The organism is Mycobacterium sp. NGS17 (assembly GCF_059813205.1).
In genome coordinates this window covers 396310-453980 of sequence record NZ_JCALED010000001.1, presented here as the reverse complement: position 1 = coordinate 453980, position 57671 = coordinate 396310, and the positions used below count along the sequence as shown (strand labels likewise).

Genomic DNA, 57671 nt, shown 5'->3' with positions numbered 1-57671 from the left:
TTGGTGCCGGCTGATCAGGCGCCGGACGCCGCGATCGAACAGGGTGTGATGACAGTGCACGGCTGGAGCCGGCAGGGACCGATTCGGGCGCTGCCATGAGCGATCGCAAGGGCGGCGAAGCCGGGCGCGGGGGGCACCTCCCGCTTGCGGGGGACGGGCAGCGAACCGACCAGCAAATGAGCGTCACGAGCGTCGACAACCGCGAAGACAAGGCGGCACCCCGTCAAGACGTGCGCGTGACGCGCTGGGTCGCGACCATCGCCGGGCTGATCGGTTTCATCCTGTCGATCGCGACCCCGCTGCTGCCCGTCGTGCAGACCACCGCAACGCTGAACTGGCCGCAGAACGGCCAACTGAACAGCGTTACCGCGCCGCTGATTTCGCTCACCCCGGTCGACGTGCACGTGACCGTGCCGTGCTCGGTGGTGCGGGGCCTGCCACCCGAGGGCGGGGTCGTGCTCAGCACGGCGCCCAAGAAGGGCAAGGACGCCGCGCTCAACGCGTTGTTCGTGGTCGTCAACGGCAAGCGCGTCGACGTCACCGACCGCAACGTGGTGATCGCCAGCGCGGCCCGCGATCAGGTGGAGTCGGCGCAGTGTCAGCGCATCGAGATCACCTCGACCAAGGCGGGCGCCTATGCCACGTTCGTCGGGCTGACCGATCCAGCGGGCAAACCGCTCGGCGGCGGCTTCCCCGACCCGAACCTGCGGCCGCAGATCGTCGGGGTGTTCACCGACCTCAGCGGACCGGCCCCGGCGGGTCTGGGTCTCTCGGCGACCATCGACACCCGGTTCTCCACCACCCCAACGACTTTGAAGCTGGCCGCGATGGTGCTGGCCATCGTGTCCACCATCGTCGCCCTGATCGCCTTGTGGCGCCTCGATCAGCTGGACGGTCACCGGATGCGCCGGCTCATTCCGGCGAACTGGCGCACGTTCACCCTGGCCGACGTGACGGTGATCTCCGGCTTCGTGCTGTGGCACGTGATCGGGGCGAACTCGTCGGACGACGGCTACATCCTGGGCATGGCCCGCGTCGCCGACCGCGCCGGCTACATGTCGAACTACTTCCGCTGGTTCGGTAGCCCCGAGGACCCCTTCGGCTGGTACTACAACCTGCTGGCGCTGATGACCCACGTCACCGACGCCAGCCTGTGGATGCGGTTGCCGGACCTGATCGCCGGAATCGTGTGCTGGCTGCTGCTGTCGCGGGAAGTTTTGCCGCGGCTGGGACCCGCGGTGGCCGCGAGCAAGGCGGCGAACTGGGCGGCGGGCATGGTCCTGCTGACGGCCTGGATGCCGTTCGACAACGGCCTGCGCCCCGAGCCGATCATCGCCGTCGGGTCGCTGATCACCTACGTGCTGATCGAGCGCTCCATGCGCTACAGCCGGCTGACGCCCGCCGCGCTAGCGGTCATCACCGCGGCGTTCACCCTCGGGGTGCAGCCGACCGGGTTGATCGCGGTGGCCGCGCTGGTCGCCGGCGGCCGCCCGATCCTGCGGATTCTGGTGAAACGCCATCGCCTGGTCGGCACCTGGCCGCTGGTGGCGCCGATGCTGGCCGCCGGCACGGTCATCCTGACCGTGGTGTTCGCCGATCAGACGCTGTCAACGGTGTTGGAAGCCACCAGGATTCGCACCTCGATCGGCCCCAGCCAGGCCTGGTACACCGAGAACCTGCGCTACTACTACCTGATCCTGCCCACCGTCGACGGCTCGCTGTCGCGCCGCTTCGGCTTCCTGATCGCCGCGCTGTGCCTCTTCACCGCCGTCTTTATCATGTTGCGGCGCAAGCGAATTCCCGGAGTTGCGCGCGGGCCGGCCTGGCGGCTGATGGGCGTCATCTTCGGCACCATGTTCTTCCTGATGTTCACCCCCACCAAGTGGGTGCACCACTTCGGGCTGTTCGCCGCGGTGGGAGCGGCGATGGCCGCGCTGACGACGGTGCTGGTGTCGCACGAGAGCTTGCGCTGGTCGCGTAACCGCACGGCCTTCCTGGCGGCGCTGTTGTTCGTGCTGGCGCTGTGTTTCGCCACCACGAACGGCTGGTGGTACGTGTCGAGCTTCGGCGTCCCGTTCAACAACGTGATGCCGAGGTTCCACGGAATCAGCGTCAGCGCAGTCTTTTTCGCGCTGTTCGTGATCGTCGCGCTGTACGCGGCGTACCTGCACTTCGCGCCCCGGGACCGCGGCGAAGGACGGCTGGCGCGGGCGCTGACCGCCGCGCCCATCCCCCTCGCGGCCGGCTTCATGGCGCTCGTGTTCATCGCGTCGATGGTGGCGGGCATCGTGCGTCAGTACCCCACCTACTCCAACGCCTGGGACAACCTGCGGGAGTTCAGCGGCGGCTGCGGACTGGCCGACGACGTGCTCGTCGAGCCGGACAGCAACGCCGGTTTCATGGCGCCTTTCAAAACAGGAGAGCCGGACAATTACGGCCCGCTCGGGCCGTTGGGTGGGGCCAGCCCAACGGGTTTCACGCCCAACGGCGTGCCGGACCGCACCCTGGCCGAGTCGGTCAAGGAGACGGAGGTGGCGCAGCCCGGCACCGACTACGACTGGGATGCGCCGACCAAGCTGAAGACCCCGGGCGTCAACGGCTCGACGGTGCCGCTGCCCTATGGCCTCGATCCCAGCAGGGTGCCGCTGGCCGGCAGCTACACCACCGGCGCGCAGCAGCAGAGCCGGCTCACCTCGGCGTGGTACCAGCTGCCCAAGCTCGATGACGGACACCCGCTGGTGGTGGTGACGGCCGCGGGCACCATCGCCGGCAACAGCATCCTGCACGGCCACACCAGCGGGCAGACGGTGGAACTGGAATTCGGCAGGCCCGGCCCCGGCGGCGCGGTGCAGCCGGCTGGCCGGCTGGTGCCCTATGACCTGTACGGCGAACAGCCGAAGGTGTGGCGAAACCTGCGCTTCGCGCGCTCGGCGATGCCCGCCGACGCGGTCGCGGTGCGGGTGGTCGCCGAGGATCTTTCGTTGACACCGGACGACTGGATCGCCCTGACCCCGCCACGGGTGCCGGAGCTGCGCTCGTTGCAGGAGTACGTCGGCTCCAAGCGCCCGGTGCTGATGGACTGGGCCGTCGGGCTGGCGTTCCCGTGCCAGCAGCCGATGCTGCACTCCAATGGCGTCACCGAGATCCCGCAGTTCCGCATCACCCCGGACTACAACGCCAAGAAGCAGGACACCGACACCTGGCAGGACGGCGTCAACGGTGGACTGCTGGGCATCACCGACCTGTTGCTGCGGGCCCACGTGATGTCGACGTATCTGTCCCATGACTGGGGCCGTGACTGGGGATCGCTGCGCAAGTTCGACACCATCGCCGATGCACACCCGGCGCAACTCGACCTGGGCACCGCCACCCGCACCGGATGGTGGTCGCCCGGACCGATCCGCATCAAACCGTAGCGAGCGAACGAAACACGGCTTTCCAAATGGCTTTACGGTGTCATTATTCATCAGTTGAATAGTGCGCCCGAATTAACGGCGCAGTAATTACCGGTCGGGGGTTTAACCGCGCCATTTTTTGGTCAATACTGATTCCGCTGTGATCCATTTCACACGTCGGAAAAGGTGGCCGAATGCGCACGCTGACACGCCTGGGAACCTGCACCGCCACAGTCACGCTGCTGATCGCGCCGTCCTCGAGTTTGGCCATCGGGGCCGCGGCCGCCGAGGGCGGCGGCACCACCGTCGCGTTCGACAACTACTTGCGGCGTTGCGATTTCAGCAAGGTCGCCATCGCACCCCAGGTGCCGGGCCCGATGCTCGGCAGCGGTTCGGCAATCGTCCGCACCAGCGGGAACCGGGCCGTCGCCGAGGTGCATCTGGTCGACGGGCCCGAGCCGGGCATGCATTACGACGTCGGCATCATCGAAGAACCCCGCCCGGCCTCGTCGACCTGCGGACCCGGGGACCCGGGGACCGCGTTTACCGGCATGGATCTCGACGGCGCGGGGAACGGAACGGCCACCGTTACCGACACCCTGCACCCGGGCACGACCGGCATATGGATGATTATCGAGCGGCCGAATGCGAACTCACAAAACCCGGCCGAGTTCTATACGTCCGAGTTCCTGGTGCCGGTGCGGGCGTAAACCAACGCCGTCAACCTCTGCACAATCGCCCCGGGCGAAACAGGGACTTCGGTCCCTATCTTGACGCTCGCGGCAAATGCTGCGATGGAGGTATCGACGGGGCGAGAGGAAACAGTGTCGGCGCCAAACGAGGAGACAAGGCAGCAACCGATCGCGGCGGGTGAAGCCACCGGCGACATCGGTTCGGTACTGCCTGCCGACCCGCACGACGAGATCGACGCATCGTCGGCCGTCGCCGAGGCGGCCGCGACGCTGGCCCGCGGCTCGGCCATGCTCGTGGTGAAGCGGGGTCCCAACGTGGGCGCGAAGTTCGAGCTGAACCAGCCGGTGATGAACGCGGGGCGGCACCCGGCCAGCGACATCTTTCTCGACGACATCACGGTCAGCCGCAGGCACGCCGAATTCCACGCCGCGAATGGCGAATTCCGCGTCGTCGATCGCGGCAGCCTGAACGGCACCTATCTCAACCGCGCCGCCGTCGACTCTGCGGTGCTGACCAACGGCGACCTGCTCCAGATCGGCAATTTCCGGCTGATCTTCCTCACCGCCGCGGGCGGCTGACACTCGGTGACCGCCCCGCTCGGCGCGTAGCGTCTGACTGATGAGTGACTACGCCGTCGAGGCGGTGGACCGCCTGCCGTTTTCCACCGATGAGAAATCCCAGCGCTACGCGACGGAGAACTACCGCGGAGCCGTGGGCCTCAATTGGTACCTCACCGATCCCACGCTGCGATTCACCATGGCCTACTATCTCGAGCCCGAGGAACTGGAACTGGCCGAGCGTCACTTGACGCGCATCGGTGAACTGATGGGCGGCCCGGTGGCTCGGTGGGCCGAAGAGACCGATCGCAACCCACCGCAGCTGCAGCGCTACGACCGGTGGGGTCACGACATCAGTGAGGTCGTGATGCCGGCCTCCTTCACGCAGTCCAAGCGTGCGGTTCTGGATGCCCAGCAGGCGCTGCGAACCGAGGCACGCGAGGCGAAGATCAGCTCGTCGCTGCCGATGTTCGCGTCGAATTACCTGCTCAACCAAGCCGATATCGGGATGGGTTGCGCGTTGGGCACCGGCGGCGGCATGGTCCAGTCGCTGGTGGCCGCCTACGCGCCACCCGATGTGGCCGAACACGTGCTGGCTAAATTCGCCTCGGGCGAGTGGGCCGGCGAGACGGCGCAGCTGCTGACCGAACGCACCGGCGGCTCCGACTTGGGCGCGCTGGAAACCACCGCTCGACGCGTCAGCGGCGAAAATGGCCAAGCGTGGTTGCTGAACGGCTTCAAGTGGTTCGCATCCAACTGCGCCGGGGAGGCGTTCGTGGTCTTGGCGAAACCCGAAGGGGCGCCGGATACTTCGCGGGGCGTCGCCAACTTCCTGGTGCTGCGCACGCGGCGCGACGGTTCGCGCAACGGGGTCCGGGTCCGGCGGCTGAAGGACAAGCTGGGCACCCGCTCGGTGGCGTCCGGTGAGGTCGAATTCGTTGACGCCGAAGCGTTTTTGCTGTCCGGTGAGCCCACCGACGCCGCCGGCCCGTCGGACGGCAAGGGGCTGGGACGCATGATGGAGCTGACCAACGCCGCGCGCCTGGGCATCGCCTTGTTCGGGCTCGGTAACGCGCGACGCGCCCTGGTCGAATCGCTGTGCTACGCCCGGCAACGGCGGGCATTCGGCGGCGCGCTCATCGACAAGCCGCTGATGCGACGCAAACTCGCCGAGATGATCGTCGACGTCGAGGCCGCGCAGGCGTTGGTGTTCGACGGCACCGGCGCCACCAACCATCGTCAGCCGCGCAGCATGCGGCAACGGATCGCCGTGCCGGTCACCAAGCTCAAGGTGTGCCGGCTGGGGATCACCGCGGCGTCGGATGCGATCGAAATCCACGGCGGCAACGGCTATATCGAGACCTGGCCGGTAGCGCGGCTGCTGCGTGACGCTCAGGTCAACACCATCTGGGAGGGCCCGGACAACATTCTGTGCCTGGATGTGCGACGGGGGATCGAGCAGACGCGCGCGCACGAGACGCTGTTGGCCCGGCTGCGCGATGCGGTGTCGGTCGCCGACGACGGCGAAGCCGCCCGGCTGGTCGCCGGCCGGATCGAGGACCTCGACGCGGCGATCACCGCATGGACCAAGCTCGACAGACAGGTGGCCGAGGCGCGGCTGTTTGCGCTGGCCCAATTCATGGGTGACGTCTATGCCGGTGCGTTGCTCATCGAGCAGGCGGCCTGGGAGCGCGCCACGCGCGGTGGTGAGCGAAAGGCGCTCGTCGCGCGACTGTACGCGCAGCGCTATCTCGCCGATCGCGGGGCGCTGCGCGGTATCGACTCCGACTCCGACGAGGCGCTGGAGCGCTTCGACGAACTGCTGGACGGCGCGTTGAAGATATAGGCGAGGCGCAATGGCTAGTCACCGGTTATACCGACCCAATCCCCAACTCGCCCAGCACATCGAGTATTTCGGCTACTGGGACGGCGCAGGCGCAACCGGCCCACACGCCAGCCGCGCGCTGCCGCGAGGAGCGGTCACCGCGATCATTGACGTCGATGGCCGCACCGACCTCGGCTTCTACGCCTCCGACGGCCACACACCGATGACGGTCCCGTCCGCGTTCGCCGCCGGTGCGGGCGTGGCCTCCTACGTCATCCGGGTCGGGCCCGACCGCAGCATCATGACCATCCATTTCCGGCCCGCGGGTGCTTTGGCATTCCTCGGGTATCCGCTGGGCGACCTGGAGGATGCCCTCGTCGGACTGCAGGATCTGTGGGGTTCGAGCGCAGAGCGGCTGCGCGAGCAACTCAGCGCGGCCGGCTCGGCATCACGGCGGGTGGCGTTGCTGGAGACGTTCCTGATCCAGCGGATACGCCCGCACGCCGAAGGGCCGGATCCGCGGCTGGCGTCGGTATTGCGCTCCGCTGATCTCGACCCGTCCATGCGGGTATCGAAAGCTCAACTGCTGACCGGCCTTTCACGTAAGAGGTTCACCGCGCTGTTCCGTTCCGAAGTCGGACTGTCCCCGAAGGCCTACCTTCGGGTGCGCCGTTTGCAGGCGGCCCTGCGCGCGCTCAGCACCCCGGCGCGGGGCGCGGCGATCGCGGCCGACCTCGGATATTTCGACCAGCCCCACTTCGTGCGCGAGTTCGGCTCGTTCACGGGTTTTTCGCCCACGCAGTACCCGCGGCGACGATCGTCGATGCCCGGACATGTCCAACTGGGCGCGGTGCCGGACTGATTCGCGAACGAGGCCAAAATATCCAAGCCGCACCGCCGCGCAGCGCCGATGATGGCGTCATGGACAACCTCGATGCGGTCGCGGACACCGGCCTGTTGGTCGCGGCGATCCGCGCCCACGAAACCGCCCGGGACGACCGGCTTTTCGCCGACCCCTTCGCCGAACGGCTGGCCGGCGACCGCGGACGCGAGTTGCTTGCGGCGGCCCTGACCGAAACCGGGGAACGGTCCACCGTGCAGATCGTCGTGCGCACCCGATTCTGGGACGAGGCGCTGCTGCGAGCCGCACAGAAGGCCCGGCAGATCGTCATCCTTGCTGCCGGCATGGACGCCCGTGCGTACCGGCTGTCCTGGCCCGACGGCACCGTCGTCTACGAGCTGGACCAGCCGGAGGTGTTGTCGGCAAAAGCCAGTCTGCTTGCCGGTGATCCGCCGCGGTGCCGGCGCGTCCCGGTGAGCGTCGACCTGGCCGACGACTGGCCGGCCGCCATAAGCTCCGCCGGCCTGGATTCATCGGCGCCGACGGTGTGGCTGATCGAAGGGCTGTTGCAGTACCTGGACACGACCGCGGTGGATGCGTTGTTCGATCGTGTCGACGCGCTCGCGGCGCCCGGCTCGGTCCTGCTCTACGACGTCGTCGGCAAAACGCTCCTGGAATCGGCGGCCATGGCGCCGCTGCTCGAGTCGATGGCGCGCAACGGCGCCCCGTGGCTCTTCGGCACCGACGAGCCGGGCCGGTTGGCGCAACGCCTTGGCTGGTCGGCAACGGTCACCGACGTCGCGGAACCCGGGAATCGGTACGGCCGCTGGTATGCGCCGGCGGCGCCGATGGACGTGGCGACGGCGCCTCGCGGCTATTTCGTCGAAGCCACCAAGTAGCGCGAACGGTCCGGTCGAGTCAGCATCGACTGGACCGCTTCAACGAACTGCTCGAGGGTGCGTTCCGGCGCGGGGCCGGTAGGTAAGGGACGCCAGGCCGTTGCCCACGGTGCGCGTCCCGGCAAGGCGCATGTCCTTCTTAGCGCTGGTGGCGCCGAAGAGGCGCTCGCCAACGCCAAGCACGAACGGGAACATTGTCATCCGCAACTCGTCGACCAGGTCGTGTTCTACCAACGTGTGCACCAGCTGGAAGCTCCCGTAGACGACTATGTGTCCCTTGATCTTTCGGCGCAACGCGGTGGCCTCGCGCACAGCGTTTCCCGTAAGCACTGTGGTGTTGTTCCACTCCGGGGCATGAAGCGTCGCCGACACCACGTACTTGGGCATACCGTTCAATCGGTCCGCCCACTGGCCCGTGCGGGATGGCCAGCGCGCGCCGAAGAATTCATAGGTCCGCCGACCCAGCAGCAGGGCCTCAGCCCCTAGCGCCTCATCGAGGCCGACCCTGGCCCACTCTTCATGGTCCGTGTTGTCGATCTGGCCGAACCAGCCACCGACCCTGAAACCCTCGGCACCGGTCGGGTCCTGGACGACGCCGTCTAGCGAGACGTTCGCGCTGACAATGATTTTTCCCATGTAATAGAGACACCGCCCCGGGTGCGGTCGGGTCGGTGTCTACACGAACGGAGGTGACGCGAGGGTGCTTGGCGAGGATCTGCTGTCCAGGGCACGCGCCGGGAACGGCGAAGCGTTCCGGGAGCTGATCGACCCGTACCGCGGGGAGCTGCAGGTGCACTGCTACCGGATGCTCGGATCCCTGCAGGACGCCGAAGACACCCTGCAGGACACGTTGCTGGCCGCGTGGCAAGGCCTGGCGGGTTTCGAGGGCCGCTCCTCGGTGCGCACCTGGCTCTACCGGATCGCCACAAACCGCTGTCTCAACGTCCGACGTTCGGCAAGCCGACGCCCGGCCAAGGATTGGGACGTGCCCGATGTCGAACCCCCCGAGCCGACCCGGCTCGGTGAAATCGTCTGGCTCGAACCGTTTCCTGACGGGCCGGAAGCCCGCTACGAGCAAAGCGAAGCCATCTCACTGGCATTCATTGTCGCCCTTCAGGTCCTGCCCCCTCGTCAGGTCGCGGTACTCGTGTTGCGCGACGTCCTCGGATTCCACACGACCGAGGTGGCCGACATGCTCAACTCGACGGTGGAATCGGTCAAGAGCGCCCTTAAGCGAGCGCGCACCGGGCTGCGGCACAGCCTGGCCGCCGCCCATGACCGTCAACCGCCACCCGACCGCGGCTCAGCGGTCGAGGAGACGGTGGTGGCGAAGTTCGTCCACGCGTGGGAGTCCGCGGACCTCGAAGCGCTGGTGGCTCTGTTGACCAACGACGTCTTCATGTCGATGCCACCGATGCCGTTCGAATACGAGGGCCGAGACGTGGTCGCCCGATTCTGTGCGTCGCTCTTCGCCGCGGGCCGCAGATTCGACTTGGTGCCGACGCGAGCCAACGGTCAGCCCGCGTTCGGCGCGTACCTGCGCCGCCCATCCGGAATCAGCCACGGAGTCGGCCTGTATGTCCTTGGCCTCGCGAGCGATCGGATCTGCGCGATGACACGCTTCGACAACAGTCTGCTGCCCTGGTTCGGGCTACCGCGATCGTTGGTCGCGTGATCGTCGAGTATCGGCATCGAAGATGCTTCGGGAAACGTGATAGCGGATGCGCTAGCACTTTTCGAAGTCGATTATTGCCTGGACAGGCGCCGCCAATCTCTAGATCGGGATGAGACCGTGCTTACGCGCCGTGCGGAACCACAGTTGCTTCTCCCGCAGCAGTCTCATCGACTTGCGCAGCAGCAGCCTGGTCTCGTGCGGGTCGATGACGGCATCGATGAAGCCGCGCTCAGCGGCGGTCCACGGGATCGCCATGTTGAGGTTGTAGCCCTCGATGAAGTCCTTCTTGATCTGCTGCGCCTCGGGCGTGGTGGGGTCGGGGAACCGCTTCATCAGCAGCTGCGCGGCCCCTTCCGCGCCGATCACCGCGATGCGCGCGGTCGGCCACGCGAAGTTGAAGTCGGCGGTCAGCTGCCGCGACCCCATGACGGCGTAGGCGCCGCCGTATGACTTGCGGACGGTGATCGTCACCTTCGGCACGTCGGCCTCGACGACCGAGTACAGGAACCGGCCGCCGCGTTTGATGATGCCGTTCTTCTCCTGCTCGGCGCCCGGCAGGAAGCCAGGCGTGTCCACCACGAACACCAGCGGGATGTTGAACGCGTCGCAGAACCGGATGAATCGCGCCGCCTTGTCGGAGGCCTCGTTGTCGATCGACCCTGACAGGTGCATGGGCTGGTTGGCGATCACGCCCACCGGGCGTCCGTCGACGCGGGCGTACCCGGTGATGATGGCCGGCCCGTGTTGCGCGGCGACCTCGAGGAAGTCGCCGTCGTCGAAGATCCGCAACAGGATCTCGTGCATGTCGTAGGCCATGTTGTCCGAGTCCGGCACGATCGTGTCGAGCTCCAGATCGGTCGGGGTCGTCTCCGGCTCCAGGCCGGGGTTGACGATCGGCGGCTCGCTGACGGCGCTCGACGGCAGGAACGACAGGAAGTCGCGGACGTACTGGAACGCCTCGGCCTCGGAGTTCACCACCTGGTGGATGTTGCCGTAGCGGGCCTGCGCGTCCGAACCACCGAGCTCGTCGAGCGTGACGTCCTCGCCGGTGACTTCCCGGATCACGTCGGGGCCGGTGACGAAGAAGTAGCCCTGGTCGCGCACCGAGACCAGCAGGTCGTCCTGGATCGGTGAATACACCGCTCCCCCAGCGCATTTGCCGAAGATGAGGGAGATCTGCGGCACCAGGCCGCTCAAAGCCTCGTGGCGGCGGCCCAGCTCGGCGTACCAGGCCAGCGAGGTGACCGCGTCCTGGATGCGCGCGCCACCCGAGTCCTGGATGCCGATGATCGGGCAGCCGACCATCGCGCACCACTCCATCAGGCGCGCGACCTTGCGGCCGAACATCTCGCCGACCGTGCCCTGGAACACGGTCTGGTCGTGGGAGAACACCCCGACCGGCCGGCCGTCGATCATGGCGTGTCCGGTGATGCAGCCGTCACCGTAGAGCGCGTTGGGGTCGTTGGGCGTTTTGGCCAGCGCCCCGACTTCCAGGAAGGTGCCCGGGTCGACCAGGGCGTGCACCCGCGCGCGGGCGCTCGGGATGCCCTTCTTGTCGCGCTTGGCGGCGGCTTTCTCACCACCGGGCTCTTTGGCCAACTCCAGGCGAGCTCGGAGCTCGGCCAGCTTCTCGGCGGTGGTGTGCTGAATGGGAGCTGCCTCCGGAGCTGGCACGGTCTCCGTCACTACTTGCCCACCTCACTCGTCTGACTGGTTTCGGCCTCCACCTTATTCAGCACGTCGGCGAGGTGAGCACCGACCTTGCCGATGATCGGTTCGTCGATGGCCTGGATGTGCTCGCCGCCGATCGGAACCACCTCGAGGTCCGCTACGTACTCGCCCCAGCCGCCGTCGGGCTGACGGATCGCGTAGCGCGGCTCGAACTGGATGACGTCATCGTGGTAGCGATCGGCCATGTACAGGGTGACGTGCCCGTCGTACGGCTCGATCTGGACGGTCTCGAGCGCCCGGTTGTCCAGGTAGGACGTCCGCTGGTGCTCGACGATGCCGCCCGGGATCTGCACGCCGCTCTGCTGGACGATGTCCAGGACGAACTTGACCTGTCCCTCGTCGTCGAGCGCTTCCAGCTGCTCGTAGGGGATCGCGGGAATCTCGACGTTGAAGGTGCGCTCGGCGAATTTCGCGTACCGGTCCCAGCGCTTGCGGGTCTCCTCCTGCGTCTGCGGGATTTCCTCGCCGGCGCGCACCGTGTCGATCATCCCGACGAAGCGCACGTCGGCGCCCGCCCGCTTCAGGCCGATCGCGCAGGCGTACGCCAGCGCGCCGCCGAGCGACCACCCGGCCAGGATGAACGGCTTGCCCTCGTTCATCTCCAACAGCTTCGGCACATACTGGGCGGCCCGTTCCTGCACGGTGCCCTCGACGCGCTCGAAGCCATACATCGGCGTGTCCGCCGGCAACCGCTTCAGCAGCGGCTCGTAGACCACGGTCGAACCGCCGGCCGGGTGGAACACGAACACGGGTATCTGCGACTCGTTCTGCGGGGCCCGCAGGGTGCGGACGAAGCCGTCGATCTGACCGGCCTCCAAGTACTGACGGACCTTTTCGGCCAGCGCTTCGATGGTCTCCGACGTCTGGACGTCCTCGGCGGTGATGGCGCCCTCGGCGCGCTCCGAGAGCCGCTGCGCCATCTTGGCCGCGGTGTCTGCGTCCAGCTTGGGCAGCGGATTGAAGATGCCGCCCGGCGACTTGCCCGTGACGATCGCCCAGGTGGCGAAGGTGACGCGCTCGGCGGCATCACGCGGTGGCACATCGGAATTCAGTGCCTTGGCCACCGCCTCCTGGCTGAGCGCACCCGCCAGGTCCGGCTTCGCGCCGTTCGTCGCCGCGCCCTTCGGGCCGGACGGATCCGTCGGCGGCGGCGGAATCGTCGCGTCCGACGGCGGCTCCGGCTGGGTCTCGGGCTCCGCCTGCGGGTCCGGTGCGGGTGCGGCGGCCGATGTCGGCGTCGCCCCGCTGAGCAGCTGGGCCTGCTCTTTGGCGATCTCCTCGGGCGTCAACGTCTTCTGGTGCTCGTACAGCTGCTCGACCTCGTCGCGGTGTTCGACCGCGTACTCGATCAGCTTCTCGACGGCGTACAGGTTGGCGTCGCGCACCGCGGTCAACTGGATGGGCGGCATGTCGAAGTCGTATTCGACGCGGTTCTTGATCCGCACCGCCATCAGCGAGTCGAGGCCGAGCTCGATCAGCGGCACCTCCCACGGCAGGTCCTCGGGCTCGTAACCCATGGCCGCCGAGACGATCATGCCCAGCCGCTCGCCGATGGTCTCGCCCGAATCCGGTGTCCACCTGCCCACGTTGGATGGCAGGTAGCGGTTGGTCAGGCTGTCCGACAGCGTCTCGGCGTCGTCCGGCTCGGCCGGCGCCGCGGGTGCCTCGATCGCGGCGGTCGTGGTCGGCGCGGCGATGGTCGCACCGGCGCCCACCGCTGTGGGCAGCGCGGCCACACTCTGGCCCGCCCGCGACACCAGCGCGTCGTAGACCAGGGTGAAGGACTCGTCGATGCGGGCGTGCACCTGCACCGAGGCGCCACCGGGGTGCCGGGTCATCGTGGTCACCAGTCGGGCACCCGCGCCGGGCACCGCGCGCTGCTCGGATGCCACCAGCTGAGCATCCGAAAGCACCTGTGTGGCAGCGGATCTCACCAACGCGGCCAGATCGGTGTCGCCGTTGCGCGGCGCGTACTCCCAGACGTGCCGGCCGTCCGGCAGCGCGACGTGTGTCCCCGGCATGATCACCGAGCCGTCGCCGGAGAAGTGCACGTCGAGCCAGTGCTCTTTGCGTTTGAACTTCGTCGGCGGGATGTTCGCGTAGTCCTCGGGGCCCTGCGCCCGGGTGAACAAGGTGCGGATGTCCAGGTCGTGGCCGTGGACGAAGAGCTGGGCCATCGCCGAGATCATCGACTCGACGTCGTCCTGCTTGCGGGCCAGCGTCGGAATCAGTTGGGCGTCATGCAGACCCGCGGCCGCGGTGGTCAGGCCGATCTGCATCAGCGCCACCGGGTTGGGCGCGAGCTCCAGGAAAGTGGTGTGGCCGCTGTCGACGGCGTTGCGCACGCCGTGGGTGAAGTAGACCGAATGCCGCATTCCCTTGACCCAGTAGGCGACATCGTGGACGGGCTCGCCGCCCGGCTTGATGTAGGTGCCCTCGTGCACGGTAGAGAAGATTCCGACCGTCGGGCTCAGCGGGTGGATGCCCTGCAGCTCGGCGGAGAACTCACCGAGCAGCGGATCCATCTGCGAGGTGTGGCCCGCACCCTTGGTCTGCAGCTTGCGGGCGAAGCGGCCCTCGGCCTCCGCGCGGGCGACGATCGCGTCGATCTGGTCCGGCGGGCCGCCGATCACGGTCTGGCTGGGCGCGGCGTAGACGCACACCTCCAGGCCGGGGAAGTCGCCGAACACCGTCTTGAGCTCGTCGGCGGAGTACTCGACGAGCGCCATGAAGCGGATGTACTCGCCGAACAGCATCGACTCGCCCTCGCCCATCAGGTGCGAGCGCGACGCGATCACGCGGGCCGCGTCCGCCAGCGACAGGCCGCCGGCGAAGTACGCCGACGCGGGTTCGCCGAGCGACTGGCCGATCACCGCAGCGGGTTTGGCGCCGTGGTGCTTGAGCAACTCGCCCAGCGCGATCTGGATCGCGAAGATGACGACGTTGCTGGTTTCGATGCCGTAGTCGACCGAGTCGTCGAGGATCAACTCGAGCACCGAGTAACCGCGCTCGTCCTGGATCAGCGCGTCGACCTTCTCGATCCACTCAGCGAAGACCTCGTTGCGCAGGTACAGGTTCTTGCCCATCTTGCGGTGCTGCGCACCGAAACCGGCCATCGCCCACACCGGACCGCTGGTCACCGGCCCGTCGGTGCTGAACACGTTGGGGCGCTGCTTGCCCTCGGCGATCGCGCGCAGGCCCTTGACGGCCTCTTCATGGTCGTGGGCCAGCACCACCGCACGCGAACGGCCGTGGTTGCGCCGCGACAGCGCCCGGCCAATGGATTCCAGCGACGACGCCTGCCCCTCCGCGCTCTCCATCCAGTCCGCGAGCTCGGCGGCCGCGACCTTCTTGCGCGACGTCAGGAACGCCGACACGGCCAGCGGAATCAGTGGCGCTGATTCCTCTTGTGCGGCAAGCTCTTCCAGCGCGATCGCTTTGAGGCGCAGCGCCTCGTCGGTGACACCGGGAAGGTCGTATTCCTCTTCCTCCACCTCGGAGGGGTCCGGAATGATGTTGCCGAAGTCGTCGAACCGCAGCGAGTGGCTTTCCATCGTGGGCGCCTCGGCCGCGTCGGCGGTGGGGGCGGCCGCGACGGGCTGCGGCTCGGCTTCGCGCTCGATGACGTCGCGGGGCAGCACCTCGCGCACCACCAGGTGGGCGTTGGCGCCACCGAAGCCGAAACTGGACACGCCGGCCAGGGCGTAGCCCCCGTAGCGCGGCCAATCGCTGGCGCTGTCAACGACTTTCAGCCGCATGCCGTCGAAGTCGATGTAGGGGCTGGGACCGGCGAAGTTGATGGACGGCGGCAGCTTGTCGTGCTGCAACGCCAGCACCACCTTGGCCAGGCTCGCCGCGCCGGCGGCCGACTCCAGGTGTCCCACATTGGTTTTCACCGCACCCAGCAGCGCGGGACGGTCGGCGGGGCGACCCCGCCCGACGACGCGGCCCAGTGCCTCGGCCTCGATCGGGTCACCGAGGACGGTGCCGGTGCCGTGCGCCTCGATGTAGTCGACGGTGCGCGGATCGATCCCGGCGTCCTTGTAGGCCCGGCGCAACACCTCGGCCTGGGCGTCCTGGTTGGGGGCGATCAGGCCGTTGGACCGGCCGTCGTGGTTGACCGCGCTGCCCGCGATGACGGCGAGGATCTGATCGCCGTCGCGGCGGGCGTCGTCGACCCGCTTGAGCACGAACATGCCGCCACCCTCGGACCGCGTGTAGCCGTCGGCGTCCGAGGAGAACGACTTGATCCGGCCGTCGGGGGCCAGCACCGCGCCGATCTCGTCGAATCCGAGCGTCACCAACGGCGTGAGCAGCGCGTTGACGCCACCGGCGACCGCCACATCGCACTCGCCGTTGCGCAGCGCCTGCACCGCCTGATGCGTCGCCACCAGCGAGCTCGAGCAGGCGGTGTCCAGCGCCACCGACGGTCCGCGGAAGTCGTAGAAGTAGGACACCCGGTTGGCGATGATCGAGCTGGCCGTGCCGGTGATCGCGTACGGGTGCGCGACGGTGGGGTCGGACACCGCCAGGAATTGGTAGTCGTTGTTGGAGAAGCCGACGTACACGCCGACGGCCTCGCCGCGCAGGCTCGACGCCGGGATGCGCGCGTGCTCGAGCGCCTCCCAGGTGAGCTCCAGCGCCATCCGCTGCTGCGGGTCGATGTTGTCGGCCTCGGTCTTGGCGACCGCGAAGAACTCCGAGTCGAAGCCCTTGATGTCCTTCAGGTAGCCGCCCCGGGTACGCGCGGTGCCGACGCGCGCCGCGATGCGCGGCTCCTCGAGGAATTCCGACCAGCGGCCCTCGGGCAGATCGGTGATGGCGTCGCGACCCTCCATCAGCGCCGCCCAGGTCTCGTCGGGGGAGTTCATGTCGCCGGGCAGCCGGGTCGACAGGCCCACGATCGCGATGTCGACGCGTTCGGCCGGGCCGGTACGCGTCCAGTCGGCGCCGTCGAGTTCGTCGTCGGCGACCTCGGGTTCGCCCTCGATGATGCGGGTGGCCAGCGATTCGATGGTCGGGTGCTGGAACGCCACCGCGACCGACAGCGTCACGCCGGTCATGTCCTCGATGTCGGCGGCCATCGCCACGGCGTCCCGCGACGCCAGGCCCAGCTCGACCATCGGCACCGACTCATCGATCTCGTCGGGTGATTTCCCGACCGCCCGGCCCACCCAGTTGCGCAGCCATTCGCGCATCTCGGGCACGGTCATGTCGGTGCCCTTGGCGGGGGGTGCGGCGGGCTCCTGTTCGCCCGGGGTGTGGTTTTCGGGGTTCTCGGTGTCAGCCATGGTCCTCAGGAATTCAGTCAGTGGAGCTGGCGAACGCCGTCGGCGAACCGACGCCGCTTCGCAGACTGCCGTCGAGGTAGGCCGCGCGGCAGGCGCGGTGCCCGATCTTGCCGCTGGAGGTACGCGGGATCGTTCCCGACTGCACCAGCAGCAGGTCGCGCACGGTGACGCCGTGGCGCACGGCGATCGCGGCCCGGATGTCGTCGGCGATGGGCTGGTAGTCCAGCTTGTGCGAGCCGGCCGCGCGCTCGGCGACGATCACCAGCTGCTCGGAGACGTCGTCAGGGTCGTACTTGATGCCGGCGTGCGGGTTGTCGAACACTTCCTTCGGTAACTGGTTCGCCGGCACCGAGAAGGCGGCCACGTAGCCGGTGCGCAGCGCCTTGCTGGCCTCCTGCGCCGAGTACTCCAGGTCCTGCGGGTAGTGGTTGCGGCCGTCGATGATGACCAGGTCCTTGATGCGGCCTGCGATGTAGAGGTGGCCCTTGTGGTAGGTGCCGTAGTCGCCGGTCTTGACCCAGGTGCCGTCGTCGGGGGCACCCTCGGCGTGTGACTGGCTGATCCGCGACTTGAGGATGTTGCGGAAGACGTCGTTGGTCTCGCCTTCCCGGCCCCAGTAGCCGGTGCCCAGGTTTTTCCCGTGCAGCCAGATCTCGCCGATCTGATCGTCCGGCAGCTCGCTGGCGGTCTCCGGGTCGACGATGACGGCCCACTCGTCGACGCCGATGATGCCGGCCGAGACCTGCGGGACGGCCTTCGGCGAATCGGCGGGCACCTCGACGAAGCGCTGCTTGTTCAGCTCGTCGCGGTCGACGTGGATGACCGTGGGCGCCTCGTCCATCGGCGTCGTGGAGACGAACAGCGTCGCCTCGGCCAGGCCGTAGGACGGCTTGATCGCGGTCTCCCGCAGACCGTAGGGCGCAAACGCCTCGTAGAACTTGCGCATCGATGCCGGGGACACCGGCTCGCTGCCGTTGAGGATCGCCTTGACGTTGCTCAGGTCCAGCGGCGGCTCACCCTCCTTGGGCACCCCGCGGACCGCCGCGTGCTCGAACGCGAAGTTCGGCGCGACGGTGAAGACCTCGCTGTCGGGATCGTCCTCGGGCTTGCGCGCCATCTCGCGGATCCAGCGGCCCGGGCGGCGCACGAAGGCGGCCGGCGTCATGAAGGTGAAGTTATGGCCCAGCACCGGCGAGAGCAGCGCCGTGATCAGCCCCATGTCGTGGAAGAACGGCAGCCAGCTCAGCCCGCGGTCGCCCTCCTTGCCTTCCAGGCCGTTGAGCACCTGCAACACGTTGGTGGGCAGGTTGAGGTGGGTGATCTGCACGCCGGTCGGGGTGCGGGTGGAGCCGGACGTGTACTGCAGGTAGGCGATGGTGTCCTCTTCGGCCTCCGGCGGCTCCCACGTCGACGCGACCTCGTTGGGGACCGCGTCGACCGCGATCACGCGGGGCCGTTCCTTGGCCGAACGGGCGCGGATGAACTTGCGGACGCCCTCGGCGGCGTCGGTGGTGGTCAGGATCGTCGAGGGGGCGCAGTCATCGAGGACGGCGTGCAGGCGGCCGACGTGACCCGGCTCGGCGGGGTCGAACAACGGCACCGCGATGCGGCCGGCGTACAGCGCACCGAAGAACGCGATGAGGTAGTCGAGGTTCTGCGGGCACAGGACGGCGATGCGGTCGCCCGGCTGGGTGACCTGCTGCAGGCGGGCGCCCACGGCCCGGTTGCGGGCGCTGAAGTCGCGCCACACGATGTCGCGGTACTCGCCGTCGCGTTCGGTGGAGAAGTCGACGAACCGATAGGCGAGCTTGTCGCCGCGAACCCTCGCCCACTTTTCAACGTGCTTGACCAGGTTCGTGTTGTCCGGGAACTTGATCTTTCCATTCACGATGAACGGGTTGTGGTACGCCATGCCGCTCTCCTGTCACGCCTGTTTTCGGTCGGCTAGGCCGACTCGTTGTCCCTAGGTCGGCTCCGCCGACGGCTTCGTTCCTCAGCCGGCCATGCCGCCGGTTGCATGTCTGGTCACACGCGCCGGACCTCGCACGGCACCCGTCGAGAACGCCGGTGATGTGCCAGCCCTAGCCAGCATCCACCCGATCGGGTGCGCGACAAAGGTCCGATAGCTCTTAAATTCCTCTTAATGTTACGGGGCCGCCTACGGCAGACCAAATCACAAGGTACCGCTGATCGGCATCGGCAACCGCTACCTGAGGCTTGTGTCCGGCCAGCCCGATCATCCGTGTTTTGGTTGTGGCGCATTTGCGATCAGACCGTGAGCCCAGTTGAGCGTCCAGTCGGTCGCCGGCGCCCCGTCGATGCTCCAGCATTGCGTCGTCGCGTACAGCGCGTGGACCGGCTGACCGGCTCCGCCGGCCAAGGTGTTCAGCGTGGTCGGCAGGTTCGCAATGCTGAACGCCTCCTCGGGAGCGGCGCAGATCAGGTCGCCCGGCGCGCAGATTTCATTGGTCTTGCCGTTGAGGTCGCCGAAACCGCCGGGGCGCTCACCGGTCATGGTGAGGCCCATTCCGGACAGGATGGGCACCTCGTGCAACGTGATCTCGGCGCCCTGCCCCGGCGGGTTGGGCCCGATGTCGTTGCCGACGCCGATCTGGCGACGACCGTCAGCGATCAACGTCACACCCAACACCAGGTCGTCGTCGACGGGTCCGCGCCCGTTGCCGATGTCGCTGGCGATGTCGCCCATGATCACGGCGCCCTGCGAAAAGCCCATCAGCACGTAGCTGGTCAACGGGCACTTGGCGTTCATGTCGGTCATCGCCTGCACGGTCGCGCGGGTGCCTTCGGCGCGGCTGGCGTTGTAGGACATCTGCGTGTCGCCGCTCAGCGGATTGTGAAACTGCGCGGTGTACGGCGTGGTGAAGGCCTGCACCCGCGACGACGGGAACTGCTGGGTGAGGGTCGCGGTCGCCTTGTGCAGCAGCGCGTTGGGGAATTGGACGGGGTTGCCGGGGTCGTCCTGCACCGAGGACTCCCACGTGCCGGGGACGTTGACCAGGAGGACGTCGGGGCACGAAGCGTCCTGAGACGCGGGCCGCGGCTTGTGCGGGTGCGTCGTCGTCGACGACGGGGGCAGGACCCCGGGTGGGACCGCGCTCGGCTCCGAGGAGTGCCCGCGCAGCAAGGTCACCGCGGCCAGGATGCCAAGCAGGACGACGGCGGCGACGGACAGTGCGGCGATCCAGGCGAGGGTGCGTTGCCGCTTACGCCGCGCGCTTGTAGCCATGTTCTCCTGCCAGCAGTGTCGGTGGAACGCAGCTACGCGGTCCTCCCGACCCCTGCTGCACCCCCTACACGGTACCGGCTCGGCCGGGTGGGCCGGCCGGCCAGCGACCCGCAGCGGGCGGCATCGCCGCGCTCGCGATCGGCGCTAGCCCAATGGCGCCGACCCGCGGCGCCCGGCTTCGCCGCGCTCGCGATCGGCGCTAGCGAATGGCTCCGACGATCTCGCCCGACATCGCCCTGAGCTGCCCCGACCACGAACCCCAGCCGTTGTCGCCGCCGCCGGGGAAGTCGAAGTGGCCGTTGTGGCCGCCGTTGCTGCGGTACTGCTGATAGAACATCCGGCTGTTGCCCATCGCCTGGGCGGCCTGGCCGATCATCGCGGCGGGATCGCTGGCGCTGTCGTTCGTCGGGCTGTAGACCCAGACGCGGGTGTTGTTCTGCGCCAGCAGCGAGGAGTGCACGTAGGGGTCGTGCCACTTCCACCGGCCCAGCTGCGGGGCTCCCCACATGCCGTTGCCGTCCACACCGCCGAACTGCTGCAGACCCGCCAGGATCGCGCCGTTGGTCGTGGTGTCCGACGGGTAGAGGAACCCGGACAGCGAGCCTGCGAAGCCGTAGCGGTCGGGGTGGAATGCGGCCAGCGCCATCGCGCCGTAACCGCCCTGCGCGGCACCGACGGCGGCGTGCCCGCCGGGCGCCAGGCCCTTGTTGGCGGCCAGCCAGTCGGGCAGCTCGCTGGACAGGAAGGTGTCCCACTGCTTGCTACCGTCCTGCTCCCAGTTGGTGTACATGCTGTACGCGCCGCCGGCGGGCGCCGCGACCGAGATCCCCTTGCCCGCCAGCGTGTTCATCGCGTTCCCCGCGGTCACCCAGTTGCTGACGTCCGGTGCGGCGTCGAACGCATCCAGTAGCACGACCATGTGCGGGCCACCGGCCATGAAGGCCACCGGAATGTCGCGGCCCATCGCCGCCGACGGAACCATCAGGCTTTCGTAGCCTGCCGCTCTGGCCTTGCCGACGGTTGCCGCGGGCTGTAGCGCGAAGGCCAACCCGACCGCCAGCACGGCTACGCAGAACACCCGGAAAAGCGCCGACATACCCCGCACGACCGTCATGTCCACCCTCCATCGTGTAGTCGCTGAAAGCACATTAGCCAGGGCCGTGGTTCCCCCGCTCGCCGGGTAGTGAAACACGTCACATACCCCGAAAGACTAGCGGCGGGAACCCCGAAGGGTTCCCGCCGCTCGTCGTTCTGCTTGGCAGTGCTTAGGTGCCCTGGCCGTTGCCGGCGTTGCCGGCGTTGGCGGCCGTGGCCGGACCCGCGCCCGGGGTGGCGCCCAGCGTCGACTGCAGGTCGGGCAGCATGGCGTGCACCTGCGCGCCCCAATACGGCCAGTCGTGGGTGCCGTTGGCGTCGAAGTTCCACACCGCGTTGTGGCCACCCGCGGCGTTGTAGGCGTCCTGGAACTTCAGGTTGGAAGTCCGCACGAAGCCCTCGAGGAACTTCGCCGGCAGGTTGTCCCCACCCAGGTCCGACGGCTTGCCGTTACCGCAGTACACCCAGATGCGGGTGTTGTTGGCGACCAGCTTGCCGACCTGAAGCGACGGGTCGTTGCGGGCCCAGGCCGGGTCCTCCTTCGGACCCCACATGTCGGCGGCTTTGTAGCCACCGGCGTCACCCATGGCCAGGCCGATCAGCGACGGGCCCATCCCCTGCGACGGGTCCAGCAGCGCCGACAGCGAGCCGGCGTAAACGAACTGCTGCGGGTGGTAGGCGGCCAGGATCAGCGCGGACGAACCGGCCATCGACAGACCGACCACGGCGCTGCCGGTCGGCTTCACCTGCTTCTGCGACGAAAGGTACTGGGGCAGCTCGCTGGTGAGGAAGGTCTCCCACTTGTAGGTGGTGCAGCCGGCCTTACCGCAGGCGGGCTTGTACCAGTCGGAGTAGAAGCTGGACTGGCCACCGACCGGCATGACAACCGAAATGCCGGACTGGAGGTACCACTCGAACACCGGGGTGTTGATGTCCCAACCGTTGAAGTCGTCCTGCGCGCGCATACCGTCGAGCAGGTAGAGCGCCGGCGAGTCGGCGCCACCGCTCTGGAACTGAACCTTGATGTCGCGGCCCATTGCGGCGGACGGAACCTGCAGGTACTCCACCGGCAGACCCGGGCGCGAGAAGGCCCCGGCGGTCGCCGAGCCTCCGACGGCGCCAATCAGGCCCGAGAGCAGCGCCGCACCCGCGGCCGCCACGACGAGCCGGCGCGGCATACCCGCCACGGCGCCGCGCAATCTGTCGACAAGCGTCATCCTTGCTTCCTCATCCTTCTTGCGGCCTTTCGGCGCATTTCACCGATCGGTCACTGTCTTGATTGGTCAAACTGCCTGCACGGACCCGAATGCACGGCTCCTTCTCGGGCCGTCCCGGCCCGCATCGTCGCCACGCCAAGCGCAGGAGTGCTCGTGTAGTCAACCACACGATGCGCCATTCGGTCGCATCGAGTCGCGGGCACCAACCGTCGAGCGGCCCACCTACCCAGCGGTTTTCAATTGAAACATGTGTCTAAAAGGCGGCGTTTGCACATGTGCTTGGCGGCCATTGCCAGCTGGTGAGAGGCCAAATGTGATGTTGCTGCCATTCTTTCGCGCCCGGCACGCTGTGATTTGTTCGGCGTTTGCCGAAATTTCTTCTGCGCGACGCTTACTCGCGAGGTGGTGGCGGCGCCTCATCGGGGACCGGCAGCCCACACCGGGCCAGTTCGTAACGCGGCACCCGGTCGATCCGGTATTTGGTGAACCGGAAGGAATTCACCAGGTTGGACAGGAAGCGGTGCGGGGTCATCGGTGCGCGCACCGAGCTGAGCACCGCCTTGGTCTCCGGGCATTGCAGCGCCGAGACCGCCTCTGCGACCCATTGTTGATCCAGGTAGCCCGGGATCCCCGGAGGCAGCTTCACCCACGGGCCGTCGGCGATCACCCAGTCGGGAAAGAGGTTCTTGTCGTGCCCGATGCGGCCGTGCTTGAGCCGTTCCGTGTGCTGCGCAAGCGGATTCGCCAAGCCGATCTGATCGATCACCCTGACATCGAGGCCGACATTCATGCCGACCATGCCGAGGTTGGTGAAAAACACTGCATGCTGGGGTTTTTGCGCGGACTTGTCGCCCGGCGGCGGCTGGGCCTGCGGCACCAGGTCCCACTGGATGTAATTGCCCGACGGCAGCAGCAGCGCGCCTTCGGGAGTGTTGTTGAGGGCGGTCAGGATTGCCGCCATCCGCGGATAGCCCAGGTAGTCCGCCGCGGTCAGCGGATGCGCGTTGCCGGTTGCCTGGGAGTAGAAGCGGCGTTCGTCCACAATCCCGGAGTAGGTGACGTGGGTGGCATCGTCGCCCATCCCCGGTGAATTCGCCGCCCATAGCGCCCATCCGGCCAATCCCAGCCACAACGCGCCGGCGGCCCCGGCAACCCAGTTCCCGGTCTCCCGCGAATAGTCCTGGCCGTCCGGGATCGCGATCGGGATGACGGCGACCGGAGCCAGCAGACAGAACAGCGGGGCCAGCAGCACCCGGGCGTGCATGAAGTCGCCGCCTTGCCGGATCCAGTACAGGGCCTGCAGCAGACCGCTCACCACCACCCACGCCACCACCGCGGGCGGGCTGTGCACCGCACGGGCAAACCGCCCGTAGTCCGGCGCCAGCGCAGGGCGCAGGAACGAGGGCCGCCGGCGGGCGGCGAACAGCAGCGCGCCCAGCGGCACGAGAAGCACCACGGGTATCCACACCGCGTAGGGCGCGTCGAAGTTGAGCAGGTAGATCATGCCCTGCGACCATTTGTCCCCGGCGGCGTCCTTGGCCAGCGCGGTGCCGGGCACCAGCAGGCCGTAATAGCCCATCCGGAAGATCTCGTACGCGACCGGCACGAAGCCGCCGGCCACCACGATCAGCACCCGGCGGCGCCAGGTCCGTGCGGCGACGAGCATCATGATCAGCGCCAGGCCGCCCATGAGCGCCAGTTCCGGCCGGACCAGCACACTGAACCCGGCAACGAACGCCAGCAGCCCGGCGAACACCTTGTTATCCGCGCGGTTACGCACCGGCTGCGCCCAGCAGACCATCATCCACCACAACAGCCCGAGATACGCCAGCGCCAGACCGCTCTCCAGACCGGACGTGGCGAAGTCGCGCGCCGGCGGCAGCGCGATGTACACCAGCACGCCGGCGGGCAACATGATGGCCTTGCGGCCCCGCAGGCTCGGCGCGTACAGCCGCGCGGCGCCCAGCATCACGCACGCCACGCCCAGCACCGAAAGCACCAGCGCGAGCGCGAGCGCCACATACTCCATGCGCAGGGGGCCGCCGACCCAGCTGCCGACATACATCAGGTAGGTCCAGGCCGTGGAGGTGTTGGCCTCCACCCGCTCACCCTGGTTGAACACCGGTCCATTGCCGGCGAGCAGATTGCGCACCGTGCGCAGCACGATCAGGCCGTCGTCGGCGATCCACCGGCGCTGCCAGCTCCCCCAGCCGAACAGGACGGCGACCAACGCCACGCTGATCCACAGGCTGGCCCGCACCGTGGTGGTGTACGGGAACACCGGCCAGCCGGGCCGCCTGATCACCGGCCGGCTGCGCATCATCCGCGCTTTGAGAGCCTGCAGTTCGGGGCTAACCGAAGGCAACGGCGGCTCCGACTGTTGCGATCCACGCCAGGAACAGCAGCTGCAGCACCCGGTCGCGCAGCGCGATGTCTTCGGGTTCACCTGCCAGCCCGCCGTCCACGTCCACCGCGTAGCGCAGGATCGCGATGGTGAACGGCACCAGCGACACCGCGTACCAGGATCCCGAATGGTGGTCACGCTCGAACGCCCACAGGCCGTAGCAGATCACCACCGCGGTCGCCGACATCGTCCAGACGAATCGCAGATAGGTGCTGGTGTAGCTCTCCAGCGATTTGCGGATCTTGGCGCCGGTGCGCTCGGCGACCTGCAGCTCGGCATAGCGCTTGCCGGCCACCATGAACAGCGACGCGAACGCGGCCGACAACAGGAACCATTGGGACAGCGGGATCTCCGTCGCCACGCCGCCGGCGATGGCACGCAGCAGATACGCCGACGACACGATGCAGATGTCAAGCACGGCTTGGTGTTTGAGGCCGAAGCAGTACGCCAGTTGCATGGCGAGGTAGATGGCCATCACCAGCGCCAGGTTCGGCGTCACGAACCATGCGATGCCAAGCGACGCCGCACCCAGCAGCGCCGCCAGGAAGTAGGCCAGCCACTCAGGCACCACGCCCGCCGCGATCGGGCGGAATCTCTTGGTCGGGTGCTCGCGGTCGGCCTCGACGTCGCGGACGTCGTTGACCAGGTATACCGAGGACGCCGCCAGGCTGAACACCACGAACGCCAATCCCACCTGCGTGAGCATCTGTGCGTAGTCGTACCGGATGCCGCTGCCCAGCCCGGCCACCGGCGCGGCCAGCACCAACACGTTTTTCACCCACTGGCGGGGCCGTATCGCCTTGATCACCCCGGTGATCAGGTTGCCCGGCGGTCGGGTCACGACGTCCTCACTCATTCGGCTCCACCTCTTGCGACCTCTCCTGCGCGGCGCGCGATCGCCGCAACCACGGCACCGAGGGCGATGCCGAAGGCCACGTCGCTGGGGTAGTGCACTCCCAGCAGCATCCGTGACAACGCCATCGGCGGCACCAAGACCGCGGCGCATACTCCTCGAGGCAGACCGGTGGTCCGGCCCAGCAGAATCGCCGCGGCGGTGGTCGAAGTGGCGTGTGCGGACGGGAAACTCAGTTGGCTCGGCGTGCCGACGTTCACCACGACGGCGGGGTCGTGCGGCCGCTTGCGGCGCACGATCCGCTTGACGATGACCGCGGCGGCGTGCGCGCCGAAAGCCCCCGCACCTGCCACCAGCCAGTCCCACCGCCGCTTGGGCGAAAGCACCGCTCCGAGCGCGGCGACGGCCACCCAGCCGATGCTGTGCTCACCGAAGTGGGACAGTGCGCGCGCCGCCGGCAGCACGCCGGGGCGTTCGTTCAATGCGGCCTGGACGGCGACGAGCGCGGCCACCTCGCCGCGCGGCGCCTCTGCGGCGGCGGCCTCATGCATGTTCTGCAGCCGGCTGGGGGCACCGCCCGCTTGCGGGGGACAACGCCGTCTCCCACTTCTGCTTGCTCGACAACACGGGCAGTGCGCCGCGGTACACCCGGCGCATCTCCTCGAAGCGGCTGAGCAGCTGGCGCTGACGGCGCAGCGATGCGAACAACAGCGAGAACATCTTTCGCCGGTCCCGCTGGCGGTAGACCACGCCGCAACCGTCGGCCGTGGTGACGGTCACTCCGTCGACCGTGCACAACCGGAACCAGCGCGCATCCTGGGTCGGCACGTTGAACTCGGGCCGCGCATGGGATTCCGGGTCGGCCTTGGTCATGTTGTGCAGGATTCCGCGGGCCAGCCGGTAGCTGATCGACACCGGGTTCACCGGCGGCTTCATCGCCTTGGTCTTGTGCTGAGGCGAGGCCAGTTCGCTTGCCGCCGGCAGCACGACGGCGTCGGGGTATTCCTTGCGCAACCGATGCACCTCGGGCAGCGCGGATTCCAAAATCGAGAAGATGTGTTCGGGTCCCGCGAGGAAGTCGTCGATGGCCCGGTTCTGGATTGCAACCGTCGAATACTCAAGGCAGGCAAGGTGTTTCAGTGTTGCCTTGAGGTGGCTGCGAACCAGGCCGGTGATGTCGCCGTCCCAGTGCAACGATGCGACCACCAGCCGGTTGCGCAGGTGGAAGTAGGCCTGCCAGTCGATCGCGTCGTCCTTGTCGCTCCAGGCCATGTGCCAGATCGCGGCGCCGGGCAGCGTGACGGTCGGGTAACCGTGCTCACCGGCGCGCAGACCGTACTCGGCGTCGTCCCATTTGATGAACAACGGCAGCGGCTGGCCCAGTTCCTCGGCGACGTGGCGCGGGATCATGCACGTCCACCAGCCGTTGAAGTCGACGTCGATGCGACGGTGCAGCAGTGCGCTGCGATCGTTCTTGTCGTTCAACGGAAACCTGGCGAAGTCGTGGTCGTACTCGGCGTGCGGCGCGGCGGTCCACATGAAGTTCGACTGGTCGACGACCTCGCCCATGATGTGCAGGTGTGACGGCTCCTGCAGGTTGAGCATCTGCCCGCCGATCAGCATCGGCGTCTTGGCGAAACGATTGAGCGCCAGCACCCGCAGGATCGTGTCCGGCTCGATGCGGATGTCGTCGTCCATGAACAGAATCTGTTGGCAGTCGGTGTTTTTCAGCGCCTCGTACATCACCCGGCTGTAGCCGCCGGAGCCGCCGAGGTTGGGCTGGTCGTGGATCGACAGCCGGTTGCCCAGGCCCGCGGCCGCCGCCGCGAAGTCCGGGTGGTCGCGCACCTTGCGCACGCCCTGGTCCGGGACGATGACCGCGCCGATAACCTTGTCCACCAACGGATCCGCGGTGAGATCGGCCAGCGCGTTGACGCAGTCGGCGGGGCGGTTGAACGTGGGGATGCCGACGGCGATGTTGGCCGTGCCCGGGGCGGGCTCGGTGGCATACCAGCCGCCATTGATCAGGTCGACCTCGGTGTCGGTGGTGATGTCGAACCAAATCCAGCCGCCGTCCTCGAAAGGCTTGAGCGCCACCTCGATTTCGACGATGGCCGGTTGCTCGCCGGTGCCGACGAATTGGCGGCCTTCCACCGAGATGCGCACCCCGGTCGCCTTGGTCCGGTAGACGTCGACGCGTCCGGTCCCGGTCAGCTCGACCCGCAGCACCACCGACTGACAGATGGACCAGCGGCGCCAGTAGCTGGCCGGGAACGCGTTGAAGTAGGTGGCGAACGACACCTCGGACTCTTTGCCGATCTCCAGCGAGGTACGGCTGGTCGCGTGGGCACGCCGGGCGTTGGTCGTCGACTCCTCGAGATACAGCTTGCGCACGTCGAGCGGCTCACCCGGGCGGGGCAAGATGATTCGGGACAAAAGGCTGACGGCGGTCATTACGGGGCTTCCTCAACTAAAGGCACGCCGTCCCGCAGGTGCGGCGCGAGGACGTTGTCGTACATGTTCAGGGCGCTGGCGATGGCCATGTGCATATCCAGGTACTGATAGGTGCCCAGCCGGCCGCCGAACAGCACCTTCGACGACGCGGTCTCGGACTTCGCCCGGGCACGATACGCGGCCAGCAGTGCGCGATCGGCCTCGGTGTTGATCGGATAGTAGGGCTCGTCGTCGTCCTCGGCGAAGCGCGAGTACTCCCGCATGATCACGGTCTTGTCGGTGGGATAGTCGCGCTCGGTGTGGAAGTGACGGAACTCGTGGATGCGGGTGTACGGCACGTCGGGGTCGTTGTAGTTCATCACCGGCGTGCCCTGGAAATCGCCGATGGGCAACACTTCCACCTCGAAATCGAGCGTGCGCCAGCCCAATCGGCCCTCGGCGTAGTCGAAGTAGCGGTCCAGCGGCCCGGTGTAGACGACCGGCGCGTCGCGGCTCTCGGCGCGCAGCTCGTCGCGCACGTCGAACCAGTCCGTGTCCAGCCTGACCTCGATGCGGTCGTCGGCGGCCATGTTGCGCAGCCAGGCGGTGTAGCCGTCGACGGGCAGGCCCTCGTAGGTGTCGGAGAAGTAGCGGTTGTCGAAGGTGTAGCGGACGGGCAGCCGGGTGATGTTCGCGGCGGGCAGTTCCTTGGGGTCGGTCTGCCATTGCTTGGCCGTGTACCCCTTGACGAACGCCTCGTAGAGGGGTCGGCCGATCAGCGAGATCGCCTTCTCCTCGAGGTTCTGCGCGTCGGCGGTGTCGATCTCGGCGGCCTGCTCGGCGATGAGCTTGCGGGCTTCGTCGGGGGTGAAGTACTTGCCGAAGAACTGCGACACCAGCCCCAGCCCCATCGGAAACTGGTAGGCCTGCCCGTTGTGCATCGCGAAGACCCGATGGCGGTAGTCGGTGAAGTCGGTGAACTGCCGCACGTAGTCCCAGACCCGCTTGTTGGAGGTGTGGAACAGGTGCGCACCGTACTTGTGCACCTCGATGCCGGTGTGCGGCTCGGCTTCTGAGTAGGCGTTGCCACCGATGTGCGGTCGGCGGTCCACGACGAGGACGCGCTTCCCGAGCTGGGTAGCCACGCGCTCGGCAATGGTCAGTCCGAAGAATCCAGAGCCGACGACGAAAAGATCGAAACGAGCGGTCATCGGTTGCTTAGGGTATCCGACCGCGTGGCTCGAACCCATTTGGCGAGGCCATGCGGCGGCGTGGCTTCGTGACGACGGCCGTTGCGGCGCCTGGGATCCGCGATCACGGTCGTGGTCGCAATTGCCTCACGATTCAATATCACCACTCTAGTAACAGGCTCCCCACTCGTACCATCGACTTTGTGTGATTCCCGCCAGATAGGAGCGGTGGGACGCGCCGACACAACACATAGTCAGATTGAGGAGACTTCCGTGCCGAACCGACGCCGACGCAAGCTCTCAACAGCCATGAGCGCGGTTGCCGCCCTGGCAGTGGCGAGTCCTTGCGCATACTTCCTGGTTTACGAATCAACCGCCGGCAACAAGGCGCCCGAGCACCACGAGTTCAAGCAGGCCGCGGTGATGAGCGATCTGCCCGGCGAGCTGATGGGCGCCCTGTCGCAGGGCTTGTCGCAATTCGGGATCAACCTGCCTCCGGTGCCCGCCTTGAGTGGGGGCGCTGCCGGCACACCCGGTCTCGCCAGCCCCAGCCTGGGCACTCCGGGCCTGGGGACCCCCGGCCTGGGCACGACCGGCCTGACCAATCCGGCCATGACCAGCCCCGGCCTGGCAAGTCCCGGCCTGACCAGCCCCGGCCTGACGAGTCCCGGCTTGACCAGCCCCGGCCTGACGAGCCCCGGTTTGGCCAGCCCTGGCCTGACGAGCCCCGGTTTGGCGCCCACCACGCCCGGCCTCACCGCGCCAGGCGCGTTGCCGGCCACCCCCGGTGGCGGCGTCGCGACTCCGGGCGCCGGGCTCAACCCCGCGCTCTCCAACCCCGGGCTGACCAGCCCGGCGGGGGTCACGCCGGGCCTGGGTGGCCCGGCGCTGTCACCGAGCGAGGTGCCGATCGACTCTGGGGCCGGCTTGGACCCGGGCGTCGGCGGCACCTACCCGATCCTGGGCGACCCGTCCACCTTCGGTAACGCTTCGCCGATCGGCGGCGGCGGTACCGGCCTGGGCGGCGGCTCGGGCACCGGCGGCGGTGCCAGCGGCGGCCTCGTCAACGACGTGATGCAAGCCGCCAACCAGTTGGGCGCCGGCCAGGCGATCGACCTGCTCAAGGGCCTGGTCATGCCGGCCATCACGCAGGGCATGCACGGCGGCGCTGGTGCCGCGAGTGCCTTGCCGGGCGCCGCGGGTGCCCTGCCGGGTGCGGCGGGTGCCCTGCCTGGTGCGGCCGGTGCCCTGCCGGGTGCCGCGGGCGCGTTGCCGGGCGTGGCGGGTGCCTTGCCGGGCGCCGCGGGTGCCCTCCCGGGCGCCGCCGCGGGCGCTCTTCCCGCCGCCGCGGGTGCGGCCGGTGCGTTGCCGGCGGCCGCCGGTGCGGTACCGGCACTTCCCCCGGTCTAGCCCTTTCCGATCCCTTCACGAGACGGCACCGCAGATCATCTGCGGTGCCGTCGATTTTGTGGAGATTCGCCAGCGCGAGGCTCGTGTCGTCTCACAGATAACACTAGAAACACACGTAACATCGCCTGGTGCCTCGCAGTCGTGCGCCGACGATGTTGCTCACCGCCATGGCGGCGACCGTCGTCCTCGTCTCGTGGGTGACGGACACGGCCCGCGATCGCGGCACGGCCAGCCCCCCGGCGTCGCACGGAACTCGGCTCGTCGAGCAGCCGCTCTTCGGCCTTGGTCCCGGCGTCACGGTCCGCGAAATCAGTCAGACCACCCCGTTTTCTCTGGTCGCGCTCACCGGCGACCTGGCCGGCACGTCGACCCGCGTGCGCGCAAAGCGCCCCGACGGCACGTGGGGCCCGTGGTATCAGACCGAATACGAAACGGCGGCGCCCGACCCGGCGACGCCCGCGGCGGGCACCGGAGACCCGGCGGCTCCGGACCGCCCCGGCGGGGCGACCGAGGGGCCCCGCGGCACCGATCCGGTGTTCGTGGGCACCACCACGACCGTCCAGATCGCGGTCACCCGCCCGCTCGACGCGGCGGCGACGCCGGCGGCGCCTCCCGCTGGCGGGGGACCGCCGCCGGGCGCGAAGACCGATCTGGGCTACAAACCGGCATCCCGGGAACAGCCCTTCGGGCAGAACATCTCGGCCGTCCTCATCTCGCCACCGCAAGCGCCGGCGAAAACGCGTTGGACACCACCGGCCGGAGTCTTGATGCCCGGCCAGGCTCCCCCCATCATCGGCCGGGCCGAATGGGGCGCCGACGAGTCGCTGCGATGCGGTACCCCGCAGTACGACAACGGGATTCGCGCCGCGGTCGTCCACCACACCGCGGGCAGCAATGACTATTCACCGCTCGAATCGGCCGGGATCGTCAAGGCGATTTACACCTATCACAGCAAGACGCTGGGCTGGTGCGACATCGCCTACAACGCGCTGGTCGACAAGTACGGCCAGGTATTCGAGGGCAGCGCAGGCGGTCTCACCAAGGCGGTCGAGGCCTTCCACACCGGCGGGTTCAACCGCAACACCTGGGGTGTGGCGATGATCGGCAACTTCGACGACGTGCCCCCCACCCCGATCCAGCTCAGAATGATGGGCCGGCTGCTCGGCTGGCGATTGGGCCTGGACTCCGTCGACCCCAAGGGCACGGTGCAACTGGAGTCGGCAGGCAGCCACTACACCACTTTTCCGGCCGGCTCCATCGCGACGCTGCCGACCATCTTCACCCACCGCGACGTCGGCAATACCGATTGCCCGGGCAACGCCGCCTACGCGCTGATGGACGAAATGCGTGATATCGCATCACATGTCAACGATCCGCCGGAAGAACTGCTCAAGGCGTTAGAGGGCGGCGCGATCTATGACCACTGGCAAGCCATCGGCGCGATGAGCAGCGTGCTGGGAGCGCCGACCTCGCCGGAGGACGACGCCGAAGGTGATGCCCGTTTCGTCACCTTCGCCCGCGGCGCGATGTACTGGTCACCCGAGACCGGCGCCCAGCCGGTCACCGGCGCCATCTACGACGCATGGGGCTCGCAGAGCTACGAACGTGGCCCGCTCGGATTGCCGACCAGCGCGGAAATCCAACAGCCGCTGCAGATTACGCAGAACTTCCAGCACGGCACGCTGAACTATGAGCGGTTGACCGGAAATGTCACCGAGGTCCTGGACGGGATCACCGTTCCGCTGACAAACGAATCGCCAAGCGGCCCAACGGTACCGGCCGAGCACTTCTCGCTGCCGTCGCACCCGACGCCGACGTAACCGGCGGCGCCGCTAGAGCCACCACCGTTCCAGCACCCGGGCCACTCCGTCGTCGTTGTTGGCGGTGGTGATCTCGTCGGCGGCCACCTGCACGTCCGGATGGGCGTTGCCCATCGCCACGCCATGTCCCGCCCACCGCAGCATCGGCAGGTCGTTGGGCATGTCGCCGAACGCCACCACCTCCTCGCGCGCGATCTTGTGCGGTCGGGCGATCTCCTCGATCCCGGTGGCCTTGCTGGTCCCCGGCGGCACGATCTCGATCAGGCCGTTGTTGGTGGAGTAGGTGATGTCCGCCTCGGCACCGACATGCTTGGCCAGTTCGGCCGCCATGTCGTCGCTGCGGGCTCCGGATCGGCGAATGAGCAGTTTGATCGCCGGGGCGCTCAGCAGATCCTGGATCGACACCTCGGTGTTGTCCGGGTTCAGCCAGGCATGCTCGTAACCCGGCGAGCTGACGAACTGGGGCGTCGCCGTGTCATGCGCGCTGTCGCCGATGCGCTCCACGGCCAGCCCCGCACCGGGGATGACACGGGTCGCCAGCTCCGCCAACTCGGCCAGGGTGTCGACGGCCAAGGTGCGGGTGGACATCACCCGATCCGTCGCGGCGTCATAGATCACGGCGCCGTTGGCGCACACCGAGATCGGCGCGAAACCCAGCGCCTCGACGACGGGACGTATCCAGCGCGGCGGACGGCCGGTGGCCACCACGAACTGCGCACCGCCGGCGACGGCGGCGCGGATGGCGTCGCGGGTGCGCGGGGAGATCTTCTCGTCGTCGTCGAACAGGGTGCCGTCGACGTCGCAAGCGACGAGCGCCGGCAGCGTCATCGATACCGCCCGCGTCGGCAGCTGAGGGGGCCGCTCAATGCAGCCCGCTCTGGATCTGCCCCGGTCGCGTCACGCCGTCGGTTCCGTACCTTTGCATCCGCTCTTGCAACTCCGACAGCCGGAGGGCCCGGGAATCCTCCCGGGTGGGCGCGCTGCCGCCCAGCCGCCGCGGCACCCAGAACTCGTCCTTCGGGTGCGGATATTCCTCCTGCACCCGATAGAGCAGGTCGTTCATCGCCGAACGCAACAGCAGGTTGAGGTCCTCGGGCGTGCCCCGCGGCGCCAACGGCGGCCCGGCCGCGACCGTGATCGGAACCTTGTTGCGAAACACCTTCTTGGGATGGTCCTTCGGCCAGATCCGATGAGCGCCCCACACCACGATCGGAACGATCGGCACCTGCGCGTCCAGCGCCATGCGCGCCGCCCCGGTCTTGAACTCCCGCAGTTCGAAGCTGCGGCTGATGGTCGCCTCGGGATGCATCCCGATCAGCTCGCCCTCGCGCAAGCGTTGCACGGCCACATCGAACGCGTCGTGTCCCGACCGCCGATCCACCGGGATCAGCCGGGCGTGATTGATGACGTAGTTGACCGCCTTCACGTCGGCCATTTCCGCCTTGATCATGAAGTACGCACGCCGCCGGCGCTCACGGACGGCCATCAGCGTCGGCAGCCAGTCCAGGTAGCTGGTGTGGTTCTGGGCCAGCAAGGCGCCGCCACGCGCGGGAATGTTCTCCAGGCCGTGATAGGTGAACTTGGTGCCCTGCATCGCGACCATCGGCGGGACGACCCATTCCGCCAACCGGTAGAACCCCTCGGGCATGCCTTCTCCTTCGCCTACTGCGGCGGGTGCTCGGCCCTTTTAGCCGATCGAGCCGCCGCCTCGGTGGCCTCCATGCGAGCGGCCTCGGCCGGGGTCGGCGCGCCGCCGCCCAGCCGGCGCGGCATCCAATACGCTCCGGGCTCGCCCGGATAGCGCTCTTGCGCCCGGTGCAGCAAGGTGGTCATCGAGTCGCGCAGGGCAGCGTCGGTCTGCGCGATGTCTTCGCGCGCCCGAACCGGCGCGCCTACCTGCACAGTAATGGGTATCTTCGCGCGGCCCACATTCCGCGGGTGATCCTTGGTCCAGATCCGCTGCGCTCCCCAGACGATCACCGGCACGATCGGAACGTCCGCATCGATCGCCATCCGCGCGGCGCCGGACTTGAACTCTTTGAGCTCGAAGCTGCGGCTGATGGTGGCCTCCGGATAGACCCCCACCAGCTCACCTTCGCGTAGCCGCTGCACCGCCACCGCGTAGGCGCCCGCCCCCGCACCGCGGTCCACCGGGATGGTGCGGGTGTGCTTGATCAGGAAATTGACGGGCTTGACCTGCTGCATCTCGGCTTTGATCATGAATCTCAGCCGACGTCCCCGGCGGTGCACGGCGAGCGCGGCGGGCAGAAAGTCGACGTAGCTGGTGTGGTTGATCGCCACCACGGCGCCGCCCCGTTCGGGGATCTGCTCCTCGCCCTCGAAGGTGATCCGGGTGCCGGTGGCCTTCACCAAGAAATGCGCCAGAAGCTCCAAAGCGCGGAAGGTCGGCTCCACCATCGACTTACTACTCCGGCGCCCCTGCGGACCGGGCCCGCCGAGCCGCCCGGGCGGCCGCCTCCTCGGCCTCCAGCTGGGCCGCTTGCGCCAGGGACGGGGCGCCTCCGCCCAACCGGTGCGGCACCCAGAACTCGCCGGCCGGGTGCGGCCCGTACATTTCCTGCGCGCGTTCCAGCAGATGCTGCATGCGCGAATGCAGCAGCCCCTTGAGTTCCTCGATACCCAACGTCGGCTCGATCGGTTCGCCGACCAGCACCGCGATCGGGACCTTCGGCCGCCACAGCTTCTTCGGGTGATCCTTGGTCCAGATCCGCTGCGCGCCCCAGACGATGTGCGGAACGATCGGCACGCCGGCCTCGACGGCCATGCGGGCGGCACCCGACTTGAACTCCTTGATCTCGAAGCTGCGGCTGATCGTGGCTTCGGGGTAGACGCCGACCAGCTCACCGTCCTTGAGGTTCCGCACGGCGGCCTCGAAGGACGCCGCGCCGTCCTGCCGGTTCACCGAGATGTGCCGCAGGCTGCGCATGATCGGCCCGGTGATCTTGTGGTCGAAGACCTCCTGCTTGGCCATGAACCGCACCTTGCGGCCCAGCCCCTGCTTGTAGGCCGGTAATCCCGCGAAGGTGAAGTCCAGGTAGCCGGTGTGGTTGATCGCGATCACCGCACCGCCGCTTTTCGGCAAGTTCTCCACACCCGCGATCGTGATTTTCAGGCCCTGGGCGCGCCAGACCAGGCGGGCGAGTTGAATGACAGTCCCGTAAACCGGTTCCACAGCACCTCAGCCTAATGCTCCCCGCCGTGCGCCGTCACCGGACGGCGGTGCCGGGCCCAGGGCGCCTGCTCGCGCTAAGCTCGGGGGCTGAAAAGCCGTCATCGCCGGCCGAGGCCGTCACGGCCTCCCACCGGCCCCAGGAAGGTATCAGTGCAGGTCACCAGCGTCGGCCACGCCGGATTTCTGATCAAGAGCCAAGCGGGCAGCATCCTTTGCGACCCCTGGGTCAATCCCGCGTACTTCGCGTCCTGGTTCCCGTTCCCGGACAACAGCACCCTGGACTGGGACGAGCTGGGCGACTGCGACTACCTGTATGTGTCACACCTGCACAGGGACCACTTCGACGCGAAGAACCTGGCCGAGCACGTCAACAAGGACGCGGTGGTGTTGCTGCCGGACTTCCCGGTGCCTGATCTGCGAAACGAGTTGCAGAAGCTGGGTTTTCACCGATTCTTCGAGACCTGCGACTCGGTCAAGCACCGGCTCGGCGGCGCGGGCGGCGACCTTGACGTCATGATCATCGCCCTGCGCGCACCCGCCGACGGCCCGATCGGCGACTCGGCGCTGCTGGTTTCCGACGGCGCGACAACGGTTTTCAACATGAACGACGCGCGGCCGGTGGACCTGGACGTGCTCGCGTCCGAGTTCGGGCACGTCGATGTGCACCTGCTGCAGTACTCCGGGGCCATCTGGTACCCGATGGTCTACGACATGCCGGCCCGCGCCAAGGAATCGTTCGGCCTCCAGAAACGCCAACGGCAGATGGACCGCGCCCGCCAGTACCTGGCCCAGGTCGGGGCGACGTGGGTGGTGCCGTCGGCGGGGCCGCCCTGCTTCCTGGATCCCGAGCTGCGCGACCTCAACGACGACCACGCCGATCCGGCCAACATCTTTCCCGACCAGATGGTCTTTCTAGACCAGATGCGCAGGCACGGCCACGACGGCGGGCTGCTGATGATGCCCGGCTCGACCGCCGACTTCACCGGCTCCACCCTGAATTCGCTGACCCATCCGCTGCCCACCGACCAGGTCGAGGCCATCTTCACCACGGGCAAGGCCGACTACATCGCCGAATACGCCGAGCGGATGGCGCCCGTCATCGCCGCGGAGCGGGCGAGCTGGGCGCCCGCGAGCGGGGAGCCGCTGCTGGAACCGCTGCGCGCCCTGTTCGAGCCGATCATGTCGCAGAGCGACGAGATCTGCGACGGGATCGGCTACCCCGTCGAACTGGTGCTCGGACCGGAGACCGTGATCCTGGACTTCCCCAAAAGGGCTGTGCGGGAACGTATTCCGGATGAGAAGGTTCGTTACGGATTCGCGATAGCGCCGGAGCTGGTCCGCACCGTGCTGCGCGACGGCGAGCCGGACTGGGTCAACACCATCTTCTTGTCGACCCGTTTCAGGGCCTGGCGGGTCGGCGGTTACAACGAGTACCTCTACACGTTCTTCAAGTGCCTGACCGACGAACGGATCGCGTACGCCGACGGCTGGTTCGCCGAGACTCACGACGACTCGGCTTCGGTCACGCTGGACGGCTGGGAGATTCAGCGCCGCTGCCCACACCTCAAGGCCGACCTGTCGAAATTCGGTGTGGTGGAAGGGAACACGTTGACCTGCAACCTGCACGGGTGGCAGTGGCGCCTGGACGACGGGCGCTGCCTGACCGCCAAGGGCCACCAACTGAGGAGTTCGCGGGCGTGACCGACTCCTACGACTCCTATGATGATGGCCTGGTCCAGCTGGATCGTGCGGCGATCACGTTGCGCCGCTACCACTTTCCGTCGGGAACGTCGAAGGTGATCTCGCTCGAGGCGATCCGCGGGTACAAAGCCGAGCAGCTGGGTCTCTTCACCCAACGGTTCCGGATATGGGGCAGCTCGGACTTCCGCCGCTGGCTGCCGCTGGACATCGGCCGGCCGTTGAAGTCGACGTTGATCACGCTGGACGTCCCGGGCACCCGGCCCTCCCCCGCGTTCACCCCGGCGCGCCCCGAGGAGTTCACCGCCCTGTTGGACGAACTGCTGAGCCTGCGCGGTTAGGGCGCCGCTCAGCGGTCCCGGTCGGCGAGCGCTTGTCGCGCGGCGTTGTAGCCGGGGATGAAGGTGATACCGGGGCCGCCGTGGCAGCCCGCGCTGCCCAGGTAGAGCCCTTCGACGGGGATCGGCTGGCCGAGGAACCCCCGCGGCCCGGGCCGATTGGGACCGATCTGGTTGGCATTCAACAGTCCGTGGCAGTAGTCGCCGCCGGGGGCGCCGAACATCACGCCCATGTGCTTGGGCGTGAAGGTGGTGTGCCGGATGATGCTGCGCTCGAAATTCGGGGCTAGCCGGGTGACCTTGTCGATCACCCGCCGGCCCATCTCGACCTTGGCCTGCCCGTAGTCCACCTCGCCCTCGATCGGGAAGAACAGTGCGAAAGCCGACGCGGCGTGCTTGCCCTGCGGCGCGAGGTCCGGGTCGTTCTGCGATGGGATCTGCAATACGACCGTCGGGTCGGCCGGGACGATTCCGCGGCGCGCGTCCTCCCACTGCTGCTGGACCTCTTCGGGCGTGCAGAACAGGCCGATCGAGGCCTGCATGGCCGGTGAGTTCAGGGCCTCGTAGGGCGGGGCGAAGACGGGCGCCTCCTCCAGCGCGAAGTGCATCTGCAGGTAGCTGCCGCGGTGGTCGATGCGTGCGTAGCGTTCCCGGAGATCGGCGGGAAGAGCGGCGGGATCGATCATCTCATTGAGCGTGACGTCCGGCGCGATGCCGGAGATCACGATCGGGGCAGTCAGCGTTTCGCCCGCCTCGGTGCGCACCCCGGTCACCCGTCCGTCGGCGACCAGGATCTCGGTCACCTTGGTACGCAACCGGAGTTCGCCGCCGTGGCCGGCCAGCACGTCGCACAGGTGCGAGGTGAGCGCGCCGATGCCGCCGCGCAGCTTCTTCATCTGCATGCTGTCGCCGTCGGGAACGCCGAGGCCGAAGGCGAGCGCGGCCGCACTGCCCGGCGTGGCGGGACCCCGGTAGAGCGTGTTCACGGCCAGCACGGTCATCGAGCCACGCAGCGCTGCATGCTTCTCGTGGTCCGGCAGGTAACGGTCCAGCACGTCGGTGACCGATCCGAACAGCATGTCGTCGATCGCCGAGCGCTCGAATTCGTTTGTGGCGCAGGCATACATCTCGTCGATGCTCTTGGGTGGTGTTCCGGCCTCGAATCGGCCCAGGGCGCGGGTAGGCCCCTGACTCCACGCCATCAGGCCCGCCATGCCGTTGACGGCGTCGGCGCCATGCACCTCGTTGAGATGGGTGAACAGCTTGACGGGGTCGCTGTACTGCACCAGCGGATCGTCGCCGACGCCGCGCACGGCCACCGACATCACGTCCAGGTCGATCGTGGGTATGGTGTCCAGGCCCAGCTCGTCGACCACAACCTGGGAGGTCGGGAATTGCACCGAGCCGGCGATCTCGAACTGGTAGCCGTCGAAAAGCTCTACCGTGGAAGCCATGCCGCCCGCGTACAGCTTGGGATCCAGGCACACGGTCTTCAGCCCGGCCTTCTGCAGCAGCACCGCCGCGGTCAGCCCGTTATGGCCGGCACCGATAACTATCGCGTCGTAATCAGTCATGTCCTGCCCTCCGGAAAGGAGGCTCGCACGACGGCAAAGTTTTGTCAATTATGACGAAACTTTAGGGTCGCGTCGCCGTGACCCAGGAATCGGTGATCCCGGCCCGCAGCGACTCCAGCGCCGCATGGCACAGTCGCGCCAGTTCGCCCAGAGACCGTTCGTCACTGACCATCCAGACCTCCATCGCGCCGAACACCGCGGCCGCAATGCATCTGGCGGTCACCGCGGCCCGCACCCGTTGGTCCGTCGTCGGGGGCGCGCCATTGGCCCGGCGGCTGCGCCGTTGCAGCTGAGCGCCGATGGCGTCGGCGAAGTCGGCCTGGACCTCCCGGATGTGCCGGACGATGCGGCCGGGATCCAGCTCGTCCTGCCGCAGTGCGGCGATTTTGGTCACGGCGTCGACGTCGTACGGGAAAGAGAAGATGGCCGCCTGCACCGAATCGATGATGGGTTCGCCGGCCGGCCGGTCATCCAGCGCGGACCGGAACCAATGCAGCCCGGTGTAGTCGGCGAACAGCAGGTCGTGCTTGGAGCCGAAGTGGCGGTAGAACGTTCGCAGCGACACCCCGGCGTCGGCGGCGATCTGCTCGGCCGACGTGTCCTCCACGCCCTGGGCGAGGAATCGCACCAGGGCGGCCTGGCGGAGCGCTTCGCGGGTGCGCTCGCTGCGCGCCGTCTGAGCGGGCCTGACCATGGGAAGAAGGTACCAAGAAATCTTTTGACATTATTGACAAAACTTTCGATTGCGCGCGACACTTCGCGCATGGCCTCGATCATCATTCACTTTCTGCTGGGACTCGCCTGCATCGCCGGCATCATCGCGTCCAACCCGAAGGTCTACGCCAGACCCGAAGGTGGGCCGTGGCTTTCGCCGTTGGAATGCGTGTATTACGTCGCCGGCATTGCGTCGATCGTGCTGGGTTACTGGTTCAACATTCACTTCGTGATGGCGGCGCACGGCCAGGGCAACCTGATCTCCGGGCCGGCCAGCTATCCGGAATTCATCAAGGGCCAATTCGCCACCCCGGCCTGCGGGTCGGGAAACCAGGACTACATGATCGCGAATGTGATTCTGATGCCGGTGTTTACCATCATCGACGGCCTCCGGCGCGGTATCCGGCGGCCGTGGCTGTTCTTCCTGTCCAGTTTCTTCACCAGCTTCGCGTTTCCGTTCGCCTTCTACTTCGCGACGATGGAACGCCAGCGCCGGCACGAGCGCGCCGCGGTCACACCGGTCGCGGCCTGACCCGGCTCGCCGCCTCGACCGCGTTGCGACGCGCGGTGTCGACGTCCTCGGCATGCGCCAGTGCGACACCCATGCGCCGTTTGACGAAGCTTTCCGGCTTTCCGAACAGGCGCAGGTCGCTGCGCGGCACCCGAAGCGCGTCGTCCACGCCGTCGAAGGCGACGCCCTTGGCGTCCACGCCGCCGTAGATCACCGCGCTGGCGCCCGGCGTCCTGCACGTGGTGTCGACCGCGAGCCCCAGGATGGCGCGGGCGTGCAACTCGAATTCGTTCTGCCACTGGGTGATCAGCGTGACCATACCGGTGTCGTGCGGCCGGGGGCTGACCTCGTTGAACCACACATGGTCGCCCTTGACGAACAGCTCGACCCCGAAAATCCCCTGCCCGCCCAGCCTTTCGGTGATGGCTCGGGCGATCAGCTGAGCGTTGTGCAGCGCGGCCGCCGACATCGGGTGCGGTTGCCAGCTCTCGACGTAGTCGCCGCTGACCTGCTTGTGCCCGATCGGCGCGCAGAAATGCGTGCCCACCTCGCCGTCGTCGCCGCGCGCCCGGACCGTCAAAAGTGTTATCTCGTAATCGAAGTCGACGAATCCCTCGACGATGACACGGCCGTGGCTCACTCGGCCGCCGGCCAGCGCATAGGCCCAGGCCGCCGCGACGTCGTCGGGTCCGTCGAGCTTGCTCTGGCCCTTGCCCGAGCTGCTCATCACCGGTTTGACGACGCAGGGGTAACCGATGACCTCGGCGGCTGCCTGCAATTCGGCCGGCGAATCGCAGAACCGGTACGGACTGGTGGGCAGGCCGAGGGTCTCGGCCGCCAGGCGCCGGATGCCCGCCCGGTCCATGGTCAGGCGCGCCGCGAGGGCGGTGGGGATCACCCGCACCACGCCGGCGGCTTCCAGTTCCTCGAGCGCTCCGGTGGCGATGGCCTCGATCTCCGGAACGACCACATCCGGCCTCTCGGCCTCGATCAGGGCCTTGAGCTGTTTCGGATCCGACATCGCGATGGTCCGCGCGTGGTGGGCGACCTGCTGGCCCGGCGCGTTGTCGTAGGAGTCGACCGCGATGGTCTCCACCCCGAGGCGCTGCAGCGCGATCACCACCTCGCGGCCGAGTTCGCCGGAGCCGAGCAGCATGACCCTGGTTGCGTCCGGCGACAGTGGCGTTCCGATGGTGGTCATCGAGCGACGGGCTCCAACACCTCGGCACCGACGAACGGCACCAGCGCCTCGGGCACCCGCACGCTGCCGTCGGGTTGCTGGTGGTTCTCCAGGATCGCCACCAGCCAGCGCGTGGTGCCCAGCGTTCCGTTGAGCGTGGCCGCGGTCTGCGGTTTGCCCGCCTCGTCGCGATACCGGGTCGCCAGCCGGCGGGCCTGGAAGGTGGTGCAGTTCGACGTCGACGTGAGCTCGCGGTAGGTGCCCTGGGTGGGAACCCAAGCCTCACAATCGAATTTGCGGGCGGCCGACGAGCCGAGATCGCCCGCGGCGACGTCGATCACTCGATACGGAACCTCGATCCGGGTCAGCATGTCGCGCTGCCAGCCCAGCAGGCGCTGGTGTTCGGCCTCGGCGTCGGTGGGTGTGCAGTAGACGAAGCCCTCGACCTTGTCGAACTGATGCACCCGGATGATGCCGCGGGTGTCCTTGCCGTAGCTGCCGGCCTCGCGGCGGAAGCACGACGACCATCCCGCGTAGCGCAGCGGGCCGCCGGACAGGTCGAGGATCTCGCCGGAGTGATAACCGGCCAGCGGCACCTCCGAGGTGCCCACCAGGTAGAGGTCGTCGGCCTCGACCCGGTAGACCTCGTCGGCGTGCGCGCCGAGGAATCCGGTGCCGGCCATCACCTCCGGGCGCACCAGCACCGGAGGGATCATCGGAACGAAGCCGTTCTCGACGGCCAGCCGCAACGCGAGCTGCAACAGGCCGAGCTGGAGCAGCGCGCCCTTACCGGTCAGGAAGTAGAACCGCGACCCGGACACCTTGGCGCCGCGCTGCATGTCGATGAGCCCGAGCGATTCGCCGAGCTCCAGGTGGTCCTTCGGGTCGTCGATCGCGGCGGGCTCGCCGACCACGTCGAGGACGGCGAAGTCGTCCTCCCCGCCGGCGGGCACCCCGTCGATGACGACGTTGGAGATCGCCATGTGCGCCGCGGTGAACGCCGTCTCCGCGTCGGCCTGTGCGGTTTCGGCGGCCTTCACCTGCTCGGCCAGCTCCTTCGCATGCGCCAGCTTGGCCGGACGCTCCTCGGGAGACGCCGCGCCGACGCTCTTGCTCGCGGACTTCTGCTCGGCCCGCAGGCCGTCGGCCGACGAGATCGCCGCCCGGCGGGCGGCGTCGGCCGACAACAGGGCGTCTACCAGCGACGGGTCCTCCCCGCGACTGAGTTGGGAGCGGCGCACGGCGTCGGGGTTCTCCCGGAGCAGCTTCAGGTCGATCACGGCCCTGAGACTACTTTCACCGCTTTCGGCCGGCGGCCGGAGCATCACCCGCGATGGTCGCAGGACTCACATCAGTAACTTTTGTCAAGCATCCCAGGCGCTGCTGTCAGAATGGAGCGGATGTCGCAAGCGCCCGAGAAAGAACTGTTGGAAGGCCGGGGGGACGATTCGTCCGTCGCCTCGACCGATCAGTCGTCCGATCAGGAGTCGTCGGCCTTCCTGTGGCCGCGCAGCCTGCAGGCCCGGGCGACCCGGCGCGCGTTGCTGCTGACGGCGCTCGGCGGGCTGTTGATCGCGGGGCTGGTCACCGCGATCCCGGCCGGGGGTCCCGGATCGGGCCGGTTCCTCGACAGCAGCCCCGTGCGCAGCACCGGCACCAAGAGCGATGCCGCCTTCAACCGGGCAGGCACCGGGGAATGCCTGATGTGGCCGGACACCACTCCGGAATCGGCGAAGATCGTCAACTGCGGCGACGACCACAAGTTCGAGGTCGCCGAATCCATTGACATGCGGACGTTCCCGGGCGCCGAGTACGGACCCAACGCCGCGCCGCCGACGCCCGCGCGCATTCAGCAGATCACCCAGGAACAGTGCGAGGCCGCCGTCCGCAGTTACCTGGGCCCCAAGTTCGATCCGAACAGCAAGTTCACCGTCAGCCTGCTGTGGCCCGGCGACCGGGCCTGGCGCCAGTCCGGCGATCGCCGCATGCTGTGCGGCCTGCAGCTGCCCGGCATGAGCAACCAGCAGCAGGCCTTCAAGGGCAAGGTCGCCGACGTCGACCAGTCCAAGGTCTGGCCGACCGGCACCTGCCTGGGCATCGATTCGGCGACCAACCAGCCGACCGATGCGCCGGTTGACTGCGCGGCGCCGCACGCCATGGAAGTCACCGGCACCGTCAACTTGGGCGAGAAGTTCCCCGGTGGCCTGCCCGCCGAGCCCGACCAGGACGGCTTCATCAAAGACTCGTGCACCAAGATGACGGACGCGTACCTGGCGCCGGTCAAGCTGCGCACCACCACGCTGACGCTGATCTATCCGACTGTGCCGCTGGCCAGTTGGACGGCCGGCAGCCGCGAAGTGGCCTGCAGCATCGGCGCCACGCTGGGCAACGGCGGCTGGGCCACCCTGCTGAACAGCGCCAAGGGTCAGTTGCTGATCAACGGCCAACCGCCGGTGCCGCCGCCCGACATTCCCGAAGAGCGGCTCACCATGCCGCCGATTCCCCTTCAGGTTCCGGCGCAGCCGCCGGCCACCCAGACCGGTCCCGGCCCGACCCCGGAAATCCCGCCGAACAACCAGCACCTGCCCGGCCAGCAGCCGGCTCAGCAACCCCAGCAGGCCCCGCAGCAGCAGGCTCCCGCCCAGCAGGCCCCACCGCCCGCGGACAACGGCGCCCCACCGGCCAATCCGGCACCCGAGGCGCCCCAGCCCGCGCCACCGGCGAACCCCGCGCCACCGGCGCCACCCGCCGAGCCGCCGCCGGGAGGCTAGCCGGGTGTCCGTGCGGATGAATCCGCAACGCTTCGACGAACTGGTCTCCGACGCCCTCGACCTGATCCCGCCCGAGCTGGCCGCCGCCATGGACAACGTCGTCGTCCTGGTCGAAGACCGCCATCCCGAGGATGCCGAACTGCTCGGGCTGTACGAGGGCGTGGCTCTGACCGAGCGAGACTCGGACTACTCGGGCTCGCTGCCGGATGCCATCACCATCTATCGCGACGCGCTGCTGGACGTGTGCGAATCCGAGGACGAGGTCGTCGACGAAGTGGCCATCACGGTGATCCACGAGATCGCGCACCACTTCGGCATCGACGACGACCGGCTGCACGAGCTGGGCTGGGCCTGAGCGCCTCGCACGCCCCCCCGGATTTCCCGGCGCGGCATCCCGGATTTGTCCGCGCCGGGTGCTATGAACTCACCTATGAGCATTGACTGCCGCGACTGCCGGGCAGGCTTAGATCACTGTCACGGCACCATCATTCGCCATGCCCTGCACCGGTCGGAATGCACGGAGCCGGACTGCTTCACCCCTGAGTTGTTGCCGCACGCCTTCGTGGTCGACTGCGACGCCGTCGGCTGCGCGTGCACCGAAGTCATCGCGCTGGCCGTCTGAGCGAGAGGTCAGCCCATCGGATCGGTGCCTGACCGCACCGCGTCCGCGACCGGGGTCGCTTCTTCCTTCGGATAGAACGGCGGCGTCAAGCTTCCCCACCGCACGCAACTCCACCGCCCGTCGGTGATCGGGGTCAACGCCACCGATTCTGTGTTGTCCAGGTGATTGTCCAGCGCGAAGTCGGCCTCCACACCCGCCAGGACCGCGGCCGCCAGCCGGATCGCCGCGCCATGGCTGACGACGACGATGTCGCCCTGGAAGTCGTGGTTGTCGAGATAACGCAGGCGCAGCTCGGTGAGCACCGGTACGTAGCGGTCCAGCACGTCGTTGCCGGTTTCGCCGCCGGGCAGCGCGACGTCGAGTTCGCCGTGGTGCCAGCGCTCGTAGATCGCGTTGAACTCGGCGACCGCGTCGTCGTCGTTGCGGTTTTCCAGCCGCCCGACCTGGACCTCGTGGACGCCGGCCATCTCGATGGAAGGCATCTCGAGCTCACTCCCGATCACCGCGGCGGTCTGCAACGCCCGGGTGGCCGCCGAGTGTCCGAGCATCGCCGGCCGCCCCGAATGGCGGGCGAACGCGCGGGCCTGGTCGCGCCCCAACGGAGTCAGCTCCGCGCCCGGCGGGCGTGTGTCGAGTCGGCGCTCGACGTTTCCGAAGGACTGGCCGTGTCGCACCAGGATCAGTCGACCTCTCACCGCTGCGCCCCCCGCGCGTCGGGCTTGCCGTCGAGCAGCTGTGTGAGCCAGCGCGCGGCCTCGTCCGCCGGTGGCGGCAACGCTCCGGCGGGCGAGCCGGTGGGCCAAGATCCTAGGTATCGCACATCAGCACAACGACGGTATAGCGCTTTGAGTGCCTCGGCGACCGCGTCGTCGTCGATATGACCAACACAATCGGCGAAGAATCGGTAGGTGCCGAGTCCGGTTCGGGTGGGCCGGGATTCGATGCGGGTGAGGTCTATGCCACGGACACCGAATTCGGCGAGCGCGGCCAGCAACGCGCCGGGCGCGTTGTCGATGCGCAGCACCACCGAGGTGCGATCGGCCCCGGTGCGCGCCGGCGGCGGCCCCGGGCGACCGACCAGAAGGAAGCGGGTGCGGGCGTTGACTTCGTCGACGACCCCGTCGGCCAGGGCGGCCAGCCCCCAGCGCTCGGCGGCCAGCGGGGAGGTCACCGCGGCGTCGACGTGTCCCTCCGCCACCTGTTGGGCGGCGTCGGCGTTGGAGTAGGCCGGCCGCAGCGCGGCATCGGGCAGGTTGGCGGCCACCCAGTGGCGCACCTGGGCCGCCGCCACACTGAAGGCGGCCAGCGTTCGCACATCCCCGGCGCTGCGGCCCGGTTTGACCACGATGCTGAACGCGATGTTCAGGGTCGTTTCGGCGAACACCTGTAGGGGTGAGCCGATGGCCAGGCTGTCCAGCGTGGGCGTCACGGAACCGTCGATCGAATTCTCGATCGGGACGCAGGCGTAGTCGGCGGCGCCATCGCGCACGGCGTCCAGCGCCGCGGAGTTGCTTTCGACGGGCGAGGATCGAAATTCACCCAACCCGTTGTCGGGGACCAGGCCGGCGGCGGTGATCTGTCGCAGCGCCGCCTCGGTGAACGTCCCCTCCGGACCGAGGTATGCGATGCGGGCCACGCCCCAACCCTAGCGGCGGGCAGGCCGGAAAACCCTTGCGACGACACCGCCGGTAAGTTAACTTAGGCTTACCTAAGCGAAGGATGAGAATGGTATTACCGTCAAGCTGCCCCGCCCCGACCACCGCCGAACGCATCCGCAGCGCCTGCGTCCGCGCCAGCGGCGCGCTGCTTGCCATCGAGCATGCCGACCCGGTCGCCACCCCGGTGCATCACCTGATGGCCGACGGGTCCGTTGCGCTGGCGGTTCCGGTCGAACGGGAACGCGAGCTCACGCGTCCCATTTCGGGATCCCCAGCGCTGCTGGAGCTGACCGACTACGCGCCGCTCCCCCTGCGCGAACCGGTCCGTTCGCTGGTCTGGGTGCGCGGGCACCTCCAGGAGGTGCACCCGGCCGAGATCGTCGACACGCTCGACCTGATCGCCGCCGAATGCCCTGATCCGGCCCTGCTGGGCGTCGAAACCCCGCGATGCGCTCCCGCCCACGGCAACGAGCCGCGCTACACGCTGTTGCGGCTCGAGATCGCCTCGGTGGTCGTCACCGATGCCACCGGCGCGGAGCCGGTCAGCGTGGCCGACCTGCTCGGCGCGCGGCCCGACCCGTTCTGCGCGCTCGAGTCGAACCTGCTGTGGCATTTGGACACCGCCCACAGCGACATCCTGGCGCGGCTGGTGTCCAGGCTCCCGGCGCCGCTGCGCCGCGGGCACGTGCGGCCCCTCGGACTGGACCGCTACGGCGTCCGGTTCCGCGTCGAGGGCGACGACCGCGATCACGACGTCCGGCTGCCGTTCCACAAACCGGTCGACGACATGACCGGCCTGAGCCAGGCCATCCGGGTGCTGATGGGATGCCCGTTCATCAACGGTCTTCGCGCGCGCGGTTAGCCGAAGCCGCGGCGTACCAACGCGGCGGGGGCCCGGGCACGTAGGTTAACCGGGTGAACGGCGACCGATCACCGCAGCGGCGGCGGCCCGCAGGGTCGAGCCCGCCCCCGCGACCGCGCCCCGGGCAACCGGGCGCCGAACCGCCGCAGGTGATCCGCCGTCCGGACACGCCGCCGCCGTCGCCGAACGAAAAGACCCAGCCGCTGCATCGACGGACGACGCCACCCCCTCCTGCGGCCGCTTCGCCGGCGCCGCGGGTCGCGCCGCCCCGACCGCAAGCGCCGAGCCGCAAGCCGGGCAAGCTCCGCTGGGTTCGCAGGATGGCGGCGGCCCTGCTGGTCGGCGTGTTGCTGATCGGTGCGGGCATCACCGCCGGGGCCGTCTGGTTCGACTACAAACTGCACCGCGAGCGGGTGTTCGACGACTATCCCGGCCGCCCCGCGGCCGGCCGCGGCACCAACTGGCTGATCGTCGGGTCGGACAGCCGTCAGGGGCTCAGCGCCGAGCAGCAACAGGACCTGGCCACGGGCGGCGACATCGGTAACGGCCGTACCGACACGATCCTGCTGGTTCACCTGCCCAGTCTCGGATCCGCCGCGCCGACGACCATGGTGTCCATCCCGCGCGACTCCTACGTGCCCATCCCGGGCCTCGGCAAGGACAAGATCAACGCCGCGTTCGCGACGGGCGGTGCGCAGTTGCTGATTCAGACGGTGGAGCGGGCCACCGGGCTGCGCCTCGATCATTACGCCGAGATAGGTTTCGGCGGGTTCGCCGCGCTCGTGGACGCGCTCGGCGGGGTGACCGTATGCCCGAAGGCGCCGGTCGACGACCCCTTGGCCGGCATCGCCTTGCCGGCCGGCTGCCAGACCCTGACCGGTCGCAACGCCCTCGGGTACGTCAGATCGCGCGACACCCCGCGCGCCGACCTGGACCGAATGGTCAATCAACGGCAGTTCGTTACGGCGCTGCTGCATCGCGCCGCCAGCCCTGCGGTGTGGCTCAATCCGTGGCGCTGGTACGCGGTGACTCGCGCAGCCGCCGACGCCCTGACCGTCGACCAGTTCGACCACGTCTGGGACCTGGCCCGGCTCGGCTGGGCACTACACGGGACGCCCACCGCGATGACGGTCCCGATCGGGGATTTCACCAGCGGCGGCGCCGGCTCAGTCGTGGTGTGGAACCACGACGAGGCGGCCAGGTTGTTCCAGGCGTTGGCGTCCGACGCGCCGGTGCCTGCCGCATCGGGCGAGCAACAGTAGCGGTCGGTCTAACCGCCGCCCTCGCCCGCGCGGTTGCCCCGCAGCCACGCCTTGGTGCGCCCCGGGTGGTGCGTGGCCAGCCACGCCACCCCGACGTCGCGGCAGAAATCGATGTCCTCGTAGTCGTCGACGTTCCAGCAGTAGACCGCCCTGCCCTGGGCGATCGCGCGGTCGGCGAGCTGGGGATAGTCCTTCAGCGTCGTCAGCGAAGGCCCGACGGCGGTGGCGCCGACGGCGGTGGCCGCGCCGCTGGTCAGATAGCGCGCGGTCTTGCCGAGCAGCACCGTCGGCAGCAGCGGCGCGGCCCGCCGGATCCGCCAGACCGCGGACGCCGAGAACGACATCACCACCGCGCGGGACCGGTCTGCCGATGCGGGTGCGGCGATGCCGAAACGGTGCAGCGCCGCGAGCAGCTTGGTCTCCACCAACGAGCCATACCGGACCGGGTGTTTGGTTTCGATGAACAGCTTCACCGGCCGACGCCAATCCAGCACGAGCGAAACCAGCGCGTCCAGCGTCAACAAACTCGTGTCTCCGTGCGTGCCGTCTTCGCGCCAGCTGTCGTGCCACGCCCCGTACTCGAGCTCGCGCAGCTCGGCGAGCGTCATCGTGCTGACCAAACCCGCCCCGGTCGAGGTCCGGTCCAGCCGGCGGTCGTGCACACACACCAGATGTCCGTCACGCGTCAGTCGCACGTCGCATTCGACGCCGTCGGCGCCCTCTTTGAGTGCGAGATCGTAGGCGGCCAGTGTGTGTTCGGGCCGCGCGGCCGAGGCGCCGCGGTGGGCGACGACATAGGGGTGCGCGGCGAGCACCTCGTCGGCCCACGTCATACCCCTATGCTGCCGGTTCCTGCCCCTTCAACTCAACCGGATCGGTCGACGCCGGCGCGGCGGGCCGGTCGTCGGGAACCGCGACCCAGCGATGCGCGGGCCGCGCGACGGGTTTGCGCTGGAATCCCTCGAAGACGCGGGTGGCGGCAGCCAGCGTCGCGGCCGCGAAGAGGTACGCGAAGACCATCAGAACGGTGTTGTTGGCGATGCCCTGCGCGTCGGTGGCGAAGCTGGTCGCGATGGCCGCGATGGACACGGCGTAGCTGCACACCCACGCGCCCCACCACTGAAGGATGGCCTTGCGCAGGTGGGCGTAATGCTCTTCGAGTAGCGCCAGCTCGATCACGTACACCGGGGCCCACAGCAGGTTGGCCAGCGGCACGACGCAGCCCGCCCACAGCGCCCGTGGCGAGCGTTGTTCAGGCAACCCGTGATGGGCGAAAACGGCGGCGCGGCGGGCGATCATCCAACGGATCAGCTGCACGCCCGAGGCGATCACCGCCGCACCCGCGCCAACGCTGGCGAGCACGCCGAGCCAGTCCGCTCCGATCGCGACCCATGAGTTCAGCAACGTGTTCCGGTTGATCACCAGCAGCACGTACCGCACCACGTAGACCAGGGCGGCGATGCTGAGCACCAGAACGCTGACGAAGGAGGTGGTGCGGACGATCTGCGCGGGCGGGCCGGCCTGCGCGGGTGCTGCCGCGGCGGCGGCCGTCTGCTCGACGCGGTCGGTCAATCCCCAGCGCGGTATGACGGCGTAGCGAGGCGTGGGGCCGAGTGGACGGCGGCCGCGGCGGGTCGGCGGCGCTGCCCCGGGCCGCACCGCTATCCAGCGGTAGCCGGGCGGCAGCCGCGGCGGCGTGCGCTGCCACCTCGGCGCCGCCGGCGGGCGCGCCTGCGTCGGTGCGCCGGGCGCACTCCACCGCGGGTCGGCAGGGGGGCCATCCTGCGTGGGCGCCATCAGGGCCCCACGGCAGCGGGGACACCATTCGCGTTGTCGATCGCGCACGTTCCAGCGCGTGCCGCACTGGGAGCACACCTGGATCACCGGACCAGACTAACGCCGTCCCGACGCGGGCCGAGGGACCGCGGGCCGCGGCCCGTGCGCGACGTCCGTAGGAGCCAACTCGGCAACCGACCCACCCGCCGAAGACTATCCACAGTTTCCACAGGTTTATCCACACCCCCGAAGTGGGTACAGAAAGCATCGCTACAGCCTCTGGCGGCAGACCGTATTGTCTCTGTGGATAACAAGCCCGGCTTTCACCCACGTCCCGACGGCCCCCAGCCCGGTCGCTGAGCGAAATAACTTGCCTTGCTAAGCAATGGCACGGCCGTACCAGCCGCCGATCCGTGTCCCCCGGATGCCCTGCGGTTATCGCCAACGCAGAGCTCAGTGCATCATTTCTCAAGCTCGCTATGAAGCGCTATGATCGCGTTCGCGAAATGTATTTGTGACTCACCTCACTGAGACGGGGTGACTGGGGTGGAAGGCGACTGATGGCCACGCATTCGTTCGGTCCGGCTGCACCGGACCCGTCGAAGTCGTACTGCGGTTCGGCGGCGTGGAATCACAGCTACAGCATCGCCGCACTGCGCGCCGGGTTGATCGCCCTGGCGTTGCTCGCCGTGCTCGTGATCATCGTCTTGTCTTGAATTTCCGCCGAGCGGGTATCCGCGTCTCGGCTCACAAGCGTCGTTCTTGCGGAGCGCGCGGCCATGGAGCAGGGTTGATAACGGCTGGCCGCCGTGAGGCGGTCCCGCGCGACTGAGCGTCAAGACGACAACCGAAGAAAGGAACGCCGTGGCTGAATACACCCTGCCCGACTTGGACTGGGACTATGCAGCGTTGGAACCGCACATCTCGGGGCAGATCAACGAGATCCACCACAGTAAGCACCACGCCACTTACGTCAAAGGTGTGAACGACGCTCTGTCCAAGCTCGAAGAGGCCCGCGCCAATGAGGACCATGCTGCGATCTTCCTGAACGAAAAGAACCTCGCTTTCCACTTGGGCGGTCACGTCAACCACTCGATCTGGTGGAAGAACCTGTCGCCGGACGGCGGCGACAAGCCGACTGGCGAATTGGCCGCCGCGATCGACGACGCGTTCGGATCCTTCGACCGCTTCCGCGCGCAGTTCAGCGCCGCCGCCAACGGCCTGCAGGGGTCGGGCTGGGCGGTCCTGGGCTATGACACCCTCGGCAAGCGGCTGCTGACCTTCCAGCTGTACGACCAGCAGGCCAACGTTCCGCTGGGCATCATCCCCTTGCTGCAGGTCGACATGTGGGAGCACGCCTTCTACCTGCAGTACAAGAATGTCAAGGCGGATTACGTGAAAGCCTTCTGGAACGTCGTCAACTGGGCGGACGTGCAGAAGCGCTACGCGGCTGCGACGTCGCAAACGCAGGGCCTGATTTTCGGCTGAGTTTCATCTCCATCGGCGGGGGCGTCGCGCGATAGGCGCGGCGTCCCCGTCGTTTTCTGACCATTGATCGACTGCCGAAAGCGCGCGTGCGCCGCAGACCGTGTCGTGTTGCACCGCGCCTAAACCGCAGGCATGCTTAATTATTCGGGCTTACCAGTGTGGTTATTCCAAGCGGAGGCGTCGCGCGGAGGTCGAAATGGAAACTGGGTCGGACGGACCTATCGGGATTTCCCCGTTCCATTCCCGCGGGGCCTTGAAAGGGTTCGTGATCTCCGGGCGCTGGCCCGACTCGACCAAAGAATGGGCCCAGCTGCTCATGGTCGCGGTCAGAGTCGCGTCTTTGCCCGGATTGCTTTCCACCACAACGGTCTTCGGAGCCCGTGAGGAATTGCCGGACGAGCCCGAGCCCGGCACGGTTGGGCTGGTGCTGGCCGAGGGCACGGTATTCGGTGAATCCGCTATCCAGCCGGGCTATTTCGCAGATCATCAGCCGCCGGCCCTGCTGATGCTGCACCCGCCCTCGGAAACGACGCCGTCGCTGCCCGAATGCACCGGGGCGGCCTCGGGGTGCGTATTGCTGCCCGGGTTGCCATATCTGGGACTCGAGCATCGGGCGGCCTGGGTGGAGGCGGAAGCGGACGGCACCATCACCTCGATGGTGAGCCGGGTCGGCGTCGACCCGATCACCCACCCCGATACGGCAATACTGGCAATGCTGCTCGCCGCATAGCGAAATGCCCGGGAACAGTTCGGGTCTCGAATACGGGAAATATGGCCGGCCGAACTCCGCTATCCCGCTGGCGGACGCCGAGCGGCCCCTTTAGCCTGGGATCGTTAGCGAAGGGGAGTAGCCCCCAATCGTCGAGTCGACATACTGGCGCACAGCCCGGCCGGCGAACCGGTTCACCCGGTGGGCGAGACCTTCGACCGGAGTTCGACGACTTGTCGTCGACGACGTGTCGAAAGGTCGTCCGCCATGCTCGCCGCCACGCTGTTGACGCTCGGCGTGGTGTTCGTCGCCGAGCTCGGCGACAGGTCCCAGCTGATCACCATGACCTACGCCCTGCGCTACCGGTGGTGGGTGGTGCTGAGCGGGGTGGCGCTCGCCGCTTTCACAGTGCACGGAGTGTCGGTGACCGTCGGCCACTTCCTGGGCGCTGCCCTGCCGGCGCGGCCGCTCGCCTTCGTGTCGGCGTTCGCGTTCGTCGCGTTCGCGGTATGGGCTTGGCGTGAGGGCGCGGCGACCGACGAGGCGGTGTCGCAGCAGCGCGAACCGCGATTCGCCTTCCTGACCGTGGTGTCGTCGTTCGCGCTCGCGGAGGTGAGCGACAAGACCGTGTTGGCGACCGTGACGTTGGCCAGCGATCACGACTGGATAGGGGTGTGGCTCGGTTCGACGGTGGGCATGGTGCTGGCCGACGGATTGGCGATCGCAGCGGGACGGTTGCTGCACCGGCGCCTGCCGGAGAAACTGCTGCACGCAGTGGCCGGCCTGCTATTCCTCGCCTTCGGGCTGTGGATGCTGTTCGACAGCGCGCTGGGCTGGCGCTGGGTGGCCGTCGCCGCGACCATCGCCGTGGCGGTCATCGCGGCCGTAATCGCGGTCGCGCAAACGCTGCGGCGCCGCCGAACCGTTGCGGCAATCGGCGCGGGACGGCCCGGTACCGGCTAAGTTAACGACGCCTCGCCCACCGACGTCCGGGTGCCGTCTCCCGGGGACGGAAGCGCGTTTTCGTACTCGGCAGCAAAGGGCGTGCCGAATCGCCCCAGGTTGCTGATTCGTTGCGGAGCGATCGCCCAGCACCGCGCGACATATTATCGCACCCGTCAGCGGGGCATTCGCCCGCCACGTCGCGACGACCGCCGAATTCTGCGGATAACCTGTGAGTTCCATAGATTTAGTGGACACCCCAGCGAATCAGTTAGACGCTCGTCAAGTGAGGAATTGGTAGCCGCCAGCTATGCCGGGCGGCGTTCCCCGGGGGTTTGCACCTGGTTAGGGTTACCAAGCCTCGCTACCATGGTCAGCAAATACACCTAGGTAATAGTTCACTTCTACAGCCAAGTGGAGGTCATATCGATGAGCACGACGTTCGCTGCTCGCCTGAACCGCCTGTTCGACACGGTGTATCCGCCCGGACGCGGGCCGCACACCTCTGCCGAAGTGATCGCGGCGCTCAAGGCGGAGGGCATCACGATGTCGGCTCCCTACCTCTCTCAGCTGCGTTCCGGTAACCGCACCAACCCGTCGACGGCGACCATGGCCGCTCTGGCCAACTTCTTCCGGATCAAGTCGGCCTACTTCACCGACGACGAGTACTACGAGAAGCTCGACAAGGAGTTGTCGTGGTTGGCCACGACGCGCGACGACAATGTGCGGCGCATCGCGGTGCGCACGGCCGAGCTTTCCCCCGAGGCGCAGCGTGAGGTCATGGAGCGCGTCAGCGAGCTACGCCGGGCCGAGCACCTGGACGCCTGACGTCCGCGCTGGCCGCCGGTTGTAGGGTCCGCCCTGGGGGGTTGCCGCCCGCCGATTCCGATTAGGGTTGGCTCAGCGGATCGCGTAAACGCGAGAGCTAATCCACGAGATAACCGGGAGGCGGCCGGGAATGGGCCTGTTCGGCAAGCGAAAGAGTCGCGCGACGCGTCGCGCTGAAGCCCGCGCGATCAAGGCCCGCGCGAAGCTCGAGGCCAAGCTGGCGGCCAAGAACGAGGTTCGCCGCGTCAAATCCGCGCAGCGGGCGGAGGCCAAGGCGCTGCGCGCGCAGCTCAAGGCGCAACGCGACACCGACCGCAATGCACTGAAAGTCGCCGAGGCCGAACTCAAAGCCGTGCGGGAGGGCAAGATCTTCTCACCCACCCGAATCCGCCGGGTGCTGACGGTAGCTCGGCTGCTCGCACCGATCCTCACCCCCTTGATCTACCGGGCGGCCGTCGCGGTCCGCGCGCAGATCGATCAGCGCCGCGCGGATCAGCTCGGCATTCCCTTGGCCCAGATCGGCCAGTTCTCCGGTCACGGCGCCCAGCTGTCGGCCCGCATCGCGGGCGCGGAGAAGTCGCTGCGGATGGTGCAGGACAAGAAGCCCAAGGATGCCGAGACCAAGCAGTTCGTGTCCGCGATCGGCGAGCGGCTCACCGATCTGTCGGCGGCGATCACCGCCGCGGAGAACATGCCCGCCGCGCGCCGCCGCGCGGCCCACTCCGCCATCTCGTCGCAGCTGGACGGGATCGAGGCGGACCTGATGGCCCGCCTCGGGTTGAGCTGACCACCCGCACGGAACGCAGCACCTTGATGTCAACGCGCAGCAGGTGGATCTCGCGCAGCCTGATCGCGACCCTCTCGGCCGTCGCGCTCTATCTCGGAACGGCGGCCCAAACCCCCGCCGCCTGGGCGCACGTGCACGCCAGCAGCGACAACGCGGTACGCGGGGCCACGGCGATCGTCACGTTCCAGGTGCCCAACGAATCGAACACCGGGGCGCTCACCACCGCGCTGACCGTCACGCTTCCCAACGTCGCATCGGCGCGCACCGAAAGCCAGCCCGGCTGGACGGCCAAGCTCGACCGGGACGCCGCGTCGGGCACTGTGCGTTCGGTGACGTGGACGGCCAACCTCACCGGCGGGATCGGGCCAGATCAATTCGGGCTGTTCCGGTTGTCGGTGAAGCTGCCCGACACCGATACCGTCAGCTTCCCCGCCACGCAGACCTACGCCGACGGAACCGTCGTGAAGTGGGACCAGCCACCGCTGCCCGACGGGGGCGAGCCGGAGCACCCGGTGCCCACGATCAGCCTCGCCACGGCCCCGGCGGGTGCACATCAACACCACGGGTCGTCCAGCCCCGCGCCCACCGCGGCGCGGTCGACCGCGGCCGACAACACCGCCCGGCTGCTGGGGGGCGTGGCTCTGGTGGTCGCGGCCGCAAGCGTCGCGGTCGCACTGATCCGCCGCCGGGCATGAGGCGCCTGGCGGTTAATGCGTGCGTCGGCGTCATGTTCGTGATCGCCGCGCTGACCGCGCCGGCCGCGTCGGCTCACGCCGCCCGCATATCCACCGATCCCGCGGCCGATGCGGCGCTGACGGCCGCTCCGCAGCGGGTGAGCGCCACCTTCAACGAGCAGTTGCAGACCACGTTCGCCGCCATGACGGTGGTCGGGCCCGACGGCAACGTGTGGTCCGAGGGCGAGCCCGCCGTGCAGGGCGCGGTGGTCGGCATTGCCCTGCGCGCGCTCGGGCCGGCCGGGACGTACACGGTGAACTACCGCGTCACGTCCGCCGACGGCCACGTGGTGTCCGGGTCGTGGTCGTTTAGGCTCACCGTGCCCGGGACCGGCACGCCGGGGCCCCCCGTGGCGGGTCCGGACGGCGGCGGCGCGCTCCCGGTCTGGCCGTTCGTGGCGGTCGCGGTGGCGCTCGTCGCCGGCGGCGCGTTGTGGGCGGCGCGGGGCCGACGGTAACAGCGGTGCCCGGCCACCGGCGACCGAGGTGCCCCGAGGCGTCCTGGCATGATGGGACCTTGAACCCGGCGAGCGAGGGCAACGACGACAGAGGAAGCTCAAGGAGCGGCCGCATGGCAGACCCGCAGGACCCAATCAACAGCGCACCCGACGGCGCCGGCACCCCGCCGGAGAAGAAGCCGCCCGCCGAGGCGGCGAAAAAGGCCGCCAAAGCACCCGCCAAGAAAGCACCTGCGAAAAAGGCGCCCGCCAAGAAGGCGCCGGCCAAGAAAGCACCCGCCAAGAAGGTGCCGGCAAAGAAGGCCGAACCCGCGCCCCCGGAACCCCCCGGGCGGCCGGCCGAGCAGCCGGTCGACGTGCAGCAGCGCGCGGAAAGCAATGGCGACCTGACCGCCGCGGCCAAAGATGCTGCCGCACAGGCGAAGTCCACGGTGGAGGCCGCAAACAACCCGGTCTCTCCCGCGGTCGCGGGCCCGGCGGCGGGTCAGTCTCCGGTGCCGCTCCTCGTGGCCCTGGCGGTGAGCCTGCTGGCCCTCCTGCTCATCCGCCAGCTGCGCCGCCGCTGAGCCCCAACGTGTCAGAAGTGACGGTGCCTTTCCGGCCGACGGCCGATCTCGTCGACAGCATCGGGGCCGACGTCCGCAGTTGCGACGTGCAATTCCGCCAGTTGGGGGGGCGGGCCGAATTCGCCGGGCCGATCCACACCGTGCGGTGCTTTCAGGACAACGCGCTGCTGAAATCGGTGCTCTCGGAGCCGGGCGGCGGTGGCGTCCTGGTCATCGACGGCGACGGCTCCCTGCACACCGCGCTGGTCGGCGACGTCATCGCCGAGCTGGCCCGCTCCAACGGCTGGGCCGGGCTGATCGTCAACGGCGCGGTGCGCGACTCGGCCACGTTGCGGGGCATGGACATCGGCATCAAGGCGTTGGGCACCAATCCCCGCAAGAGCACCAAGACCGGCGCCGGCGAGCGTGACGTCGAGGTGACCCT

At 68.2% G+C, this 57671-nt stretch carries 51 protein-coding genes and 1 pseudogene (2 of these 52 only partly in view); 28 read left to right on the top strand and 24 right to left on the bottom strand.

The window, feature by feature from the left end; genetic code table 11:
* The 7 genes from AC5Y7E_RS02155 to AC5Y7E_RS02125 all read left to right on the top strand — a co-directional run.
* A protein-coding gene (locus AC5Y7E_RS02155; RefSeq protein WP_499917255.1) for an arabinosyltransferase domain-containing protein crosses the window boundary here: on the top strand, positions 1–99 show its 3' end. Its footprint begins 3237 nt before the window's first position; the window shows 99 of its 3336 coding nt (coding positions 3238–3336); its start codon lies off the left edge, out of view; its stop codon occupies positions 97–99.
* Positions 100–176: 77 nt separating this feature from the next.
* On the top strand, positions 177–3416 hold the full coding sequence (locus AC5Y7E_RS02150; RefSeq protein ID WP_499947283.1) for an arabinosyltransferase domain-containing protein: 3240 nt from the start codon (positions 177–179) through the stop codon (positions 3414–3416).
* 173 nt (positions 3417–3589) lie between these two features.
* On the top strand, positions 3590–4105 hold the full coding sequence (locus AC5Y7E_RS02145) for a hypothetical protein (RefSeq protein WP_499917257.1): 516 nt from the start codon (positions 3590–3592) through the stop codon (positions 4103–4105).
* An 84-nt stretch (positions 4106–4189) separates the two neighbouring features.
* Complete coding sequence (locus AC5Y7E_RS02140; protein WP_499917258.1) at positions 4190–4666, top strand: FHA domain-containing protein; 477 nt, start codon at positions 4190–4192, stop codon at positions 4664–4666.
* 40 nt (positions 4667–4706) lie between these two features.
* The gene (locus tag AC5Y7E_RS02135; protein ID WP_499917259.1) at positions 4707–6491 is read left to right on the top strand and encodes an acyl-CoA dehydrogenase family protein; all 1785 of its coding nucleotides are present in this window, start codon (positions 4707–4709) and stop codon (positions 6489–6491) included.
* 10 nt (positions 6492–6501) lie between these two features.
* A complete protein-coding gene (locus tag AC5Y7E_RS02130) occupies positions 6502–7332 on the top strand; it encodes a helix-turn-helix domain-containing protein (RefSeq protein WP_499917260.1) in 831 nt (276 codons plus the stop codon).
* Positions 7333–7391: 59 nt separating this feature from the next.
* Positions 7392–8210 (top strand): SAM-dependent methyltransferase, encoded by an 819-nt coding sequence (locus AC5Y7E_RS02125; RefSeq protein WP_499917261.1) that lies wholly within the window; start codon positions 7392–7394, stop codon positions 8208–8210.
* 39 nt (positions 8211–8249) lie between these two features.
* Here the strand turns inward: AC5Y7E_RS02125 and AC5Y7E_RS02120 are convergent, their stop codons facing one another.
* Positions 8250–8846 carry a dihydrofolate reductase family protein gene (locus AC5Y7E_RS02120; RefSeq protein WP_076055668.1) on the bottom strand — a complete coding sequence of 199 codons (597 nt, stop codon included), beginning with the start codon at positions 8844–8846 and terminating at the stop codon, positions 8250–8252.
* Between the two features lie 64 nt (positions 8847–8910).
* On the opposite strand from AC5Y7E_RS02120, the gene AC5Y7E_RS02115 reads away from it, so the two are divergent.
* On the top strand, positions 8911–9885 hold the full coding sequence (locus AC5Y7E_RS02115; RefSeq protein WP_499917262.1) for a sigma-70 family RNA polymerase sigma factor: 975 nt from the start codon (positions 8911–8913) through the stop codon (positions 9883–9885).
* 99 nt (positions 9886–9984) lie between these two features.
* Here AC5Y7E_RS02115 and AC5Y7E_RS02110 read toward each other — a convergent pair whose 3' ends face one another.
* The 11 genes from AC5Y7E_RS02110 to glf form a co-directional block, all read right to left on the bottom strand.
* Entirely contained in the window at positions 9985–11559 is a 1575-nt protein-coding gene (locus AC5Y7E_RS02110; RefSeq protein WP_499917658.1) for an acyl-CoA carboxylase subunit beta, read from the bottom strand.
* A gap of 11 nt (positions 11560–11570) precedes the next feature.
* Positions 11571–16829, bottom strand: a complete 5259-nt coding sequence (gene pks13 / locus AC5Y7E_RS02105; RefSeq protein WP_499947557.1) for a polyketide synthase Pks13 — start codon at positions 16827–16829, stop codon at positions 11571–11573.
* A gap of 91 nt (positions 16830–16920) precedes the next feature.
* The gene (gene fadD32 / locus AC5Y7E_RS02100) at positions 16921–18819 is read right to left on the bottom strand and encodes a long-chain-fatty-acid--AMP ligase FadD32 (protein WP_499917263.1); all 1899 of its coding nucleotides are present in this window, start codon (positions 18817–18819) and stop codon (positions 16921–16923) included.
* Positions 18820–19143: 324 nt separating this feature from the next.
* Positions 19144–20154: a carboxylesterase Culp6 gene (gene culp6, locus AC5Y7E_RS02095; RefSeq protein WP_499917264.1), complete on the bottom strand. Its 1011-nt coding sequence runs from the start codon at positions 20152–20154 to the stop codon at positions 19144–19146.
* 199 nt (positions 20155–20353) lie between these two features.
* Positions 20354–21259 (bottom strand): alpha/beta hydrolase-fold protein, encoded by a 906-nt coding sequence (locus tag AC5Y7E_RS02090; protein ID WP_499947556.1) that lies wholly within the window; start codon positions 21257–21259, stop codon positions 20354–20356.
* Between the two features lie 160 nt (positions 21260–21419).
* Positions 21420–22466, bottom strand: a complete 1047-nt coding sequence (gene ag85A, locus AC5Y7E_RS02085) for a diacylglycerol acyltransferase/mycolyltransferase Ag85A (RefSeq protein WP_499917265.1) — start codon at positions 22464–22466, stop codon at positions 21420–21422.
* Between the two features lie 391 nt (positions 22467–22857).
* Positions 22858–24831: a terminal beta-(1->2)-arabinofuranosyltransferase gene (gene aftB, locus AC5Y7E_RS02080; RefSeq protein WP_499917266.1), complete on the bottom strand. Its 1974-nt coding sequence runs from the start codon at positions 24829–24831 to the stop codon at positions 22858–22860.
* Complete coding sequence (locus AC5Y7E_RS02075) at positions 24818–25726, bottom strand: decaprenyl-phosphate phosphoribosyltransferase (RefSeq protein WP_499917267.1); 909 nt, start codon at positions 25724–25726, stop codon at positions 24818–24820. Before AC5Y7E_RS02075 ends, aftB begins: the two co-directional genes overlap by 14 nt.
* Entirely contained in the window at positions 25723–26274 is a 552-nt protein-coding gene (locus tag AC5Y7E_RS02070) for a phosphatase PAP2 family protein (protein WP_499917268.1), read from the bottom strand. Before AC5Y7E_RS02070 ends, AC5Y7E_RS02075 begins: the two co-directional genes overlap by 4 nt.
* Entirely contained in the window at positions 26267–28177 is a 1911-nt protein-coding gene (locus tag AC5Y7E_RS02065) for a glycosyltransferase (protein WP_499917269.1), read from the bottom strand. The genes AC5Y7E_RS02070 and AC5Y7E_RS02065 overlap by 8 nt, the downstream gene beginning before the upstream one ends.
* Positions 28177–29367 carry a UDP-galactopyranose mutase gene (gene glf / locus AC5Y7E_RS02060; RefSeq protein WP_499917270.1) on the bottom strand — a complete coding sequence of 397 codons (1191 nt, stop codon included), beginning with the start codon at positions 29365–29367 and terminating at the stop codon, positions 28177–28179. The genes AC5Y7E_RS02065 and glf overlap by 1 nt, the downstream gene beginning before the upstream one ends.
* A gap of 252 nt (positions 29368–29619) precedes the next feature.
* Here glf and AC5Y7E_RS02055 point away from each other — a divergent pair, with 252 nt between their 5' ends.
* Together AC5Y7E_RS02055 and AC5Y7E_RS02050 are read left to right on the top strand one after the other, a co-directional pair.
* Entirely contained in the window at positions 29620–30756 is a 1137-nt protein-coding gene (locus AC5Y7E_RS02055) for a PirG (protein WP_499917271.1), read from the top strand.
* Positions 30757–30884: 128 nt separating this feature from the next.
* The gene (locus AC5Y7E_RS02050; protein ID WP_499917272.1) at positions 30885–32576 is read left to right on the top strand and encodes an N-acetylmuramoyl-L-alanine amidase; all 1692 of its coding nucleotides are present in this window, start codon (positions 30885–30887) and stop codon (positions 32574–32576) included.
* Positions 32577–32588: 12 nt separating this feature from the next.
* Here the strand turns inward: AC5Y7E_RS02050 and AC5Y7E_RS02045 are convergent, their stop codons facing one another.
* From AC5Y7E_RS02045 to AC5Y7E_RS02030, 4 genes are read right to left on the bottom strand one after another with little or no spacing between them, the layout of a single operon-like run.
* Positions 32589–33404 (bottom strand): HAD family hydrolase, encoded by an 816-nt coding sequence (locus tag AC5Y7E_RS02045; protein ID WP_499917273.1) that lies wholly within the window; start codon positions 33402–33404, stop codon positions 32589–32591.
* A 34-nt stretch (positions 33405–33438) separates the two neighbouring features.
* Positions 33439–34224 (bottom strand): lysophospholipid acyltransferase family protein, encoded by a 786-nt coding sequence (locus AC5Y7E_RS02040; RefSeq protein ID WP_499917274.1) that lies wholly within the window; start codon positions 34222–34224, stop codon positions 33439–33441.
* Between the two features lie 14 nt (positions 34225–34238).
* The gene (locus tag AC5Y7E_RS02035) at positions 34239–34994 is read right to left on the bottom strand and encodes a lysophospholipid acyltransferase family protein (protein WP_499917275.1); all 756 of its coding nucleotides are present in this window, start codon (positions 34992–34994) and stop codon (positions 34239–34241) included.
* Between the two features lie 7 nt (positions 34995–35001).
* Positions 35002–35769: a lysophospholipid acyltransferase family protein gene (locus tag AC5Y7E_RS02030; RefSeq protein ID WP_499917276.1), complete on the bottom strand. Its 768-nt coding sequence runs from the start codon at positions 35767–35769 to the stop codon at positions 35002–35004.
* 150 nt (positions 35770–35919) lie between these two features.
* Here AC5Y7E_RS02030 and AC5Y7E_RS02025 point away from each other — a divergent pair, with 150 nt between their 5' ends.
* Positions 35920–37470 (top strand): Rieske 2Fe-2S domain-containing protein, encoded by a 1551-nt coding sequence (locus AC5Y7E_RS02025; RefSeq protein WP_499917277.1) that lies wholly within the window; start codon positions 35920–35922, stop codon positions 37468–37470.
* Positions 37467–37808, top strand: a complete 342-nt coding sequence (locus tag AC5Y7E_RS02020; RefSeq protein ID WP_499917278.1) for a hypothetical protein — start codon at positions 37467–37469, stop codon at positions 37806–37808. Before AC5Y7E_RS02025 ends, AC5Y7E_RS02020 begins: the two co-directional genes overlap by 4 nt.
* A gap of 8 nt (positions 37809–37816) precedes the next feature.
* Here the strand turns inward: AC5Y7E_RS02020 and AC5Y7E_RS02015 are convergent, their stop codons facing one another.
* A complete protein-coding gene (locus AC5Y7E_RS02015; RefSeq protein ID WP_499947282.1) occupies positions 37817–39379 on the bottom strand; it encodes a phytoene desaturase family protein in 1563 nt (520 codons plus the stop codon).
* A 61-nt stretch (positions 39380–39440) separates the two neighbouring features.
* The gene (locus AC5Y7E_RS02010; protein ID WP_499917280.1) at positions 39441–40073 is read right to left on the bottom strand and encodes a TetR/AcrR family transcriptional regulator; all 633 of its coding nucleotides are present in this window, start codon (positions 40071–40073) and stop codon (positions 39441–39443) included.
* Positions 40074–40142: 69 nt separating this feature from the next.
* Here AC5Y7E_RS02010 and AC5Y7E_RS02005 point away from each other — a divergent pair, with 69 nt between their 5' ends.
* Positions 40143–40625 carry a DUF2834 domain-containing protein gene (locus AC5Y7E_RS02005; RefSeq protein ID WP_499917281.1) on the top strand — a complete coding sequence of 161 codons (483 nt, stop codon included), beginning with the start codon at positions 40143–40145 and terminating at the stop codon, positions 40623–40625.
* On the opposite strand, the gene purT is transcribed toward AC5Y7E_RS02005, so the two are convergent.
* Positions 40606–41805 (bottom strand): formate-dependent phosphoribosylglycinamide formyltransferase, encoded by a 1200-nt coding sequence (gene purT / locus AC5Y7E_RS02000; RefSeq protein ID WP_499917282.1) that lies wholly within the window; start codon positions 41803–41805, stop codon positions 40606–40608. The genes AC5Y7E_RS02005 and purT overlap by 20 nt on opposite strands.
* Entirely contained in the window at positions 41802–43064 is a 1263-nt protein-coding gene (gene serS, locus AC5Y7E_RS01995; protein ID WP_499917283.1) for a serine--tRNA ligase, read from the bottom strand. Before serS ends, purT begins: the two co-directional genes overlap by 4 nt.
* A 111-nt stretch (positions 43065–43175) precedes the next feature.
* On the opposite strand from serS, the gene AC5Y7E_RS01990 reads away from it, so the two are divergent.
* The 3 genes and pseudogenes from AC5Y7E_RS01990 to AC5Y7E_RS01980 all read left to right on the top strand — a co-directional run bounded on the left by AC5Y7E_RS01990 (position 43176) and on the right by AC5Y7E_RS01980 (position 45177).
* The gene (locus tag AC5Y7E_RS01990) at positions 43176–44555 is read left to right on the top strand and encodes a septum formation family protein (protein WP_499917284.1); all 1380 of its coding nucleotides are present in this window, start codon (positions 43176–43178) and stop codon (positions 44553–44555) included.
* A gap of 4 nt (positions 44556–44559) precedes the next feature.
* Positions 44560–44985 (top strand): annotated as a pseudogene (locus AC5Y7E_RS01985) (metallopeptidase family protein); the annotation flags it as partial.
* A complete protein-coding gene (locus tag AC5Y7E_RS01980) occupies positions 44986–45177 on the top strand; it encodes a hypothetical protein (protein ID WP_499917661.1) in 192 nt (63 codons plus the stop codon). It abuts the pseudogene before it with no gap.
* Positions 45178–45185: 8 nt separating this feature from the next.
* On the opposite strand, the gene AC5Y7E_RS01975 is transcribed toward AC5Y7E_RS01980, so the two are convergent.
* Together AC5Y7E_RS01975 and pheA are read right to left on the bottom strand one after the other, a co-directional pair.
* Positions 45186–45872, bottom strand: a complete 687-nt coding sequence (locus tag AC5Y7E_RS01975; RefSeq protein WP_499917285.1) for a histidine phosphatase family protein — start codon at positions 45870–45872, stop codon at positions 45186–45188.
* Positions 45869–46813, bottom strand: a complete 945-nt coding sequence (gene pheA, locus AC5Y7E_RS01970) for a prephenate dehydratase (protein ID WP_499917286.1) — start codon at positions 46811–46813, stop codon at positions 45869–45871. The genes AC5Y7E_RS01975 and pheA overlap by 4 nt, the downstream gene beginning before the upstream one ends.
* Positions 46814–46902: 89 nt before the next feature.
* Here pheA and AC5Y7E_RS01965 point away from each other — a divergent pair, with 89 nt between their 5' ends.
* Positions 46903–47697, top strand: a complete 795-nt coding sequence (locus tag AC5Y7E_RS01965) for a DUF2470 domain-containing protein (RefSeq protein WP_499917287.1) — start codon at positions 46903–46905, stop codon at positions 47695–47697.
* Positions 47698–47750: 53 nt separating this feature from the next.
* Complete coding sequence (locus AC5Y7E_RS01960) at positions 47751–48959, top strand: LCP family protein (RefSeq protein ID WP_499917288.1); 1209 nt, start codon at positions 47751–47753, stop codon at positions 48957–48959.
* Between the two features lie 8 nt (positions 48960–48967).
* Here AC5Y7E_RS01960 and AC5Y7E_RS01955 read toward each other — a convergent pair whose 3' ends face one another.
* Both AC5Y7E_RS01955 and AC5Y7E_RS01950 read right to left on the bottom strand, forming a co-directional pair.
* Positions 48968–49792, bottom strand: coding sequence for a glycerophosphodiester phosphodiesterase (locus tag AC5Y7E_RS01955; protein WP_499917289.1), 825 nt, complete (start codon positions 49790–49792; stop codon positions 48968–48970).
* Positions 49793–49796: 4 nt separating this feature from the next.
* Positions 49797–50843, bottom strand: coding sequence for a DUF4328 domain-containing protein (locus tag AC5Y7E_RS01950; protein WP_499947281.1), 1047 nt, complete (start codon positions 50841–50843; stop codon positions 49797–49799).
* Positions 50844–51295: 452 nt separating this feature from the next.
* On the opposite strand from AC5Y7E_RS01950, the gene AC5Y7E_RS01945 reads away from it, so the two are divergent.
* The 10 genes from AC5Y7E_RS01945 to rraA form a co-directional block, all read left to right on the top strand.
* The gene (locus tag AC5Y7E_RS01945) at positions 51296–51451 is read left to right on the top strand and encodes a hypothetical protein (protein WP_197694716.1); all 156 of its coding nucleotides are present in this window, start codon (positions 51296–51298) and stop codon (positions 51449–51451) included.
* 148 nt (positions 51452–51599) lie between these two features.
* A complete protein-coding gene (locus AC5Y7E_RS01940) occupies positions 51600–52223 on the top strand; it encodes a superoxide dismutase (protein ID WP_499947280.1) in 624 nt (207 codons plus the stop codon).
* 196 nt (positions 52224–52419) lie between these two features.
* Positions 52420–52953, top strand: a complete 534-nt coding sequence (locus AC5Y7E_RS01935) for a peptidase (protein WP_499917292.1) — start codon at positions 52420–52422, stop codon at positions 52951–52953.
* A 246-nt stretch (positions 52954–53199) separates the two neighbouring features.
* The gene (locus AC5Y7E_RS01930) at positions 53200–53895 is read left to right on the top strand and encodes a TMEM165/GDT1 family protein (protein ID WP_499947279.1); all 696 of its coding nucleotides are present in this window, start codon (positions 53200–53202) and stop codon (positions 53893–53895) included.
* A 408-nt stretch (positions 53896–54303) separates the two neighbouring features.
* Positions 54304–54702, top strand: coding sequence for a transcriptional regulator (locus AC5Y7E_RS01925; RefSeq protein WP_499917294.1), 399 nt, complete (start codon positions 54304–54306; stop codon positions 54700–54702).
* Between the two features lie 130 nt (positions 54703–54832).
* Complete coding sequence (locus AC5Y7E_RS01920) at positions 54833–55489, top strand: DUF6474 family protein (RefSeq protein WP_499947278.1); 657 nt, start codon at positions 54833–54835, stop codon at positions 55487–55489.
* A gap of 26 nt (positions 55490–55515) precedes the next feature.
* Entirely contained in the window at positions 55516–56184 is a 669-nt protein-coding gene (locus AC5Y7E_RS01915; RefSeq protein ID WP_499947277.1) for a YcnI family copper-binding membrane protein, read from the top strand.
* Complete coding sequence (locus AC5Y7E_RS01910) at positions 56181–56681, top strand: copper resistance CopC family protein (RefSeq protein ID WP_499947276.1); 501 nt, start codon at positions 56181–56183, stop codon at positions 56679–56681. Before AC5Y7E_RS01915 ends, AC5Y7E_RS01910 begins: the two co-directional genes overlap by 4 nt.
* Positions 56682–56794: 113 nt before the next feature.
* Entirely contained in the window at positions 56795–57247 is a 453-nt protein-coding gene (locus tag AC5Y7E_RS01905; protein WP_499947275.1) for an Rv3852 family protein, read from the top strand.
* A 17-nt stretch (positions 57248–57264) separates the two neighbouring features.
* Positions 57265–57671, top strand: the 5' portion of a protein-coding gene (rraA, locus tag AC5Y7E_RS01900) for a ribonuclease E activity regulator RraA (protein WP_499917299.1). 79 nt of this gene lie beyond the right edge of the window; only the first 407 of its 486 coding nucleotides appear in the window; its start codon is at positions 57265–57267; the stop codon falls past the right edge of the window.

What these genes read in the sequence shown, in the direction of transcription:
- AC5Y7E_RS02145 (WP_499917257.1), top strand. Translation starts at nt 3,590, where the DNA reads ATGCGCACGCTGACACGCCTGGGAACCTGCACCGCCACAGTCACGCTG.
- AC5Y7E_RS01965 (WP_499917287.1), top strand. Translation starts at nt 46,903, where the DNA reads ATGGTATTACCGTCAAGCTGCCCCGCCCCGACCACCGCCGAACGCATC.
- AC5Y7E_RS01920 (WP_499947278.1), top strand. Translation starts at nt 54,833, where the DNA reads ATGGGCCTGTTCGGCAAGCGAAAGAGTCGCGCGACGCGTCGCGCTGAA.
- fadD32 (WP_499917263.1), bottom strand. Translation starts at nt 18,819, where the DNA reads ATGGCGTACCACAACCCGTTCATCGTGAATGGAAAGATCAAGTTCCCG.
- AC5Y7E_RS02005 (WP_499917281.1), top strand. Translation starts at nt 40,143, where the DNA reads ATGGCCTCGATCATCATTCACTTTCTGCTGGGACTCGCCTGCATCGCC.
- culp6 (WP_499917264.1), bottom strand. Translation starts at nt 20,154, where the DNA reads ATGGCTACAAGCGCGCGGCGTAAGCGGCAACGCACCCTCGCCTGGATC.
- AC5Y7E_RS01905 (WP_499947275.1), top strand. Translation starts at nt 56,795, where the DNA reads ATGGCAGACCCGCAGGACCCAATCAACAGCGCACCCGACGGCGCCGGC.
- pks13 (WP_499947557.1), bottom strand. Translation starts at nt 16,829, where the DNA reads ATGACCGTGCCCGAGATGCGCGAATGGCTGCGCAACTGGGTGGGCCGG.
- AC5Y7E_RS02065 (WP_499917269.1), bottom strand. Translation starts at nt 28,177, where the DNA reads ATGACCGCCGTCAGCCTTTTGTCCCGAATCATCTTGCCCCGCCCGGGT.
- AC5Y7E_RS02045 (WP_499917273.1), bottom strand. Translation starts at nt 33,404, where the DNA reads ATGACGCTGCCGGCGCTCGTCGCTTGCGACGTCGACGGCACCCTGTTC.
- AC5Y7E_RS01915 (WP_499947277.1), top strand. Translation starts at nt 55,516, where the DNA reads ATGTCAACGCGCAGCAGGTGGATCTCGCGCAGCCTGATCGCGACCCTC.
- AC5Y7E_RS01925 (WP_499917294.1), top strand. Translation starts at nt 54,304, where the DNA reads ATGAGCACGACGTTCGCTGCTCGCCTGAACCGCCTGTTCGACACGGTG.
- AC5Y7E_RS02070 (WP_499917268.1), bottom strand. Translation starts at nt 26,274, where the DNA reads ATGCATGAGGCCGCCGCCGCAGAGGCGCCGCGCGGCGAGGTGGCCGCG.
- ag85A (WP_499917265.1), bottom strand. Translation starts at nt 22,466, where the DNA reads ATGACGCTTGTCGACAGATTGCGCGGCGCCGTGGCGGGTATGCCGCGC.
- AC5Y7E_RS02010 (WP_499917280.1), bottom strand. Translation starts at nt 40,073, where the DNA reads ATGGTCAGGCCCGCTCAGACGGCGCGCAGCGAGCGCACCCGCGAAGCG.
- AC5Y7E_RS02015 (WP_499947282.1), bottom strand. Translation starts at nt 39,379, where the DNA reads ATGACTGATTACGACGCGATAGTTATCGGTGCCGGCCATAACGGGCTG.
- AC5Y7E_RS01945 (WP_197694716.1), top strand. Translation starts at nt 51,296, where the DNA reads ATGGCCACGCATTCGTTCGGTCCGGCTGCACCGGACCCGTCGAAGTCG.
- AC5Y7E_RS02150 (WP_499947283.1), top strand. Translation starts at nt 177, where the DNA reads ATGAGCGTCACGAGCGTCGACAACCGCGAAGACAAGGCGGCACCCCGT.
- AC5Y7E_RS02075 (WP_499917267.1), bottom strand. Translation starts at nt 25,726, where the DNA reads ATGAGTGAGGACGTCGTGACCCGACCGCCGGGCAACCTGATCACCGGG.
- AC5Y7E_RS01955 (WP_499917289.1), bottom strand. Translation starts at nt 49,792, where the DNA reads ATGACGTGGGCCGACGAGGTGCTCGCCGCGCACCCCTATGTCGTCGCC.
- AC5Y7E_RS01910 (WP_499947276.1), top strand. Translation starts at nt 56,181, where the DNA reads ATGAGGCGCCTGGCGGTTAATGCGTGCGTCGGCGTCATGTTCGTGATC.
- AC5Y7E_RS02120 (WP_076055668.1), bottom strand. Translation starts at nt 8,846, where the DNA reads ATGGGAAAAATCATTGTCAGCGCGAACGTCTCGCTAGACGGCGTCGTC.
- purT (WP_499917282.1), bottom strand. Translation starts at nt 41,805, where the DNA reads ATGACCACCATCGGAACGCCACTGTCGCCGGACGCAACCAGGGTCATG.
- AC5Y7E_RS02035 (WP_499917275.1), bottom strand. Translation starts at nt 34,994, where the DNA reads ATGGTGGAGCCGACCTTCCGCGCTTTGGAGCTTCTGGCGCATTTCTTG.
- AC5Y7E_RS01980 (WP_499917661.1), top strand. Translation starts at nt 44,986, where the DNA reads ATGAGCATTGACTGCCGCGACTGCCGGGCAGGCTTAGATCACTGTCAC.
- AC5Y7E_RS01935 (WP_499917292.1), top strand. Translation starts at nt 52,420, where the DNA reads ATGGAAACTGGGTCGGACGGACCTATCGGGATTTCCCCGTTCCATTCC.
- AC5Y7E_RS02125 (WP_499917261.1), top strand. Translation starts at nt 7,392, where the DNA reads ATGGACAACCTCGATGCGGTCGCGGACACCGGCCTGTTGGTCGCGGCG.
- AC5Y7E_RS02140 (WP_499917258.1), top strand. Translation starts at nt 4,190, where the DNA reads ATGGAGGTATCGACGGGGCGAGAGGAAACAGTGTCGGCGCCAAACGAG.
- AC5Y7E_RS01930 (WP_499947279.1), top strand. Translation starts at nt 53,200, where the DNA reads ATGCTCGCCGCCACGCTGTTGACGCTCGGCGTGGTGTTCGTCGCCGAG.
- AC5Y7E_RS01990 (WP_499917284.1), top strand. Translation starts at nt 43,176, where the DNA reads ATGGAGCGGATGTCGCAAGCGCCCGAGAAAGAACTGTTGGAAGGCCGG.
- AC5Y7E_RS02040 (WP_499917274.1), bottom strand. Translation starts at nt 34,224, where the DNA reads ATGCCCGAGGGGTTCTACCGGTTGGCGGAATGGGTCGTCCCGCCGATG.
- AC5Y7E_RS02130 (WP_499917260.1), top strand. Translation starts at nt 6,502, where the DNA reads ATGGCTAGTCACCGGTTATACCGACCCAATCCCCAACTCGCCCAGCAC.
- glf (WP_499917270.1), bottom strand. Translation starts at nt 29,367, where the DNA reads ATGACCGCTCGTTTCGATCTTTTCGTCGTCGGCTCTGGATTCTTCGGA.
- AC5Y7E_RS02135 (WP_499917259.1), top strand. Translation starts at nt 4,707, where the DNA reads ATGAGTGACTACGCCGTCGAGGCGGTGGACCGCCTGCCGTTTTCCACC.